At 60.6% G+C, this 49,930-nt stretch carries 47 protein-coding genes and 1 pseudogene (1 of these 48 only partly in view); 21 read left to right on the forward strand and 27 right to left on the reverse strand.

Annotated features, from left to right (window positions below; all coding sequences use genetic code 11):
• Nucleotides 1-1,229, reverse strand: the 5' portion of a protein-coding gene (locus tag SBC1_RS17715) for a GMC family oxidoreductase (RefSeq protein ID WP_165988722.1). 448 nt of this gene lie to the left of the window's left edge; the window shows 1,229 of its 1,677 coding nt (coding positions 1-1,229); its start codon is at nucleotides 1,227-1,229; its stop codon lies beyond the left edge, outside the window.
• Nucleotides 1,230-1,356: 127 nt separating this feature from the next.
• Between SBC1_RS17715 and SBC1_RS17720 the strand changes: the two genes are divergently transcribed.
• Together SBC1_RS17720 and SBC1_RS17725 are read left to right on the forward strand one after the other, a co-directional pair.
• Entirely contained in the window at nucleotides 1,357-2,277 is a 921-nt protein-coding gene (locus tag SBC1_RS17720) for a LysR family transcriptional regulator (protein WP_165092957.1), read from the forward strand.
• Nucleotides 2,278-2,394: 117 nt separating this feature from the next.
• Complete coding sequence (locus tag SBC1_RS17725) at nucleotides 2,395-2,913, forward strand: class IV adenylate cyclase (protein ID WP_165092958.1); 519 nt, start codon at nucleotides 2,395-2,397, stop codon at nucleotides 2,911-2,913.
• Between the two features lie 10 nt (nucleotides 2,914-2,923).
• Here the strand turns inward: SBC1_RS17725 and SBC1_RS17730 are convergent, their stop codons facing one another.
• Nucleotides 2,924-3,421, reverse strand: a complete 498-nt coding sequence (locus SBC1_RS17730) for an Lrp/AsnC family transcriptional regulator (protein WP_165092959.1) — start codon at nucleotides 3,419-3,421, stop codon at nucleotides 2,924-2,926.
• A 117-nt stretch (nucleotides 3,422-3,538) separates the two neighbouring features.
• Between SBC1_RS17730 and SBC1_RS17735 the strand changes: the two genes are divergently transcribed.
• From SBC1_RS17735 to SBC1_RS17745, 3 genes are all read left to right on the forward strand, one after another.
• Nucleotides 3,539-3,826 (forward strand): 4a-hydroxytetrahydrobiopterin dehydratase, encoded by a 288-nt coding sequence (locus tag SBC1_RS17735; protein ID WP_165988724.1) that lies wholly within the window; start codon nucleotides 3,539-3,541, stop codon nucleotides 3,824-3,826.
• A 569-nt stretch (nucleotides 3,827-4,395) separates the two neighbouring features.
• The gene (locus SBC1_RS17740; RefSeq protein ID WP_165092961.1) at nucleotides 4,396-5,085 is read left to right on the forward strand and encodes a response regulator transcription factor; all 690 of its coding nucleotides are present in this window, start codon (nucleotides 4,396-4,398) and stop codon (nucleotides 5,083-5,085) included.
• A 107-nt stretch (nucleotides 5,086-5,192) separates the two neighbouring features.
• Nucleotides 5,193-6,638, forward strand: a complete 1,446-nt coding sequence (locus SBC1_RS17745; RefSeq protein ID WP_241202128.1) for a sensor histidine kinase — start codon at nucleotides 5,193-5,195, stop codon at nucleotides 6,636-6,638.
• Nucleotides 6,639-6,698: 60 nt separating this feature from the next.
• Here the strand turns inward: SBC1_RS17745 and SBC1_RS17750 are convergent, their stop codons facing one another.
• From SBC1_RS17750 to mnmC, 8 genes are all read right to left on the reverse strand, one after another.
• Nucleotides 6,699-7,154 (reverse strand): SET domain-containing protein, encoded by a 456-nt coding sequence (locus tag SBC1_RS17750; protein ID WP_089162625.1) that lies wholly within the window; start codon nucleotides 7,152-7,154, stop codon nucleotides 6,699-6,701.
• A 308-nt stretch (nucleotides 7,155-7,462) separates the two neighbouring features.
• Nucleotides 7,463-8,575 (reverse strand): NADH:flavin oxidoreductase/NADH oxidase, encoded by a 1,113-nt coding sequence (locus SBC1_RS17755; protein WP_165092963.1) that lies wholly within the window; start codon nucleotides 8,573-8,575, stop codon nucleotides 7,463-7,465.
• 110 nt (nucleotides 8,576-8,685) lie between these two features.
• Nucleotides 8,686-9,393, reverse strand: a complete 708-nt coding sequence (locus tag SBC1_RS17760; RefSeq protein WP_165092964.1) for an MOSC domain-containing protein — start codon at nucleotides 9,391-9,393, stop codon at nucleotides 8,686-8,688.
• A gap of 29 nt (nucleotides 9,394-9,422) precedes the next feature.
• Complete coding sequence (locus SBC1_RS17765) at nucleotides 9,423-10,142, reverse strand: glutamine amidotransferase (protein WP_165092965.1); 720 nt, start codon at nucleotides 10,140-10,142, stop codon at nucleotides 9,423-9,425.
• A gap of 195 nt (nucleotides 10,143-10,337) precedes the next feature.
• The gene (locus tag SBC1_RS17770; RefSeq protein WP_165092966.1) at nucleotides 10,338-10,982 is read right to left on the reverse strand and encodes a MarR family winged helix-turn-helix transcriptional regulator; all 645 of its coding nucleotides are present in this window, start codon (nucleotides 10,980-10,982) and stop codon (nucleotides 10,338-10,340) included.
• A gap of 694 nt (nucleotides 10,983-11,676) precedes the next feature.
• Entirely contained in the window at nucleotides 11,677-12,792 is a 1,116-nt protein-coding gene (locus SBC1_RS17775; RefSeq protein WP_165092967.1) for a YbdK family carboxylate-amine ligase, read from the reverse strand.
• Between the two features lie 183 nt (nucleotides 12,793-12,975).
• The gene (locus SBC1_RS17780) at nucleotides 12,976-14,178 is read right to left on the reverse strand and encodes a cation:proton antiporter (RefSeq protein ID WP_165092968.1); all 1,203 of its coding nucleotides are present in this window, start codon (nucleotides 14,176-14,178) and stop codon (nucleotides 12,976-12,978) included.
• Nucleotides 14,179-14,937: 759 nt separating this feature from the next.
• Nucleotides 14,938-16,806, reverse strand: coding sequence for a bifunctional tRNA (5-methylaminomethyl-2-thiouridine)(34)-methyltransferase MnmD/FAD-dependent 5-carboxymethylaminomethyl-2-thiouridine(34) oxidoreductase MnmC (gene mnmC, locus SBC1_RS17785; RefSeq protein WP_165988726.1), 1,869 nt, complete (start codon nucleotides 16,804-16,806; stop codon nucleotides 14,938-14,940).
• Between the two features lie 436 nt (nucleotides 16,807-17,242).
• Here mnmC and SBC1_RS17790 point away from each other — a divergent pair, with 436 nt between their 5' ends.
• The gene (locus tag SBC1_RS17790) at nucleotides 17,243-17,521 is read left to right on the forward strand and encodes an HU family DNA-binding protein (protein WP_031364544.1); all 279 of its coding nucleotides are present in this window, start codon (nucleotides 17,243-17,245) and stop codon (nucleotides 17,519-17,521) included.
• A gap of 82 nt (nucleotides 17,522-17,603) precedes the next feature.
• Here SBC1_RS17790 and SBC1_RS17795 read toward each other — a convergent pair whose 3' ends face one another.
• Nucleotides 17,604-18,758 (reverse strand): GTP-binding protein, encoded by a 1,155-nt coding sequence (locus tag SBC1_RS17795; RefSeq protein ID WP_165988728.1) that lies wholly within the window; start codon nucleotides 18,756-18,758, stop codon nucleotides 17,604-17,606.
• Between the two features lie 199 nt (nucleotides 18,759-18,957).
• Nucleotides 18,958-19,404: a lytic transglycosylase domain-containing protein gene (locus SBC1_RS17800; protein WP_165093494.1), complete on the reverse strand. Its 447-nt coding sequence runs from the start codon at nucleotides 19,402-19,404 to the stop codon at nucleotides 18,958-18,960.
• A gap of 661 nt (nucleotides 19,405-20,065) precedes the next feature.
• Here SBC1_RS17800 and gspD point away from each other — a divergent pair.
• The 12 genes from gspD to gspN all read left to right on the forward strand — a co-directional run bounded on the left by gspD (nucleotide 20,066) and on the right by gspN (nucleotide 31,787).
• Entirely contained in the window at nucleotides 20,066-22,498 is a 2,433-nt protein-coding gene (gene gspD / locus SBC1_RS17805; protein ID WP_165092971.1) for a type II secretion system secretin GspD, read from the forward strand.
• Nucleotides 22,495-23,982, forward strand: coding sequence for a type II secretion system ATPase GspE (gene gspE / locus SBC1_RS17810; RefSeq protein ID WP_305879076.1), 1,488 nt, complete (start codon nucleotides 22,495-22,497; stop codon nucleotides 23,980-23,982). Before gspD ends, gspE begins: the two co-directional genes overlap by 4 nt.
• 6 nt (nucleotides 23,983-23,988) lie before the next feature.
• A complete protein-coding gene (gspF, locus tag SBC1_RS17815) occupies nucleotides 23,989-25,206 on the forward strand; it encodes a type II secretion system inner membrane protein GspF (RefSeq protein ID WP_165988730.1) in 1,218 nt (405 codons plus the stop codon).
• A 13-nt stretch (nucleotides 25,207-25,219) separates the two neighbouring features.
• The gene (locus SBC1_RS17820) at nucleotides 25,220-25,633 is read left to right on the forward strand and encodes a type II secretion system protein N (protein ID WP_165092973.1); all 414 of its coding nucleotides are present in this window, start codon (nucleotides 25,220-25,222) and stop codon (nucleotides 25,631-25,633) included.
• A 203-nt stretch (nucleotides 25,634-25,836) separates the two neighbouring features.
• On the forward strand, nucleotides 25,837-26,313 hold the full coding sequence (gspG, locus tag SBC1_RS17825) for a type II secretion system major pseudopilin GspG (protein WP_165092974.1): 477 nt from the start codon (nucleotides 25,837-25,839) through the stop codon (nucleotides 26,311-26,313).
• A 50-nt stretch (nucleotides 26,314-26,363) separates the two neighbouring features.
• Complete coding sequence (locus SBC1_RS17830) at nucleotides 26,364-26,870, forward strand: GspH/FimT family pseudopilin (protein ID WP_165093498.1); 507 nt, start codon at nucleotides 26,364-26,366, stop codon at nucleotides 26,868-26,870.
• On the forward strand, nucleotides 26,870-27,292 hold the full coding sequence (gene gspI, locus SBC1_RS17835) for a type II secretion system minor pseudopilin GspI (protein WP_165092975.1): 423 nt from the start codon (nucleotides 26,870-26,872) through the stop codon (nucleotides 27,290-27,292). The genes SBC1_RS17830 and gspI overlap by 1 nt, the downstream gene beginning before the upstream one ends.
• Nucleotides 27,270-27,968 (forward strand): type II secretion system protein J, encoded by a 699-nt coding sequence (locus SBC1_RS17840; RefSeq protein ID WP_165092976.1) that lies wholly within the window; start codon nucleotides 27,270-27,272, stop codon nucleotides 27,966-27,968. Before gspI ends, SBC1_RS17840 begins: the two co-directional genes overlap by 23 nt.
• 2 nt (nucleotides 27,969-27,970) lie before the next feature.
• Entirely contained in the window at nucleotides 27,971-29,107 is a 1,137-nt protein-coding gene (gene gspK / locus SBC1_RS17845; RefSeq protein WP_165988732.1) for a type II secretion system minor pseudopilin GspK, read from the forward strand.
• Between the two features lie 87 nt (nucleotides 29,108-29,194).
• Nucleotides 29,195-30,496 (forward strand): type II secretion system protein GspL, encoded by a 1,302-nt coding sequence (gene gspL, locus SBC1_RS17850; protein ID WP_165988735.1) that lies wholly within the window; start codon nucleotides 29,195-29,197, stop codon nucleotides 30,494-30,496.
• Complete coding sequence (gspM, locus tag SBC1_RS17855) at nucleotides 30,493-30,996, forward strand: type II secretion system protein GspM (protein WP_165988736.1); 504 nt, start codon at nucleotides 30,493-30,495, stop codon at nucleotides 30,994-30,996. Before gspL ends, gspM begins: the two co-directional genes overlap by 4 nt.
• Complete coding sequence (gspN, locus tag SBC1_RS17860) at nucleotides 30,993-31,787, forward strand: type II secretion system protein N (RefSeq protein WP_165092980.1); 795 nt, start codon at nucleotides 30,993-30,995, stop codon at nucleotides 31,785-31,787. Before gspM ends, gspN begins: the two co-directional genes overlap by 4 nt.
• Before the next feature lie 76 nt (nucleotides 31,788-31,863).
• Here the strand turns inward: gspN and SBC1_RS17865 are convergent, their stop codons facing one another.
• From SBC1_RS17865 to ada, 6 genes are all read right to left on the reverse strand, one after another.
• Nucleotides 31,864-33,429 (reverse strand): efflux transporter outer membrane subunit, encoded by a 1,566-nt coding sequence (locus SBC1_RS17865; RefSeq protein ID WP_165988738.1) that lies wholly within the window; start codon nucleotides 33,427-33,429, stop codon nucleotides 31,864-31,866.
• A gap of 274 nt (nucleotides 33,430-33,703) precedes the next feature.
• Entirely contained in the window at nucleotides 33,704-33,961 is a 258-nt protein-coding gene (locus SBC1_RS17870; RefSeq protein ID WP_165085178.1) for a hypothetical protein, read from the reverse strand.
• An 814-nt stretch (nucleotides 33,962-34,775) separates the two neighbouring features.
• Complete coding sequence (locus tag SBC1_RS17875) at nucleotides 34,776-35,369, reverse strand: hypothetical protein (protein WP_370469573.1); 594 nt, start codon at nucleotides 35,367-35,369, stop codon at nucleotides 34,776-34,778.
• A gap of 231 nt (nucleotides 35,370-35,600) precedes the next feature.
• Entirely contained in the window at nucleotides 35,601-37,220 is a 1,620-nt protein-coding gene (gshA, locus tag SBC1_RS17880; protein ID WP_165092982.1) for a glutamate--cysteine ligase, read from the reverse strand.
• A gap of 263 nt (nucleotides 37,221-37,483) precedes the next feature.
• Nucleotides 37,484-38,398, reverse strand: a complete 915-nt coding sequence (locus SBC1_RS17885) for a DNA-3-methyladenine glycosylase (RefSeq protein ID WP_165092983.1) — start codon at nucleotides 38,396-38,398, stop codon at nucleotides 37,484-37,486.
• A gap of 102 nt (nucleotides 38,399-38,500) precedes the next feature.
• On the reverse strand, nucleotides 38,501-39,610 hold the full coding sequence (gene ada / locus SBC1_RS17890; protein ID WP_165988740.1) for a bifunctional DNA-binding transcriptional regulator/O6-methylguanine-DNA methyltransferase Ada: 1,110 nt from the start codon (nucleotides 39,608-39,610) through the stop codon (nucleotides 38,501-38,503).
• A gap of 397 nt (nucleotides 39,611-40,007) precedes the next feature.
• On the opposite strand from ada, the gene SBC1_RS17895 reads away from it, so the two are divergent.
• Entirely contained in the window at nucleotides 40,008-40,415 is a 408-nt protein-coding gene (locus SBC1_RS17895) for a VOC family protein (RefSeq protein WP_165092985.1), read from the forward strand.
• A gap of 25 nt (nucleotides 40,416-40,440) precedes the next feature.
• On the opposite strand, the gene SBC1_RS17900 is transcribed toward SBC1_RS17895, so the two are convergent.
• Together SBC1_RS17900 and sap1 are read right to left on the reverse strand one after the other, a co-directional pair.
• Nucleotides 40,441-40,992 (reverse strand): YaeQ family protein, encoded by a 552-nt coding sequence (locus SBC1_RS17900; RefSeq protein ID WP_165092986.1) that lies wholly within the window; start codon nucleotides 40,990-40,992, stop codon nucleotides 40,441-40,443.
• Between the two features lie 373 nt (nucleotides 40,993-41,365).
• Nucleotides 41,366-41,710, reverse strand: coding sequence for a surface attachment protein Sap1 (gene sap1, locus SBC1_RS17905; RefSeq protein ID WP_165092987.1), 345 nt, complete (start codon nucleotides 41,708-41,710; stop codon nucleotides 41,366-41,368).
• 540 nt (nucleotides 41,711-42,250) lie between these two features.
• Here sap1 and SBC1_RS17910 point away from each other — a divergent pair.
• Nucleotides 42,251-42,877, forward strand: a complete 627-nt coding sequence (locus SBC1_RS17910; protein ID WP_165092988.1) for a LysE family translocator — start codon at nucleotides 42,251-42,253, stop codon at nucleotides 42,875-42,877.
• A 368-nt stretch (nucleotides 42,878-43,245) separates the two neighbouring features.
• Here SBC1_RS17910 and dinD read toward each other — a convergent pair whose 3' ends face one another.
• The 3 genes from dinD to mnmE all read right to left on the reverse strand — a co-directional run bounded on the left by dinD (nucleotide 43,246) and on the right by mnmE (nucleotide 45,886).
• Nucleotides 43,246-43,902, reverse strand: coding sequence for a DNA damage-inducible protein D (dinD, locus tag SBC1_RS17915; RefSeq protein WP_243830251.1), 657 nt, complete (start codon nucleotides 43,900-43,902; stop codon nucleotides 43,246-43,248).
• Between the two features lie 391 nt (nucleotides 43,903-44,293).
• A complete protein-coding gene (locus SBC1_RS17920; protein ID WP_165092989.1) occupies nucleotides 44,294-44,431 on the reverse strand; it encodes a hypothetical protein in 138 nt (45 codons plus the stop codon).
• Nucleotides 44,432-44,497: 66 nt separating this feature from the next.
• Entirely contained in the window at nucleotides 44,498-45,886 is a 1,389-nt protein-coding gene (gene mnmE / locus SBC1_RS17925) for a tRNA uridine-5-carboxymethylaminomethyl(34) synthesis GTPase MnmE (protein ID WP_165092990.1), read from the reverse strand.
• 312 nt (nucleotides 45,887-46,198) lie between these two features.
• On the opposite strand from mnmE, the gene SBC1_RS17930 reads away from it, so the two are divergent.
• Nucleotides 46,199-46,618, forward strand: a complete 420-nt coding sequence (locus tag SBC1_RS17930) for a transcriptional regulator (protein WP_165092991.1) — start codon at nucleotides 46,199-46,201, stop codon at nucleotides 46,616-46,618.
• A gap of 78 nt (nucleotides 46,619-46,696) precedes the next feature.
• Here the strand turns inward: SBC1_RS17930 and yidC are convergent, their stop codons facing one another.
• The 4 genes and pseudogenes from yidC to rpmH form a co-directional block, all read right to left on the reverse strand.
• Entirely contained in the window at nucleotides 46,697-48,373 is a 1,677-nt protein-coding gene (gene yidC / locus SBC1_RS17935; RefSeq protein WP_165092992.1) for a membrane protein insertase YidC, read from the reverse strand.
• 170 nt (nucleotides 48,374-48,543) lie between these two features.
• Nucleotides 48,544-48,765, reverse strand: a pseudogene (yidD, locus tag SBC1_RS40605) (membrane protein insertion efficiency factor YidD); the annotation flags it as partial.
• Nucleotides 48,766-48,832: 67 nt separating this feature from the next.
• Entirely contained in the window at nucleotides 48,833-49,324 is a 492-nt protein-coding gene (gene rnpA / locus SBC1_RS17945; RefSeq protein ID WP_165092993.1) for a ribonuclease P protein component, read from the reverse strand.
• 53 nt (nucleotides 49,325-49,377) lie between these two features.
• A complete protein-coding gene (gene rpmH / locus SBC1_RS17950; RefSeq protein WP_006998755.1) occupies nucleotides 49,378-49,512 on the reverse strand; it encodes a 50S ribosomal protein L34 in 135 nt (44 codons plus the stop codon).
• Nucleotides 49,513-49,930: the final 418 nt, after the last annotated feature.

Consider the following 49,930-nt stretch of genomic DNA (forward strand, 5'->3'; position numbering starts at 1 on the left):
TCCGGCGTCGCAATATGAACACTCCCGCGCGACGTGGGCCGCAACGGACACACCGAAGCCGTGAACGCATTGAACGAATGCAACGGCTCGCCAAACCGGTCAAGTGACAACGGCTGCACGTGATACTCGACATCTGGCCGCGTAATGGTCGAATCATCTGGATTGGACTTGGCGAACGCCCCCAGTTGCGACGGCGCCATCGACATGGGCCCGCTGCGCATCAACATGTACTGCAAGCCGATCCACGCCTTACCCCACCAATGCGCCGACAACGTGTTCAACGTCCGCACGCCACGCACTTTGTAAGCCATCCTAAGTTGTAGATGATCCTGCAAATTCTCGCCCACACCCTGCAGGTCCTGCACCACGTCAATACCCAGCCGCTGCAGCCGCGCCCCGTTCCCAATGCCGGATAACTCCAGCAGTTGCGGCGAATTCACCGCGCCCGCACTCAGAATCACTTCGCATCGCGCCTTGGCAAGATAGTCTGTATCGCCACCACGATATTCCACACCCACGCAACGCTTGCCCTCCATCACCAGCCGCTGAGTATGAGCGCCCGTGATGATGGTGAGATTGGGCCGCTTCATCGCCGGGCGCAAAAATGCCTTCGATGCATTCCACCGAATCCCGCTGCGCTGGTTCACATCGAAGTAACCAACACCCGTATTGTCGCCACGATTGAAATCGTCGGTAGCGGGAAGACCGCTCTCCTGAGCCGCCTGCGCGAATGTTTCCAGCACCTTCCACTTCAGCCGCTGTTTCTCGACACGCCATTCGCCGCCGGCGCCATGCCATTGATTCCCACCGCCATGGTGATCTTCACTGCGCTTGAATACCGGCAACACCGAATCCCAGGACCAGTCGCGATCGCCGGTAATGCGCGCCCAGTCGTCGTAATCCTCGCGCTGGCCGCGCATGTAGATCATGCCGTTGATCGACGAGCAACCGCCCAGCACACGACCTCGCGGGTACGAAAGCGATCGCCCATCGAGTCCAGCTTCAGCCTGCGTTTTATAAAGCCAGTCCGTGCGCGGATTGCCAATGCAATACAGGTACCCGACCGGTACATGAATCCAGTGATAGTTATCCCTGCCGCCGGCCTCCAGCAGCAGCACACTCACATCGGCATCTTCGGTCAGCCGGTTGGCAAGCACGCATCCGGCCGTTCCCGCGCCCACAATGATGTAATCAAATTCACCCTCAAGCTTGCGCGCGTCCTGTTTCATCTGTGTCTCCTGCCCAAACCGCTTCAAGCGGCCTTCACTTATCCCCAATCGGCAAAATACTGCGGACGCAGTGCAGCAATCCAATCAGATATCTTCAACAGCTTTATAAGCTGCGCTAATATCAGGCATGGACCTGACTCTTCTCCGCGCTTTTGTCACCGTCGCCCGCGAGGGCAATCTCACGCGCGCGGCCGTGTTGTTGCACGTGTCGCAGCCCGCCGTCAGCCTGCAGATCAAGAATCTGCAGGAGACGCTGGGCGTCGCGTTGTTTTCGCGGACGTCGCACGGCTTGATCCTCACGCGCGACGGTGAAGCCCTCCTGCCGCACGCCGAGCGAGCGCTGACGGCCGCGAGCGAGGTCCAGCGTGCGGCTGCCGCGCTTCGCCACGAAGTCAGCGGCCGCCTGACCATCGGGACGATCCTCGATCCCGAATTCCTGCGTCTGGGCGGCTTCTTGCGGGCGCTTGTGGAGACGTATCCGCGCATTGAAACCGCGTTGCGGCATGGCATGTCAGGCTGGGTGCTCGAGCGGATCAAGTCGCGCGATCTCGATGTGGGGTTTTATATCGGCGATCCGGCAATCGATGAACCCCGCGATCCGGACCGCTTTCATGTCGTGCAATTGAAGCCGTATCTGTATCGCGTGCTGGCGCCGGCGGGCTGGAAGGAGCGCGTGAACCGACCGGACCGTTCGGAAGGTGGGGCGAATGGCTGGGTGGCGCTTGCCCGGCTGCCCTGGATCTGGACGCCGCCGGAATCGGCGCACAACCGCCTGCTCACGCGGATCTTCGACGCCCACGGGGTCCAGCCAGTCAAAGTGGCAGAAGTGGACCAGGAGCCGTCAATGCTCGATCTGGTCAAGTCGGGCGTTGGCCTGACGCTCGTGCGCGATTCCATCGCGCTGGCCGAAGCGCATGCGCATGCGCTGACTATTGTGGAAGGCGTCACCGTGCCTACCCAGCTTTCGTTCATCGTGTTGGCGGAGCGCCGCGAGGAGCCGAGCATCGCGGCGGCGTTACGTCTGATCGAAGATCAATGGGCGACATAGTCGCCTGAACCATCGTTTTGAACGTCATGACCGGAAGCCGATGAATCTCCCGGTCATCAAATTTTGTTAGTCTGAGGGTCGCGCATCTGGCGCCCACGTGAACAGGAAATCCCAAACATGGCACGCAATATCGAAATCAAGGCTCGCGCGCATCAGTTCGACCAGCTTCTGGCGCAAGCGGCAGCGCTAGCCAGCGAACCGCCGATGATCTACCGCCAGCAGGATTTTTTCTACGATGTGCCGAACGGCCGCCTGAAACTGCGTCAATTCGATGACAACACGCCGGCCGAACTGATTTTCTATCAACGCGATGACCGCGACGGCCCGAAGGTGTCGTACTACTCGCGCAGCCCGGTAACCAACCCCGAAGCCACCCACGCGCTGCTCGCACAGGCGCTGAACACGCGCGGAATTGTGAATAAGGAGCGGCACGTGTATATCGTCGGGCGCACGCGGATTCATCTGGACCGCGTGGACGGACTAGGCGATTTCATCGAACTGGAAGTGCTGCTTGGCCAGGACGACGACGAAGCCGGCGGCGAAAAGGAAGCCGAGGAATTGTTCGCCAAGCTTGGCGTGTCGTCGAGCGACCTCGTGCCGGTCGCGTACGTCGACTTGCTGACTGAACCGGCTTAAACTCGCCAGCCTAATCAGGCGAATCTGGCGGAGTGGCGGCGAGATGTCCCAGCGGTAGCGGTCCGTTGCGCTTGAATGTGGTCAGCACAATATTGGAGCGCACGCTGTCTACGCCGGGAACTCGCATCAGCTTTTTCATGACGAACGTTGACAGCGCGTTCAGATCCGGCGCAACAATTCGCAGCAGATAATCGGCGTCGCCAACGGTCGCATGGCATTCGAGCACTTCGGGCAGGGCTTCGATCTGCTGCTGGAACTGGTCGATAACGGTATCGCCGTGATGCTTCAGCTTGAGGCTCGTGAAAGCGGTCACGCCGAGGCCGAGTTTTTCGGGGCGCAGCACAACCCGGTAACCATCGATCACGCCAGTCGCCTCCAGGCGTTGCAGGCGGCGACCGATCTGCGAGGGCGACAACGGCACTTCCTCGCCGAGTTGTTGATGCGTTGCGCGGCCGAAGCGCTGAAGAACGTCGAGCAGCGCGAGATCGAAGTGATCAAGGTCGACCATGTGGATATCCTGCGTGAAAAGCCGAAAGACGCAAGCTTACCGCGTGATCCCCCGATCCCTTGAGCGCATGCGTTGCGCAGACGCCCTGAAACCATCGATCGAGCAAGGAGAGCCAACATGGTCAAGAAGCTTACAACGGAAGAACTGCCCAAACTTCTCGCGGAGTTAAAGCACTGGCAGCTCAGCGCGGATGGCAGTTCAATTCACCGAAGTTTCAAGTTCGCCGATTTCAACGAAGCATTCGGTTTCATGACCCGCGTGGCAATAAAAGCGCAGGAAATGGACCACCATCCAGAATGGTCGAATGTGTACAACAAGGTGGAAATCACGCTCTCGACGCATACCGCAAAAGGGCTGACGGAACGCGATATCGCGCTCGCAAAATTCATCGATTCCATCACCTGAACCGCGTGAGATCTGCTTACCAACCTGACTTCCGCGACAAATGCGTAACAGTCGTATTACAAACGATGACATTCAAAATCCGCAATAAGCGAGCTGGAAAGGGCCGCATGGGGACAAAACTCGCTTATTCGAAAGCAGAAACAAAGGTATTCGCAAGTCTGAGACAATGGAATCTTTCAACGAGAAAGAAAACTATTAATACAGGCGTAAGCTTTCACTACGCCCTCAGCGCTCTGACGGCTCCAGTCCATTGGCGGCACAGACCGACACTGTACAATCAGCAGCGCACACGGTTTGGACAGTCCGTTTGTCTCTTGCAGTGACCGCAATTGTCGCCACGGGGACCAAACGGACGTGCTGGAAACCGGTCGCGGAGTGGTGTCCGCGGACTGGGGAATTCCGGCATGTCCGGCCGCAGGAGAATCGCTGCACAACGAGGCGCGTGCAGCGTTTGGCGTAAAAGGATTGCTGATATGACTCGGACGGCGCCGCGGTAAGAAAGGTAGGCAATTCCGGCTGGCGGCCGCGACGCGCAATCGAGCCCAACCCATCGTATAAGAGCGACTTCCATGCGAATCCTTCTGATCGAAGACGACCGCCCCATCGCGCGCGGCATTCAAAGTAGCCTTGAACAAGCCGGCTTTACCGTCGATATGGTCCACGACGGCATTTTCGCGGAGCAAGCCCTCACGCAAAATCGCCATGAACTGGTGATTCTCGATCTCGGCTTGCCGGGTATCGACGGCATGACGCTGTTGTCACGTTTCCGCCAGGGCAATCGTCATACGCCAGTGATTATCCTGACCGCGCGCGACGAACTGCATGACCGCGTCCAGGGCCTGAACAGCGGCGCCGACGACTACATGCTCAAACCGTTTGAACCCTCCGAACTCGAAGCGCGTATTCGCGCCGTGATGCGCCGCAGCGGCCCGCATGGCGATGTACCGCGTCCGGAAGTATCGCTGGGCGGCTTGCGCCTCTCGGGCGTCGATCGCCGCATTTTCAACGACGAAAAACCGCTCGAACTGTCGCCGCGTGAATTCGCCGTCCTCGAAATGCTGTTGCTGCGCCACGGCCGTGTAGTCAGCAAGGCGCAATTGCAGGATCACCTGACGCACTTCGGCGGCGATCTGGGCGACACCGCCATTGAAGTCTACGTGCACCGGGTTCGCAAGAAACTCGAAAACTGCCGCGTGGAAATCGTGACGGTGCGGGGCTTCGGCTACTTGCTGCAGGAAATCCGGCAGGCCACCGCGTAAGTGGTTTGTCGATGGCTCAACCAGCCTGACGAGCGATAACCAGTACCTTGCGATTCCCTCCCCGGCGCACGCCTGACGAACGTTTCGAACGCGCCGACTGGCTGCATCTGGCGCGCTCGGCAACCACGTCCGCGCGCGTGCCGCCCAGCCTGCGGCGTTCGCTGTTGCGCCGCCTTGCCGCGCCGCTGTCGCTGCTCGCGTTAATGAGCGGATTGATGGCGTACTGGCTTGCGTGGCAATACACGCAGCACGTGGTCGACCGCTCGCTCGCCGATCTCGCGACGGCTATCTCCAAGCAAATCCAGCTAGCGGGCGTCGACGCACCGGTGACGGTGCCGCCGCTCGCCCGCGCGATGTTCTCGGATCCCGTCGAACAACTGATCTACCGGATCAGCGACGGCGACAGCGAAATCGCGGGCGAACCCGATCTCCCGCTGACCGGCACGAACGTGCGCCGGATCCACTACGCCTATATCTTCGAGACGTACTTCCAGGGCACGAGCGTGCGTGCGGCGCAGGTGCGCGTGGATCAGGCGCGCGGCAATCCGATCGTCGTGGAAGTGGCGCAGCGCGTGGGCTCCCGCTATAGGATAGCCGTCGAGTTCATGGTCGCCATCATGATGCCGCTGCTGCTGCTCCTGCTGGCGGGCTGGGTGATCGTATGGCGTGTGGTGAACCAGCAGCTCAACCCGCTGACCGATCTCGCCGATACCCTCAACCGGCAGACTCACATGTCGCTGGAACCGGTCGACGAATCGTTCGTTCCTGTCGAAATCCGTCCGCTGACGAGCGCGATGAACGCCCTGCTCGACCGCCTGAAAACTGCGCTGGACGGGCAGCGCAAATTTATTGCCGATGCCGCCCACCAGCTGCGTACGCCGCTCACCGCCGTGAAGCTGCATGCCGAGCAGGCAGCGACCGCCAAGGACCCTGCGAAGGTGCTGGACGCCGTCAGGGAGCTGCGGGCATCGGCGGATCGCGCTGTGCGCTTGTCGAATCAACTGCTCTCGCTCGCTCGGGCCGAGCCGGGCGAACAGGCCGCGCGTTTCATTGACTTCGATTACGCCACGCTTGCGTTCGAAACCGGCGCCGAATGGGTGCCGCGCGCGCTTGCTGCCGGAGTCGACCTGGGCTTCCAGCGTCTCGATGACCCCGACAACGAACATCCGCTGATCGTGCGCGGCAATCTCGTGCTAGTGCGCGAGGTGATCGCCAATCTCATCGATAACGCACTGAAATACGTACCCACGTCGCGGGCCGAAGGTGCGCGTGTAACCGTCACGGTGACGCAGACCGTCGATGAAACCGGCCGCAAGATGGGCGAAATCGTGGTGGAAGACAACGGTCCGGGCGTGCCGCTGGAACAGCAGCCGGATCTGTTCAAACGCTTTTTCCGCGGCGATGGCCACGGCGTGGAAGGCGGCGCCGGACTAGGTCTCGCAATCGTCCACGACATCATGATCCTGCATAACGGCAGCGTGCATTACGAAGACGCTCCAGCGCCCGAGGGCGGCGCGCGTTTCATCGTGCGGATGCCTTTGAAAACAGCATGAAAAACGCCACGGAGGAAACCTGCCGTGGCGTTCGTTTAGCTGACATCCTCTGCGAAAGCCCTACTTTTTCTTCTTCAACGCCAACATGGTGCCGCGGCACTTTTTGGCGCCGCAGCGGCACTCGTATTCCTTCTTGAGCTTCTTCGTGATGCGACCGTCGATGACAAGACCGTAGTCGTAGTACAGCTCTTCATCTTCCTTGATCGCACGCAGCGCGTGGATGAACACGCGCCCTTCCTTCTCTTCGGCTTCGCAATTCGGCGCGCACGAATGGTTGATGTAGCGTGCGCTGTTGCCGTCGACTTTGCCGTCGATCACCTTGCCATTTTCGAGCGCGAAATAGAACGTATGGTTCGGCTCGTCAGGGTTGTGCGGATGACGGCGCAACGCCTCTTTCCACGAAATACGTTCGCCTTTGTACTCGATTATCCGTTCGCCTTTGGCAAGCGGCATCGCGGCGAACACGCCCTTGCCGTGTATGCCCGAACGGCGGACGGCGACCCTCCGTGAACTCATCGAATGAATCCTTTAAAACGAATCGGTTTGGCTTAGCAGACACTTCAACTTCGCCCCGTCCCGGTTTCACGCGAACGGTGACGAACCGGAACGTGGATCAAAAAAACGCGGCGGCCTGAATGCGAGGCGCCGCCGCGTTGCTGTCTTTCTCATTGCATGAGTTGCTTCGTTTGCATCGGTTACTTCATGTGCTGCAATTCTCGGTCGTTCGCCGCCCACGTGAGGTTGAAACCATGCAGGCGAACAACGGCATCGTACACGTTAGGCGCGCACGAATTCAACCGCTCCATAAATTCAAGCCGCGAGTTTCAGCGTTGACCGAACGAGATATCGCCGAACAACGCTTTCTGATCGCGCGGCTGCGAGCGCCAGTATTGCGGCGGCGCTTCAACGGTCGCACCCAGTTGCGCAGCCGCGTGCCACGGCCAGCGCGGATTGTAGAGCAGCGCACGCGCCAACGCGACGAGATCCGCCTCTCCCGACTCAATAATTTCTTCGGCATGCTGCGGGTCGGTGATGAGACCCACGCCCATGGTATTCACGCCCGTAGCTTCCTTGATGGCTTTGGCAAACGGCAGTTGATAACCCGGCGACAGCGGAATTTTTTGCAGCGGGGAAACGCCGCCCGAAGACACATCGATCCAGTCCACCTTGTGTTTCTGCAACTCTTTCACGAACGCGATGGTCTGCTCGAGATCCCATCCACCTTCCACCCAATCCGATGCCGACACACGCAGGCCGACAGGTTTATCGGCGGGAAAAGCAGCGCGCACGGCGTCGAAGACTTCCAGCGGAAAACGCATCCGGTTTTCGAGCGAGCCGCCGTATTCATCGGTGCGCTGGTTGGCAAGCGGTGAGAGGAACTGATGCAGCAGATAACCGTGGGCCGCGTGCACTTCAAGTGCATCGACCCCCAAGCGCGCGGCGCGCTTCGCCGTCGCCACGAAGGCTTCGCGTATGCGGATCAGGCCGGCTGCATCGAGAGCTAGCGGCGGCGTTTCGCCTTCTTTATGCGGGATCGCCGACGGCGCCGAGGGCATCCAGCCGCCGTCGGAAACCGCGATCAACTGACCGCCTTCCCAGGGCACTGCGCTCGACGCTTTGCGGCCTGCGTGGCTGACCTGCATTGTGATGGCGATATGCGAATGCTTTCGAATGGCGTCGATGACCGGTTTGAGCGCAGCTTCAGTCGCGTCGTCCCAGAGGCCGAGGTCGCCGGGCGTGATACGGCCATCGGGTTCGACCGAGGTTGCTTCGAGGCAGAGCATGCCGGCGCCCGAGAGCGCGAGGTGTCCGAGGTGGATCATGTGCCACGCAGTGGCTTCGCCGCGTTCGGCTGAGTACTGGCACATCGGCGAGACCACGATGCGGTTCGGAAGCGTCACGCCTCGCAGCGTGAAGGGCGAAAACAGAGCGCTCATGGGAGGGTTTCCGGAGGGAGGAAAAAGGGGCGTTTTAGAATAGCACTTCGGTTTTTTCCCTGCTGACAGCAGACCGTGTCGCTTGACCAAAATGCCGGCGCCCTCGCCGTCTACTTCAACTCGTCAGGCGTGTTCAATCTCATCGCCCAAGACTCGACTCGGCCGGTATCGAGCCGCTTTGCCGCCGTGCTTCTCCACGATGGTGTCAGCGCCGCAAGCGCTGTCATCTGCTCGAGCGCTGACTGGTCATCCCGATCAACGTAAAACACCCGCAGCAACCGTTCAATGCTCCATTCGGGATGCGGCCGCGCAAGCCGTTCCATGACGTCACCCGCCTCTATTTCACCGGGTTCCAGAACGCGGTAATACCAGCCTGTACGACGCGTGTCCTGCACGCGGCGCGACATGTCATGGCGGGAAAAATGGAGGTTGAGTTTCCAGCACGGCTGGCGCGGCTGCGATACCTGCACGATCACCGTACCAAGACGAAACACATCGCCGACGCACACATCTGCTTCATTCAAACCGCGTGTCGAGATGTTTTCGCCGAATGCGCCGGGAGTGTCAAAACGAGCCAAACCCGTAGACGATACCGGCCATTCGTCACGCCAGACGGCGTAGTGGTCACGGCTATAGTGATGCAGCGCCTTCTCCGGGCCGCCATGATGCTTGCGTTCGAACTGGTGATCGCCTTCCAACCCGGTTTCACCCACCCGAACGCGCGCCGGTACCGGCACTTTGTGAATCGCGCTGTATTTGCCCTGCGTGCCGAGCGGTGCAACTTCTCCGGCAAGCACGGCGTCAATCACAGGATTCATGGTGCGTTACCTTCAGTTCGTCTAAACCTTTATTTGGCTGGCTCGAAACGGTCCAGCCATTCGCCAAACATCTTGCGCGCGGCGAGTTCGAGCGCCGGGCCGTACCGGACGGTGTCAGCCCGTAAGGCAGTTACGGTAGTCCCGCTTTCCGCCACTTCGCCCGGATACGCAACAAGCCAGCTTTCGAAACGGTCGACCAGGACTTCCGGATGGCATTGCAGGCCCAGGACATGGTCGCCCCAGCTGAAGGCCTGGTTCTCGCAAAGATCTGTGGATGCCAGCCGCGTGGCGCCATCGGGGAGATCGAAGGTGTCGCCGTGCCAATGGAGAACCGGCGTTGACTGACCATCCGCTTCGAGATGCCGCAAAGCGGAAGCCCGTCCCGCCTCGGTCAGCGTCAGCGCCTTCCAGCCGAGTTCTTTTTGCGCCGCCGGATAAACCTTCGCGCCGAGCGCACGGGCAATCAACTGCGCACCCAGGCAGATGCCGATAGTCGGCAAGCCCGCCGCAATGCGCTTTTCCAGCATGGCGAGCAATGGATTCAGATGAGGAAACAGCGCGTCATCATAAGCGCCGATCGGGCCGCCGAGGACGACCATTAACGAAGTATCGAGCGGATTGGGAGCGTCAATACGAGCGCGGCCCACGTCGAGATAACGCACCAGCTGGCCGCGATCGCCCAACACCCGTTCCAGGCTGCCGAGATCTTCGAAATAGACGTGGCGTATCGCCAGGACTTCACGTTTCATCGGCGGTCACCCAGGAAAGCCGGCAAGCTGAGATCAGTGCGCGGCATGAGGCGGCGCACACGAAGGAGAGGCACGGTCGAGCAGCCGGCGCACCGCCAACGGGCACGCGGCTCGGATAGTCTAACCGACACCGGCGTGCTTCGCGCCTTGAGCGCGAAGCACGGACGGCAAACGTGAAGCTTCAGGCAGCGACGCTTACGCGACCTGCGCGAAGATCTTCCAGTTCTTCTTCTGCTTGGCGAGATCGCCTTCTTCGTATACCGAACAATCGAGACGCAGGTCGGTATCGGCCATGTCGATCTTCAGCAACGCGCAGTGATGCGGCGTCTTCTTCGGGTTCTTGCTCGCTTCGAGGTGCTCGCAGCTCAGGCACATGCGATGCGGCGGAATCTGCTCCACCACTTCGAGCTGTCGAATGGTCTTGAGCAGGCTCCGATACAACTGTGACTGCTCGTCGGCTTTCAACGTGCCGACTGCCTTGGACAAGAACTCCGGCCATACCAGCGCCTTCTTTGCCGCCGTCTTTCCGCGTGCGGTCAGGCGTACTGCCAGCGCGCGCCCGTCGTCCAGCGCGCGGCGCTTTTCGACCAGACCCTTGCCTTCCAGCGTGCTGACGGCATCGCTCGTGGTCGCGGCGGTCAACGCCGTTTCCCGTGCGATCTCGCCAAGCCGCATTGGTCCGCGCCGCTGCATCAGCAACACGAGAATTTCGCCCTGGGTCGGCGTCAAGCCCGCACCCTCAGCCCATTCCCATGCCTGGCTACGCATCGCCGTGCTCAACCGCAGCAAACCATGGGTCACCCGCCCTGTGGCCTGCTCTCCGTATACGCCTTCGCTCATAGTCGTTCGCTTCGTCTTTCTTGATGCTTATCTGATGGTTCGGCAACGGCTTGAAACCGGTAAAACGTCAGACCCCGCTCGTTTTACCCAAGTCGCTGCAGGCTCAATCGCCGGCATACCCGACCGGCGAATCCTTTCGTATCAACTACCGTCTCAAAATTCGGGCGATCAAACCGATGCAGCTAGTTCGTCGTCCGGATCAGGACTTCTATGTTTCTCCGTGGCGCCTGTTCTAGACCGTCGAGCGCTTCATTTGTTTCACCGGTGTTGCATCCCCCTACCGGTAAAACCGACATTCTAAGCGACTGGAACCAAACGTACACCTTAGTTATTCACAAAACAGTGTGGATAAGGCCGTGGATAACCACATTATTGGATGTGCGCCGATTCTTGATAACCCCCCAGCGTGCCAATCCGCCAAATTGTTATCCCTCAAAACCCCGCTCGATGCAAGACCCCACACCGTAGTTATGCGCACTCCAAACTGTTGAGTTTGTGGAGATTTTATCGGTTGTCCACAGAATTGCACGATGCTTGTTAACTACTATTACGTATGTATACGAACTCATGACAGTAAACCTTGGAGACGCGTTATCGAGGAGCGACTCCAAAGAAAATGACGAAAAAAAACCCGCCGGAGAGCAGGTTTCTTTTTTCGGGAGGCGGTCAAACCGCTGGAGCCAAGGCCGATCTATCACTCCCGCCACTGCAGGCACTGCTGACGCACCGCTTCGTGCAGCGAACGCTCGCGATCGAAAACACCGCGTAACCAGGTTGCATCGTTCATGTTGCTGCGGGCGATATCGCCGACCTGGCGCAGTGCTTCGTTCGAACCAAGCGCTTCGGCGTGAGGCGCGATCACGTCAAGCGTCGCGAGGATGTCTTCGGCAATCGTGCGGCGCTCGCCCGTCTGCGGATCGATGCAACTGCCTTCCAGGCCGAAGCGGCAAGCTTCAAACCGATTGAACGTGTAGACGAGGTAGTCGTCCTCTTTCAACGTCAGAGGTTTGTCGAGCAACAGGTAGCGCGCAAGCGTCTGGATGTAGCAAGCAATGGCGGCCGCGCGATCGACCGACAGCGGCGTGTCCATCACCCGGACTTCGATCGTGCCGAAACCCGGCTTCGGCCGGATGTCCCAGTAGAAATCTTTCATGCTGTTGACCACGCCGGTGCTGACCATCTTCGAGAAATATTCCTCGAAGCTGTCCCACGTGAGCGTGAACGGCGCCCGCCCGGACAGCGGAAATGCAAAGACAGAATTGAGGCGCGCGGAATGAAAGCCGGTATCTACCCCTTGCACGTACGGCGACGAAGCCGACAACGCGATGAAGTGCGGAATGAAGCGCGACATGGAATGCAGCAGGAACAACGCGCTGTCCGGGTCCGGGCAGCCAATGTGCACGTGCTGGCCGAACACCGTGAACTGCTTCGCGAGGTAACCGTAGAGCTCGGAAAGGTACTGAAAGCGCGGTGTATCGAAGATCTGGCGGTCGCTCCACTGCTGGAAGGCGTGCGTGCCACCGCCACACAGCCCGACGTTGAGGTGGTCAGCAGCGGACACGAGAGTGTCGCGGATGGCACGGAGGTCCGTTAAAGCCTGTTCGTGTGTCGTACAAATGCCGGTGGACAACTCGATCATGCTTTCGGTTATCTCCGGCGTGATGCTGCCAGGGATCTTTTCGTCCTTGACGAGCCGCATGAGATCGGAGGCGGCCTTGGTCAGGTCGTAGTCATGCGTGTTGACGACCTGGATCTCGAGTTCGACGCCGAAGGTGAACGGCTCCGAGTTGATGAAAGGTTCGAGTGACATGGTGCCTCTTGATTGACAAAGCCTGGGTCGCCGGTCGACACGTCATGGGCTCGACGCGCCGGGTAAGCCGGGGCAAACCCGGTCATGCGCTCAAGCGCTCCGTGACAGGTTCGATGACACGCCCGGCGACCCGCAAAAAAGGAGAAAAACAGCATGAAACGCTGCTTAAACCTTACTTGAACACTACTCGCGCCGTTCGCCAATCGCCGACAAGCTGCGATACACGAGGAACGGAGTAACAATTTGCAGCACGACGATCGAGCACATCACGATTGCCCGCAGCGTCGGGTCGTAGTCGGGATACAGCACGTACATATCGTCGACTAGCAGGTAAGCGAGCGCCGACATTGGCGTCAACGCCACGCCGAGCGCCGCACCCTGCTTCCAGTTGAGGCCGCTCGGCTTCGCGAAGATCAGCACGCCGGCCAGCTTGCCAATGAAACGCGCCACGATCAGCGCCAGTGCAGCCACACCGCCCAGCGCGATATCGCGCCATTCGAACGATGTCAGCGTCAGTGCGAACAAAATCACGGTCAGCAACCAGCCCGCCGTGCCGAAATGTGTTGGCCAGAGCTGCGGCCGCTCGTTCGAATTCTTCACGATGATGCCGGCCGCCAGCAACGCAAGAATGGTCGACAGCTTGAACACATGCGCGATCGCGATGGCGAGCAGCACGAGACCGAACAGCGCGACGAACGAATGCTCGTCGTTGGTATTCAGTCGCCTGTAGAGCAGATTACAGGCCAGTGCGAGGAGGAGCGCCAGCGCGAGCGAACCGAGCAGCAGATAAAGCGGCTGGACGATTGTTGCAAGCGTGTTGCCGTAAATTTCCTGATGCAGCACGCCGGCCGCGAGTTTTTCCACGATCACCGCATACATGCTGTTGAGCGCGGTCAGCGTGAGCAATCGTTGTGTGACCTGGCCTTCCGCGCGCAGTTCGGTGCGCAGTTGAATGACCATGGCTGGCGATGTTGCCATGGCGATTGCAGCGATCACAACAGACGGCATGGTCGGCACTTTGCACAGCGTCAACGCGATCAATACGAAACCGAACGTGAGCGTGCTTTCAGCAACACTCGATAAGATCAGATAAGGATTGCGGCGAATCCAGCGCAAGTCGAGCCGGCTGCCGAGCTCGAACAGGAGCAGGCCGAGCGCGACGTCGAGTAAGGGCCGCGAAATTCCGGCTGAACTGACATCGATCACACCAAAACCCGCGTTGCCCGCGATCAGGCCAATGACAGCGTAGCCCGTAATGCGCGGCAAACGCCAGGCGCGCCAGAGCAGTTCACCGCAGAGGCCGGCGGCGACCAGTGCAAGGCCGGCCCAAAAAATGGCATCGGGTGTGAGTGGCCAAACCGGTAGGAATGAAAAGGCCGACTTCATCGTGAGGACTTCTCCTTCGCAGCTAGTGCAGATAGACAGTGAATGGGCAGGTAGTGCGCGGCAACAGTGCGTGTTGCCGGAAAGATTCGTCGCCCGGTGATTCTTCAGGCGCCGTCAAACCCCGTTGGGATCCGTCGGCCAATTGACGGCCGATATGACAGCCGATTCGCTGGTTGGCCAGTCGGTCCGTTGCCGTCATGGCAAGGGTTACAGCGTTCTTTTCAATCCGTGTTGCTCGTTGCAGAGCCCGGTTTGAAGCGATAAGCCGGCAAAGCGGCCAAACGAAAGAACGAGGATTGTGCCATAGCTCCCGGCGACGCCTGTTCGATCTCCATGGACGCTTAAACCCAGCGGTAACAATGGCTTATGGCGTGTCTGTATGAGGAAAAATCTACTTTCAGGCAGCCGGATCTTCTTGTCGTTTCGTCTGAGATAACGCGGTTTTTCAACTTTGAGGGCCTGCCGATGACGCTTGTTTTAAGGTTTACAAGTTTTGTTTATATATATGTAGTAGTAGTTAACAAGACCGCACGATTTCTGTGGATAACTCCATTTTCATCAACGTTTACAAACGCTTGAAGGGCGCATAAGCAGATAGTGAACGTGTGGGCGGCGGAGCGCGAACTCGGAACAACTTTCGGTGGATTCGCGGCGCGACCAAGTTGTCCCGTTTACGCCCACAGCGAGTACACAGGTCATTCGCGTGAAATTCGACAAGTTATCCACAGGCTGCGGTGGATAGTTTGCCGACCGATCGTTTTAGCCGAGTTCGCCTTGTCGTAATGCCCGTAGAAGGAAGCGTCCTGGATCGATAGCTTCAGCCAGCTCACGTTCGATCGGCCACGGTTCCCCTTCGATTTGCGCCGCGATCAGCTCGGCGGCCAGCGTCGACCACACCAGTCCGCGCGAACCGAAAGCAAACGCGCCGTACAAGCCGGCCGTGCGCGGCAAATCGAGCGGCCATGCGCCGGAAAGACGGGTCGCATTGGCACGTGCGGCGGATTCGTCGGCGAGGGCGCCGATCATCGGCATGCGGTCGCTCGTCACCGATCGGAAAGCTACGCGGCCTTCCAGCGTTTCCGCTTGAGGCACGAACCCCGCCAGGGCGGGCAGCATCATCGCGACACGTTCAAGATTCTCGATATGTCCGGCGGCCTGGATCTGCGTGTTGATGTCGTCAATATCGTAGGTCGCGCCCGTCAGCGTCCGATGCGCGCCGAGCGGCACGGCGTAGCCATCGCCGACGATGGGAACACGCAGACCATCGAGCGGACTCGAGTCCAGTAGCGTTAGCTGGCCGCGTACGCCGCGCGTCGGCAGGCCATGGAGTCCCGCGAGGCGTTGCGCATCGCCGGCGTTGGCGAGGATCACGACGGGGGCGTGGGCGACGGCGCGGCCAGTGGTGTCGAAGGCAGTCCATGTGTCGTTTTTCCGATCTATACGCGCGACTTCCGTGCCGAAGCGGGGGGTGAGCAAATCTCCCGCAGCCTTGCATTGCGCGGCGCATATCGCGGCGGGGGAAATCCAGCCGCCGTGAGGGAAAAACCAGCCGGGACGCGCGACAGGCTGGCCGGCCAGACGGGTGGCTTCGTGTTCATCGACAGCTATTACATAGGACGGCGGTAAGCCGAAGCGCTTGATCGCAGATGCAATTGCGTGCGCATCGTAGGTGGAATCTGCGATTTGCAGCAATCCCTCGTGGCTGCGGTTCAAGGTGTGGCCGGCGCGCTCGAGTTCGGACCAACGGTGCAGCGCGTAGAGAAATCCTGCGCGTGTCAGGCGGGCGGCAATGCTGTCGTCACGCCAGACGATCGGGTGAAAGACCCCAGCGGGGTTACCCGACGCATCGTGGGCGAGATCGTTGTGACGCTCGATCAGGCTGACTCGCCATCCCCGCGACGCAAGGCGCTCGGTGATCGCGCAGCCTGCAAGGCCAGCCCCGATGACGATTGCATGGCGTGGCATTTGACGTGAGGAAGCTGGTACCGCGCTCTTCGAAAACTCTGCCGATGGAGTCGCGTTCTCAATTGCCAATGCAAGCGGCGGTTCGTGACGCCGTACACGCCAGCGTGGGGCGAAACGCGCTTTCACATGAGTGCCGTCCGGGGTTTCATCGCAGATAAAACCTGCGTCTTTGAGCGCTTGGGGAAGAAGGGGCTGCGCTTGCGCGCATAACGTCGCCTGATCCCCGGCGACACGAGCCAGCGCTTTGGCGATGTACGCCAACTTCGCATCAACCTGCGATAGCCGCAGATAAAAGGCATCGGCACGTAGCCAGACCTTCTGCAGCATTATCTCCAGCTCGCCGATGGCCAGCGTCAGCACCACCCGCCCGTTTTCAAACTCGAGCCTGTGCAGTCCGGCAACCTGCATTGGCCATGCATCGATCACTAATTGGGAAAGCGATGGCTGGTCGGTGAGCATGTCCGGATGAGCCATCGACGCCAGCGGGGCGACCGCCACGAAATGCAGGCGCTCGCAGCGCTGTGGATCTGCGCGCCAAGTGGCCCATGTCTCGATAAACAGCCGCGCAGCGTCGAATTCCGCCTGCAAAACCGTGAAATTCCGTCGCTGGAACCAGCGTTCGCGATCGACAAGCACGTTTGCGCAAAAAAAGGAATGGGTCATCCGAAAGGTTTGAAAGAAAACTGCTGATATGAGCTTCGCCGTGCATTTCCGAGGCTGCGCCGCGTTCCTCTAAAGCTAATAGGGGCAAGGCTTAGCCCGCAATACACCGGATCGACCGCCAACCGTTGGCAAAAACCAACGGAGGGTGAAATGTGCAGTACGAAAGGATTGCTTGCATGAAAAGCGCCACGGAAAGGCTTTCCGCTTGCGTCCGATCATGCGTAAATCTTCGAAACCCTTGTCCCGCTTGGGTTTGCGCTGCGTTATGATAACAACCGCCGAGTAAGGAGGAGGCCCGGCGACCGGGGTGTGAGGGTTTGCCGGAATAGTGGGCCAGGGGGCTGGACCCGCGCCAGTACTCGACTGCAAGGCCCGCGCACGTATAATCGGCGCGTTCGCGCTGTTCGTGTCAACCTAAACTGATAAAGGAACCTTAATGAATAAACAGGAACTGATCGACGCCGTGGCCGCTCAGACCGGCGCCAGCAAGGCTCAAACCGGCGAAACGCTGGACACGTTGCTCGAAGTGGTCAAGAAGGCTGTCTCGAAGGGTGACGCCGTGCAGTTGATTGGCTTCGGAAGCTTCGGTTCGGGCAAGCGCGCAGCGCGCACCGGCCGTAACCCGAAGACCGGCGAATCCATTAAGATTCCGGCCGCCAAGACCGTCAAGTTCACGGCTGGCAAGGCATTCAAGGACGCAGTGAACAAGCGGTAAGTTGGTAGCCGATTGTGTGTATAGAACCCGCCATTGGCGGGTTTTTTTTCGCCGGCGTTATTCGCCGGGCACTGGTGACAAGCTAGTGCCCGTGGGCGCCGCAATCGCAATCATCGCCGTGGTCATGATGATCGTGGCCGTGCTCATCTTCATCCATTTCCCACGACGGAAACGGATCGGGCAACAATCCCTCCGACGCTTGCGACCATTCATCATCGGTGACAAGACAGGCGTCGAAAGCCGCGCGCCAATGCGACTCGTCCAGGCTGGCTCCGATCATCGCCAGTTCCTGCCGCCGGTCGCCGATAGTCATATCGTCCGCATCACCGTACCAGTCCGCGGCAATCTCAGCTTCCAGCTCCGCATCGCCGGTCGGCCACTCGCTGCGCTCCTGCGCCGCCCACCACATGCCCGCGGGACCATGCCGCAGCGCGCCCCCCGCTTGCGACAGCGAGCCACCAATATCGCTGCGTGTCGCCAGCCAGAAGAAGCCTTTGCAACGCAATACACCCGGCCATTCCTGATGCACCAGCGCCCACAGCCGCTCGGGATGAAACGGCCGCCGCGCGCGATACACAAAACCGCCAACACCGAGGTCATCGGCCGCCAATTCCGACGCCGAATCCGGATCGGCGTTCAGCATTGCCAGCCAGCCGGGCGCGCTTGACGTTGCATCGAAGTCGAAGCGGTCTGTGTTCAGCAACTCGCTCGCCGGCACGACGCCTTGATGCGCATCGATCAGCTCGGCACGCGGATTGAGCGCGTGCAGAACGCGCCGGAGTTTAGCGAGTGTGTCGGTATCGATGAGATCCGTCTTGTTGATCACGATCACATCGCAGAACTCGATCTGCGCGATCAGCGCTTCCACAACCGTGCGGTCGTCGTGAGCATCGCTTGCCAAGCCGCGCTCGCTCAGCGAATCCGTCGACGCGTAATCGCGCGAAAAGCTTTCCGCGTCAACGACGGTCAAGATTGTGTCGAGGTGCGCAATGTCGTTATCGAAGACAAGACTTTCGGCTATCACCTGCGGGTCATCGGTACCGGACGCTTCCACCACGATCGCGTTGAAGCGACCCCCAGCAGCAACGCTGTTGATTTCACTCGACAGATCGTCGATCCGTGCGCGAACAACCGCGATGGACGTGCCGGCTTGATCCGCGAGCAAATGGTCGAGCAGGGTGGTCTTGCCTACGCCTGGCAAACCGGCAAGCACGGTAACGGGCAGGGGCTGATTCATCGCGTTTGGCATCGAAAGAGGGCGCGTAGTCGCGCGAGCGGCCGCTGAAAACGGCGGCGCTTTCAAGAAAACCCGCCTCGGATAGGGGCGAGCTGGAACGCGGAATTGTGCATCAAACGCGGCCGGAACGCCGCGCCATGCGATGAAAAACAGAAGAAGCCAGACGAAACAAAACGAAATGATGCGAAGTGAACCTGAATCAGCGCGATGCCGTCAGCAACTTCCACTTGCCCAGGATATTGATGATCTGCCGCGAGTACTGATCGCGCAGCGACGGCGTTTCCGAGTGATAAGCGCCGACCGCTTGCCACGTGTTGCCATACTTGTTCATCTTCTGGCGCAAATGCCATGCGGCGATGTAGACCGACTTGCACGGCTGCATCAGCGTGGTGGTCGAGATCCCGTACTGTGCGAGCTGCGTCAGGTGCACCGAATTGATCTGCATCAGGCCGTAATCGATGGAACCGTTCGCGTTCTTGTTCATTGCGTCCGGCTGGTTGTGCGACTCTTGCCACGCGATTGCCCGCAGGATCAGCGGATTGACCTTTTGATACTTGGCGGCTTCATCGAAGCAGTCGGCGTGCGCGGGCGCGGCTGCCAGCGAGGCGCCGAAACCGATCGCAAAGAGTCGCAAAAACATTTTCATCATGTTGGGCACCACCTGATCAACTGTGCACCTCGCACCCGTGAACGGCTGCGGTGAGGACACCAATTTTTCGGCAAAACCGGGTAACACCCGGTAAAACTAGGTAAGACTTGGTAAACACGGGAAAACCCACCCGCACTTCGCGCATCCGGTGCGCCGAAGCGCTCGTATCATACCGGCAGACTATTGCCTTTTAAATTTAACCATCCGACATAGCCAAGGCATGTGACGCCAATTAATCCGAAAGGAATTCGAAAGTCAGACAAATCAACCGCGTTCGTCTTTATAGGCGCATGAAACCCGAATGGCTCTACTGCACGGGGGAAAGCGAACAAATATGACAAGTTCAACCTCTTCTCTATATGGAAAGGGCTGAGTAAGGGTCAATATGTATTTGTTTTATCAGATGTTTTTTTGAGATTTCTGACCCCCTTTAGTATTTATGGATCGTCGGCCAAAGATTAGTACTTTTGTGACAAACCTGACACGAAAAGCTGCTATGGTTCACGTTTTTGGGATATGGCATTGCCCGGGCATCGGCCCTGGAAACGTCTGTTTTAAGCCGTCGTGATGTTGAAAGTGTCGAAAGACACGCAACACAACCGGTTTTCAGCGACGTGGTCAGCAGGTCTAGACATCACACTCCATGAGAAGAAAACGTATGGCATTGCGTCGCGCCGCGACGGCTTTGCTGGTGGCTGGTCTTGTCACCACGCAACTTGCGCACGCACAGGTGACACTGAATTTCGTCAACGCGGATATCGATCAGGTTGCGAAGGCAATCGGCGCCGCGACTGGGAAGACGATCATCGTCGACCCGCGGGTCAAAGGGCAGTTGAATCTTGTATCGGAAAATCCGGTGCCAGAGGAACAGGCTTTGAAAACGCTGCAGTCGGCATTGAGAATGCAGGGCTTCGCACTCGTGCAAGATCACGGTGTGCTTAAGGTCGTGCCTGAAGCGGACGCCAAGCTGCAGGGCGTGCCGACCTATGTCGGCAACGCGCCCACCGCGAGAGGCGATCAGGTCATCACCCAGGTGTTCGAGCTGCACAACGAATCGGCCAACAACGTGTTGCCGGTCCTGCGTCCGCTGATCTCGCCGAACAACACGATCGCCGCCTACCCGGCCAACAACACGCTGGTGGTCACCGACTATGCCGACAACGTGCGGCGCATCGCGAGCATCATCGCGGGCATCGACACAGCGGCGGGCCGGCAGGTCGACGTGGTGCCGCTGAAGAACGCGAACGCGCTCGACGTGGCCGAGCAGCTGAACAAGCTGCTCGATCCAGGCTCGATAGGCAGCACCGACGCTACGCTGAAAGTCACCGTCACCGCCGATCCGCGCACGAACTCGCTGTTGCTGCGCGCGTCCAGCAGTGCGCGGCTCGCAGCGGCCAAGCAGCTCGCGCGGAGCCTCGACGCGGCCACCACGCAGCCGGGCAACATGCACGTGGTCGCGCTGCGCAATGCTGACGCCACGCGTCTCGCCAAGACACTGCGCGCGATGATGGGCAAGGGCGGCGGTGACAATTCGTCTTCGTCATCATCGTCGGGATCGGGATCGTCGAGTGGTTCGGGCTCGTTTGGCGCGGGTGGCGCCAGTTCGTCCACCGGCACGAGCGGCTTGCCGCCGCTGCCGGGCGGACTCGGCAGCAGCAGTTCATCGTCGGGCAGCAATCCGATGGCGGGCGGTGGCCAGAGCAAGGACTCCGGCTTCGGCAACAACAACGAAAGCAGCAGTTCCAACGATCAGCCCGGCAACGGCATGATCCAGGCCGACACGGCCACCAACTCGCTGATCATCACCGCGTCCGATCCCGTGTACCGCAACTTGCGCGCGGTGATCGACCAGCTCGACGCACGTCGTGCGCAGGTTTATATCGAAGCGCTGATCGTGGAATTGTCAGCAACGACGGGCGCGAATCTCGGCATTCAGTGGCAGGGCGCGCTGCTTTCGCAAAGTGGCAACAACGGCGTTTATGGCGGTACGAACCTGGGAACGGGCACGTCGAGCATTGTCGACCTGACCGCGGCGGCTTATACAGCCGGCGCCAATCCCTCGTCGCTCGCGGGGCAGACCGGCCTTCTCGCGCAGGGCCTGAACATTGGCCTGCTGCACAAGTTCGGCAACTTTTTCGGTCTGGGCGGTTTGCTGCAGGCGCTGTCGACATCGTCGGATGCGAACATTCTGTCCACGCCTAACCTCATCACGCTGGACAACGAGGAAGCGAAGATCGTGGTCGGCCAGAACGTGCCGGTGGTGACAGGCTCCTATGCCACGCCGACCGCCAACACGGGCACGTCGGTCTCCGCGTTCAATACGTTCGACCGGCGCGACGTGGGCGTGACGCTGCATGTGAAACCGCAGATCACGACGGGCGGCATTTTGAAGCTTCAGCTTTATCAGGAAGATTCCAGCGTCGATACCACCACGACCAACAATCCGGGCGGCGTGACGATCAACACGCGCTCGATCCAGTCGACCATCCTGGCGGACGATGGTGAGATCGTGGTGCTCGGCGGTTTGATGCAGGACCAGTATTCGACGAGCAACAGCAAAGTGCCGCTGCTCGGCGACATCCCCTGGATCGGCCAGTTGTTCCGCAGCGAAGCGAAGACGCGGACGAAGACGAACCTGATGGTGTTCCTGCGTCCGGTGATCGTGCGCGATCAGGCGACCAGCACGCAGATCGCGACTGATCGCTACGATTATCTGCGCCAGCAGCAGTACAACTCCACCTCCGATAACCGTATCGAGAAGGATAAGGACGTGCCGGTTCTGCCGCCCGCGCCAATTGGCCCGAGCCACGGCGGCGTGCCGTCGCAGAATCTGTTCGACTTGAACAACATGTCACGTTCGCCGTCGCAGGGCGGCAGCACGACGTTGCCGCAGGCGCCGCCGCCGAAGATGCAGGATCAGCAACAAGGTCAGTATCAGGGCCAGCAGCAGTATCAGACGGCGCAGCCGCCGGGCCAGTATCAAGGGCAGGCGCAGTATCAAGGCCAGCCGGCGAACGTGAACAACTACGCTGTGCCGAATAACTCGGCGCCGAGCGTGCCGCTCAACGGCGACGCAGGAGCGAAGCCGTGAGCACGCTGAGCCCGTCTGTCGCGAATGTTGCTACCAGCACGCCGTCGCCGCTCGCGGCACGGCTGATCCCGTACGCGTTCGCGCGGACCGGACAGATCCTGGTGGCGCACCAGCACGCGGACAGCATCGAAGTGTGGATCAGCGACAAAACCAGCGACGCGGCACTCGCCGAAGTCGCTCGCAACTTTGGCGCGCTTTCCATCGTGCGTTTGCCGGTGGCCGAGCTTTCGGCCGCGATCAATTCGGCGTACTCGCGCAATGACGGCAGCGCGGCCCAGGTCGTGGGCGAAGTGGAAGGTGAAGTCGATCTGTCGCGGCTGATGCAGGACATTCCCGAAATAGAGGATTTGCTCGAATCGGAAGACGACGCGCCGATCATCCGCATGATCAACGCGCTGCTGACGCAGGCGGCGCGCGAACAGGCATCGGATATTCATATCGAACCGTTCGAAACTTCTTCGGTGGTGCGCTTTCGCGTCGATGGCACCTTGCGCGACGTCGTGCGCCCGAAGAAGGCACTCCACGGCGCGCTGATCTCGCGTATCAAGATCATGGCGCAACTGGATATTGCGGAAAAACGGCTGCCGCAGGATGGCCGCATTACGCTGCGCGTAGGCGGCCGGCCGGTGGACGTGCGTGTGTCCACGCTGCCGACCGGTCATGGCGAACGCGCGGTGCTGCGTCTGCTGGAAAAGGATGCGCAACGCCTGAACCTCGAAACGCTGGGCATGGCGCGCGACACGCTGGTTCATTTCGACAAACTGATCGGCCGTCCGCACGGCATCGTGCTGGTGACTGGTCCAACGGGTTCCGGCAAGACGACCACGCTGTATGCCTCGATGTCGCGCCTCGAAACCGCCACCACCAACATCATGACGGTGGAAGATCCTATCGAATACGACTTGGGCGGGATCGGTCAGACGCAGGTCAACGAGCGCATTGGCATGACTTTCGCGCGCGCGTTGCGATCCATTTTGCGGCAGGATCCGGACATCATCATGATCGGGGAAATCCGCGATCTGGAAACGGCGCAGATTGCCGTGCAGGCATCGCTGACCGGTCACCTCGTGCTAGCCACGCTCCACACGAACGACGCGGCGTCCGCTGTCACGCGTCTCACCGACATGGGCGTCGAGCCGTATCTGCTGGCGTCGTCATTGCTCGGCGTGCTGGCGCAGCGGTTGGTGCGGCAGTTGTGTACGGTGTGCAGGGAAGAGCGCTCGGACGACGGCCACATTCATTGGCACGCGGTTGGCTGCGACAAGTGCGGCAACTCGGGTTATTCAGGGCGTCGCGGCGTGTACGAACTGTTGTTGCTTGACGATCCTATCCGCGCGCTGATTCATCGAAATGCATCGGATGCCGAAATTTTGACGGCCGGCCGCGCGCAAGGAATGCGCACGCTGCGCGAGGATGCAAACCGGTGGCTCGCGACTGGCGCAACGTCGCTGGAAGAAGTGCTGCGCGTGACGGGCGGAGACTAAACATCCATGCCGGCGTTTCGTTTTGAGGCAATCGACCAGGCGGGCAAGTCGCAGACAGGCGTACTCGATGCCGACAGCGCCCGTGCCGCCCGCAGCCAACTGAGGACGCAGGGGCTGACGCCGCTAGTCGTTGAAGCGGCGGCTACCCGCACGCGGGGTGAGCGCAAACAGCGGCTATCGCTGGGAAAACGCTTGTCGCAACGCGAGCAGGCGATTCTTACGCGACAAATCGCCAGCCTGCTGACAGCGGGTCTGCCGCTCGGCGAAACGCTTTCAGTGCTGACCGAGCAATCGGAGCGCGATTACGTTCGCGAGTTGATGGCCGCTATCCGCGGCGAAGTGTTGGGCGGTCATTCGTTCGCGAATGCGTTGGCGGAACATCCGCGCGATTTCCCCGAGATTTATCGCGCGCTGGTAGCCGCCGGGGAACATACCGGCAAGCTTGGACTGGTGTTGTCGCGGCTCGCGGATTACATCGAGCAACGCAATGCGCTGAAGCAGAAGATCGTGCTCGCGTTCACCTATCCCGCGATCGTCACGCTGATCGCGTTCGGGATTGTCACGTTCCTGCTGAGCTACGTGGTGCCGCAAGTAGTGAACGTGTTCGCCAGCACGAAGCAGGCGCTGCCGTTTCTCACCATCGCGATGATGGCGCTCTCGGGCTTCGTGCGGAACTGGTGGTGGGCCGGGCTGATCGGCGTAGCGCTGCTGAGCTGGTTCATCAAGAGCCTGCTCGCGCGGCACGGTCCGCGCATGGCGTTCGACCGGTGGCTGCTCACCGCGCCGCTGCTCGGCAAACTCGTGCGAGGTTATAACACCGTGCGTTTTGCCAGCACGCTCGCCATCCTGACGGCCGCCGGCGTGCCAATCTTGCGGGCGCTGCAAGCCGCGGGAGAAACCTTGAGCAACCGTGCGATGAGCGCGAACGTTGAAGACGCCATCATCCGTGTGCGCGAAGGCACTTCGCTGTCGCGCGCGCTGGGCAATACGAAGACGTTTCCGCCGGTGCTGGTGCATCTGATCCGCTCGGGCGAAGCCACCGGCGACGTCACCACCATGCTCGACCGTGCCGCCGAAGGGGAATCCGGCGAACTCGAACGCCGCACGATGTTTCTCACGAGCCTGCTGGAACCGCTGCTGATCCTCGCGATGGGCGGCGTCGTGCTGGTGATCGTGCTGGCAGTGATGCTGCCGATCATCGAATTGAATAATCTGGTGCAGTGAAGAAGCCCAACCCATGAATGCATTTCAGACCCGCCTGCTATCGCTCATCGCGCTCGCCATTTTTTGCGCGACGCTGACGTGGTGGGTCATCACGCTGACCACGCACCAGAGCGCGCCGCTGCCTGCGGCGGCAGCAGGGCGCGCGCCGTCGGTGGAACAGGCCGCTACGTTGTTCGGCGGCCAGTTGCAGCACCAGGCGAACCAGGACGTGCATCTGTTCGGGATCCTCGCGCTGCAACACGGCGCGGCGGCAATCGTGAGCTATGGCGGCGAACCGGCGCGCGCGATCTCGTTGGGCGGCCCGCTGACGCCGGGCGTGACGATCAAGGAAGTGCGCTCGCGCTCGATCATCATCGATAGAAAGGGCAAAACCTCGGAAGTGTTCCTGCCGCCGAACCCGCCCGGTCCGACCATATATGTGCGTTGAGGCTGGCCTGGATCAAACGGATCGGGCAGGCGGTGCTTACGAAGTGAAATCTGCCCGGGCGAGACCTATAGAATGCTTGCCTGCCCGCATCGACCGTTGATTATTCGGACGAATGATCCGGCGAGGCGGCGGCGGATGGGCATCGAACCTCATGTCGGGCCTGAGCGCTGTAACGACATCAAATTGGAAAGGAAGATCAAGTCATGCAAATGTGGATGAAGCGCCGCTACGAACTCCAGATGGCGCAAGGTAGCAAGCAAACGCGGCGCCAGCGCGGTTTTACCCTGATCGAAATCATGGTCGTGATCGCGATTCTCGGCATTCTCGCCGCGTTGATCGTGCCCAAGATCATGAGTCGTCCAGACGAAGCGCGGCGGGTGGCGGCGAAGGCGGATATTGGCTCGATCATGCAGTCGCTGAATCTTTATCGACTCGATAACGGCCGCTATCCGACCCAGGAGCAGGGGCTGCGCGCGCTGGTCGAAAAGCCGACTACCGAGCCGATCCCGAACAACTGGAAAGGCGGCGGCTACATGGATCGCGTTCCAGTCGACCCTTGGGGCAAGGAATATCAATACCTGAACCCGGGCGTGCACGGTGAAGTCGACGTATTCAGCTACGGCGCCGACAGCAAACCGGGCGGCGAGGGTAATGACGCCGACATCGGCTCCTGGCAATAAGGCCTTTTTAGCCTCTCCTTGCCCCTTAACAGAAGCCAATCGACGTGAACATGCAGCACAAGCCGGACTGTTCAGCACCCGAGGCGCCGCGCCGCGCGAAGGTGCGGCCGCAGGCCGGCTTTACGCTGCTGGAAATGCTGATAGTGCTGGTGATCGCGGGATTGCTGGTGTCGCTGGCGTCGGTGAAGCTCACGCGCAATCCGCGCACGGATCTGAACGAGGAAGCGCAGCGTCTCGCGCTCCTGTTCGAATCCGCTGGCGACGAAGCGCAGGTGCGGGCAAGGCCTATCGCCTGGCTGCCGATCGACGGCGGTTTTCGCTTCGATATCCGCACCGAAGACGGCTGGCGTCCATTACGCGACGACCTGCTGCGTCCGCGCCGCTGGGAAGGCGGCGTGAACGGCGTGACGATCCAGTACGTTGGTTCCGATGAGTCCGCGGGGCGAGTGGTGTTCGGCACGGAAGCTATTGATACCCCAATGGAAGTGACGCTCGTTTCGGCGGTCGGCAGCGTGACTATAGTCGGTACCGGCAACGGCCGTTATCAGGTGCGCTGATGCTAAAGCTCGCGCCCGGCCCTCGTCACGGCCCCAAACCCAAACTGAACCGCACGCGCGGTTTCACGATGATCGAAGTGCTCGTCGCGCTGGCGATCATCGCGGTGGCGCTGGCGGCGTCGTTGCGCGCGGTGGGCGCGCTTGCGACTGGCGAGGCGGACTTGCATCGGCGCTTGCTGGCTGGTTGGAGTGCCGACAACGAACTCGCGCAATTGCGGCTCACCCATACGTGGCCCGACATTGGTTCGCGGACGTTCGATTGCTCGCAGGGCAATCTCAAGCTGATTTGCACCGACCGGGTATCGACAACGCCGAATCCGATTTTCCGGCGCGTGGAAGTTATCGTGGAGTCGCCCGGCATCTCCGGCAATCTCGCGCAAATGGTCATGGTGGTGGCGAATGAAACCAGCCGTTCGCTCTAGGCGCGACGCTCGTAGCGCTCGCGGCACGCGTGGCGATCGCGGTTTTACGCTGATCGAGATGCTGGTCGCCATCGCGATCCTCGCGGTGATCGCGGTGCTGTCCTGGCGTGGCCTCGACCAGATCATGCGCGGCCGCACGACCATCACGAACGCGATGGAAGATGAACGCGTGGTGGCGCAATTATTCGACCAGATGCGCATCGACGCCCGCCAGGCCGCTACCGACGATGAAGCCGGCCAGGCCGCGGTGTCTATCGGCGGGAATGCGCTGCAGATTGTCCGCGGTGTCTACGCACAAGGCGCGGCGCCGCGCTTGCAGGTCGTGCGTTACCGGCTGACCGACAGTGGCCGGGTGGTACGTTTTGCGTCGCCGCCGCTGGGGAATGTGGGTGATGTGCGGCGGGCGTTATCGGCGTCGGACAACTCCGACGGCTGGACCGCGATACCGCTCATGGGCGGCGTCTCGACCTTCGCCACGCGCGCCTACGTGCCCAAAACCGGCTGGACGATGCGCATGGGTGACGTAACGGCGCAAATTACGCAGAACGACAACAACCTGAAAGTGCCGCAGCTCGGCAACTCGCCGTTGCCGCGCGCGGTGACGGGCATTCAGATCGCGGTCGGTGCGCACAATCTGGCGCTGCCGATCACGCGCGTGTTCCTGATCGGAGAATGACTATGCGTTCTTCATCGGGTCAGGCGAGACGGTTCAGGCTCAGGTCATCCAGGGCCTCGAAACAGCGTGGCGTTGCGATCATCAGCGCGCTGCTGGTCGTGGCGTTGTCGGCGATCATCGTGTCGGGATTGTTGTGGCGCCAGCAAGTGCAGGTCCGCCGTATCGAGAACCAGCGGCTGCTCGCGCAGGCGCAATGGATCTCGCGCAGCGCGCTCGACTGGACCCGGCTGATCCTGCGTTCCGAAGCCGATTCCGCGCCGACCGTCACGTATCTCGGCGGCGTGTGGGGTGTGCCGATCGCGAAAACGCGGCTGTCGGACTTCCTCGGACAAATTGGCGACGTGCGGGCGCAGCAGGGTGCATCAACTTATTTGTCGGGATCGATTGAAGATGCGCAGGCCAAGTTCAACCTGCGCAACCTGGTCTCCACGCCCACGCCCGGCTTGCTGATTATCAATGTGCAGGAGATCGCGTCGTTCCAGCGCCTGCTGACGCTGCTCGGGCTCGATGCGTCGCTGGCGAAAACCGTCGCGCTGCAGATTCGCGCCGGGCTGGCGCAATCGGCTACGCGGTTCCAGACGCAATCGACAACCGCCGCCGCGAACACCACGCCCGCCGCCACACTGGCCGCGATCGCGCAAGGCGGGGGAACGGGCGGCGGCAATTTCACCGACGACCCCGGTCTTGCCGATGCCGACAGCAACGCGCCCGTCGCGCCGCTGCAGATGATCAACGTGGAATCTTTGCTCGATGTCCCCGGTTTTTCGCCGGAAGCGGTGGAGAAATTGCGGCCGTTCGTAACGGTGCTGCCGACCACGACGTCGGTGAACATGAATACCGCGACGGCCGAAGTGATTGCGGCGACGGTGCCCGGCATGACGCTTTCGCAGGCGCAGGCGTTTGTCGCGCGCCGCGAGACCGTGTTTTTCCACGATGTCAGCGACGTGACGCTTGCACTGACCGGCGCGGGCGTGAAAACCGCGACCATCGATCCAAACCAGATGGACGTGACCACGAAGTATTTCCTGATCCACGGCCGCGTGCAGCACGAGCGGGCGGAAGTCGACCGGACGACCTTGGTGTATCGCGATCCGGCGACGCATACCACGCGTATTGTTTATGTTCGCGACCAGCTTTGATGCGTGTGGACGGGTTTCATCGGAACGATGTCGTAGTACGCGCAGTACAGTAAATAACTTTCGATTCAGAACACAAGAGAGCGGCCTTTGAGCACATTGATCGTCCTACTGCCGCCGCGTGATCCGGCGGTTCGCTCGGAAGAGTGGCATTTGCCGGAGCTGCCGTTTTTGCTGCTCGACAAGCGCAACGTCACGCAGCGGGCCGGCCGAGCCGCGCTTTCGCTGCTGCCGCGTGCAAGCGCGACAGTGCTGATTGTCGCCGCGCGCGACCTGTTGCTGACCGCTGCGCAAATGCCGCCGCTGAAAGGGCCGCGCTTGCGCCAGGCTTTGCCCAACGTGGTCGAGGATCAGTTGATCCAGGATCCGCAGACGTGCCACATTGCCGTCGATCCGGTCGCGCTCGCGAGCGGCCGGCGGGTGCTGGCGGTGATCGATCGCGGCTGGTTCCGCTTTGTGCTCGAGGCGTTTGCGAACGCGGGGCATCGGAACGTGAAAGCCGTGCCGGCCATGCGCTGCCTGCCGCTGCATGAAACTGTCGCCGATACCCCGAATCCGTTCGTCGCGGGTATCTTGGGCGACGTGTTGGCGACCGCCCCAGTTTTGCTAGGCGGCGATACGCTCCGGCCCTCCGAGACCGGCGCGTCGCGTGTCGAGATTGCGATTGCGCGCGGCGAGCATGCGGCGCTGGGCGAAGGTCTGGCCATTCCCGCCGATGCCGTGACGTCCACGCTCAGCGCACTTGCGGGCGCACAGCCGGCAACGCTGTACACCCTTCGCGACGTTCCCGGCGCCGAGCCGCGCCTGACGTCGGTGCGGCCCGCGATTCCCGGCGCGCAGCCGCTGACGTTCGAAACCCTTGCGCGCAACGCGCTCGCGAACCACTTCGACTTGTGCCAGTTCGAATTCGCCGCGCAGCCGTGGCGGCTCGACCGCGCGACCATGCGACGTCTGAAGCTGCCGGTGGCGCTGCTGGCCGGGGCGCTGGTGGTATCGATGATCGGTATCAACATTCAGTGGATGCAGCTCGCCCGGCAACGCGACGCGATCAACGCGCAGATGACCGAAACGCTCCTCAACACGTTCCCGAAAACCACCGTCGTACTCGATGCACCCGACCAGATGTCGCGTCAGCTCGACCGCTTGCGGCTGGTTTCCGGACAACTGTCGCCGTCTGATTTCCTTTCTCTCGCCGATGCCCTCGCCCGCGCGCTTGGGCCCATTCCGGTGAACGGCATTGCGGGGCTCGATTACCACGACAGGCGCCTGGAGGTGACCTTCAAGCCGGAAACCAAGGTCGACCCCGGCTTGCAGAGACGGTTGGCGGCGAACGGGCTGACGGGCGGTATCGACAGCAATACCGGCAAATGGACCGTCAGGAGCGCCCAATGAAACAAGCCATCATCGACACCTGGGGCGAGTTCTGGAACGCACGCACCCAGCGCGAAAAAACCATCCTGATGTGGGGCGGCGTGGTGGCGGCCATCGCTCTGGTCTATCTGGTGCTGTGGGCCCCCGCGTATGAAGGCCGTGCGCGGCTGCGCAGCACGCTGCCCGCCATGCAACTCCAGCTCGCGCAGATGACCGCGCAAGCCAACGAGGCGCGCTCGCTGGCAGGCGGCGGGCAGGGCGTCACGCCGACCGGCGGCGCGTTGCGCGACGCGCTGGCAAAGTCTCTCGCCGATAACAACATGCCTCCCGCGCAGGTTCAGGTGGTCGGCTCGGGCGTGCAGATCCAGTTGAAGAACGCGTCGTTCCCGGAGTGGACGGTGTGGCTCGACAACGTCAGGAAGCAGTTCAAGGTGCAGGTCAGCGAAGCGCATATCACGGCGCTGAAACCCGACGGCCAAGTTGATCTGACGGCATCGCTGCAACCGGCTCAGGTGCAATGAACTACGGCATGCGGCGGCTTCTCGCGGCGTGGCCGTGGTTCGTGGTGGCGGGGGTCTCGGTGGTCGTGACCTTGGCCGTCATGTTGCCGGCAGCCTGGATCGTGCCGCAATTCGCGAAGTCGACGGACGGCCATGTGAATCTCGTCGATCCGGCCGGTTCGCTCTGGAAGGGCTCGGCCACGCTGATGCTGGCGACTGGCGGCGGTGCGGCCGGTGCCGACGGCGGCGCGACGCTGCTGCCCGGACGCATCGAATGGCGCACGGCTTTCTGGCCCTTGTTCAGCGGCCATGTGCGCATGGAGATGCGCCAGACGGACTCCATGCCCGACTCGGTTTTCGTCGATGCCGGTCTTTCCGGTTCGACGGTCTCACCGGGCGCGATTGCCGTGCCGGCGAGCCTGCTTTCGGGCCTGGGCGCACCGTTCAACACGCTCAACATGGAAGGCAACGTGCAGCTGACCTGGACCGAATGGCGGATGCTTGGACACAACACGTACGGGCAGGCGATTGTGACGCTCGACGACATGGCGTCCAGCGTGTCGCGCGTGAAGCCGCTGGGGTCGTATCGCGTGGTGTTTCAGGCGGAAGGCCAGGCATCGACGATCAACCTGACGACGACGTCGAAGGGGCCGTTGCTGCTGAGCGGACAAGGGACGGTGTCGAAGACATCTACCGCCTTCAACGGCGTGGCGACGGCCACCCCGGAGGCACGCGAAAATCTGGCGGGATTGTTGAACCTGCTCGGACGGCATACGGGACCGGATACCGTCGAGCTGACCTTCGTTCGATAAGGCTTCGGCGCTTCGTTGCCGCTCTCAGGGCTTCGTAGAGGTACGAAAACGCCGGGGCATTCTCGCCCCGGGCGTCTTACTCTTTAGCCGTACCGCCGTTCGCTGCCGCAACCGTCGACGAACTCTGCGCGGAATTCAACGCGGCGCTCGACCCCTTCACCGCAACGCCGCTTGCCGGAACCGGCGCCGCTGCGCTGCCGGTTTCCTGATCCATTTGCTCGGTGTCCCAGCCGCCGCCGAGCGCCTTGATCAATCCCACCGACGACACCATCCGTTCCCCTGCGATATTCGCCAGCTTCTGCTCGGCGAGGAACGCCGTGGTCTGCGCGGTGAGCACGTTGATGAACCCGACCGTGCCCGACTTGTACTGATTGGTCACAATAGCCAGCGCCTGCTGCGCCGACGCGACCGCTTGCTGCTGAATCCCGATCTCGTTCGCGAGAATTCTCTGCGACGCCAGGTTGTCCTCGACGTCCTGGAACGCCGTCAGCACCGCTTGCCGATACGTCGCCACGGCCGAGTCATACGACGCGCGTGCCGCTTCGGTCTGGGCGGCGCGCAAGCCGCCATCGAAGATGGTAGCTGCGAGATCCGGCCCGAGCGTCCAGAAGCGCGACGGTGCGGTCAGCAATTGCGAGAATATTGAGCTTTGGAAACCGCCGGTTGCCGACAACGTCAGCGTGGGGAAAAACGCCGCGATTGCCACGCCAATCTGTTCGTTCGCCTGCGCCGCCTTGCGTTCGGCTGCAGCAATGTCCGGTCGCCGTTCGAGAATGGCAGACGGCAGTTGCAACGGTACGTCTGGCGGCGTGGCGTCTAGCGGCGATGAAGCGATGGAGAATGTGGACGCAGGTTCGCCGACCAGCACGGCGATCGCGTGTTCGTATTGCGCGCGGGCGACGCCATTATCAATAGCCGACGCTTGTGCCGATTGCAATTGCGTCTGCGCCTGGATCACATCCGAGCGGGCGGCCGTGCCTTGCGCGTACTGGTTCTGCGTGAGTTGCAGCGTGCGCTGATAGGCGGCGACGGTGTCGTCGAGGAGCTTTTGCTGCGCGTCCAGCGAACGCAACTGGAAGTAGGTTTGTGCGAGCGTGCCCTGCGCTGAGAGCCGTGCGTTGGCTAGATCGGCTGCGGCGCTTTGCTCACCGGCGCGCTGCGCGCCGACGGTCCGGCTGACGGTGCCCCACAGATCCGGTTCCCACGATGCATCGAGGGAAAGATCGTAGTTGTTGCCAATTGAGCCGCCGCTAGAAACCGAGCCGCTCGAGCGGCTGGAGGAGCGAGCCCGCGAGCCCGTCGCCGATAACCCCAACGTCGGGAAATACGCCGCGCGCGCTTCCGAGACCAGCGCTCGGGATTGCCGGTAAGCCGCCGCGTATTGAGCGATAGTCTGATTCGACGTATTCAGCCGCGTTTCGAGGTCATTCAGCTGCGGGTCGTTATAAATCGCCCACCAGTTTCCACGATCCACCCGGTCTGAAGGCTGCGCGACTTTCCAGCCTTCCGGCGCCTCTTTATAGGATGCGGGAATGGCGGTGTCGGGGCGTTTGTAGTTCGGACCGACAGCACAACCGGCTAGTGCCAGAACGAGGACGATAACGGACTTGCGAGGAAAGGCGGGGATTCGGGTGAACGGCATCTGCTCTGGATTCCTGTCGGAAGTTGCGTGCGCTTCAACGCAAGGAGAAGCGCTACATGCAACCGGTCCGAGATGGTAACTGAACGCGCGCGAAGGGCGGACGTCGGGCAGGCGTTAGGGTAACGGTTTGAAAGGAAGCCGGGTGTTACTCGCCGTGCGGATTCGGTTACGGGTCATTACGCAACGGTTACGCAGCGATCATGTAGCGCTTACGCAATGCGCAGGCGTTGTGAGAGTTGCATAACGTGACCCGCTACGAACGGCGGTCTGTGTCTCACGCGTCGCAGTGTTTCGGACGGCAGAGCAGCGGGGTCTTGGCGGGGGCGGGATCGGCGGGTTCGCGGGTACGCCGGTTTTCGAACCACGCGGCACCCAGCACGACAAACGAGCCACCCGGCAGCAAGAACACAATCACGTACAGCGCCAGCTTCCATGAATTCATGTTGGGCGGCAGGACGTGCAGCAAGGCGGCGGTTATCGAGTGGCCGAAGCGTCGGCCGAGCAGGAGGGTGGTTTGGGCAGCGCGGTTCATCGGGTAAATCCATTTACGCATCGAATGGTTCGATGCTTTCAGTCGGTCAGAACATGGTCTCGGGTGGCGCCTTAGCGCGTAACTCGTTGCTTAGAATAATATTGACTATGCAATCTCTTTTCAAGATACGTTCCTTAGCAAATTTTTACAGTGTTGTTTTTAAGTTGCGAGAACGGGGCTTGCGCGATATCGGCACTCGCTGACTGGCGTATGAGGTGCGTTGTTTCGGTCTGGAGACTTTCATCGCGGACGTTTTGCACGCTGCGGTCGGCGTGCTTTGACGGACGGCACACGGGCTTTGAGCGTCACGTGAATTCCTGTAGTTGAAGCCGGTAGACGCGGCCGCTTACCATTTTCGGCCTATCAGAAAGGGGTTTTGTGACGAAAGCGCGGGGCAAGACCGCTTCGAATGAGAAGGCTGTGGGTCAATGGACGGAGCGCTTTCTATTAGACGCCGTGCCAGTGATGCAGATCGCGGGCGGGGGAAGCGATGCACGCATTGGAGGTTGACCTCGCTAACTTCCCACGGGCGCTTCGGTCCTGCGTCGCATGACGGCGAGTCGCACAAAGTGTCCGGAACGGACGAAGACGCGAGCCATTAGCTCGGAAGATTAAAACAATGCCTATGCAAGGGTTTTAACTATCAAGCCGATAGCTGGCAGCCTGACGATGCACTAAATAGTATGTAGCCGCCATCTTCTCGCCGATTGCCGCCGTAGCGCGTTTAGCCTGTGCGGATAAGACCGCATAAGCAAAGGCCGCGTCTCCCGTCGAGAGAGAGCGCGGCCTTCCACAATCAACAATCGATGAAAACCTACTGCGGCGTCAGGTTCTGGCCAGATTGTCCCGGCTGATTCTGGAGCGTCGGCGGCATGGGCTGTACGGGCAGGTTTTGCTGCATCGGCTGGGTCGGCGGGGCGGGAGAAACCGGTGGCAACGCATTGCCGGACGCCGTTGCGCCTCCCGGCGTGCCCATCTGCGATGGGCCGCCGCGCACAAATTGCTTAAAGTCCGCGCCGGCCTTCCACGGGTTCGGCTCGCAACCGAGCATGTTGTCGCAATGGGCGGCGAAGCCGATTGTTGCCGTTCCTTCGTTGCTCGGAGTCTTGGTGATCTGATACGCAAGCGCGCGTTTGCCGCCAGACGGCCCGGCGGTCTGGATGATGGAATCCGTGACGGTCTGCAGCTTGTACTCGGAATGATTGCTCACCCAAACTTGCGCGCGCGCCCACCACGCGTCACATTCAGCCTTGTTCGTGCACGTGAGCGGCGCGGTGGCCTGCTCCATGGTTTCGCCTGCAATCTGGCCGGTTGTCGAGCAGCCCGCCAACAGGGCGATTGCTGTTACTACCGTACTCATCGCCGCTGCCTTGGCGAAGCCCGCGCTTCCTAACAGGTCTTTTCTCATTTTTCTTCCTCTCCTTGATGTGTGTCGAGGCTAGCTGATCGTGCTCAGCCAGCCGCTGATCGGTCTGGTTAGTTGATACGACGCTATTTTCAGACCTGACCCGCGCGCGAGCGTTTCCACGCGTTGCGCACTGTTGCAAAACAAGTAAGGGTTGCCGCTGCTGAGGCGGTGCGGCGAGGAAAAAGCTGCTGGATTACGCTGGGCGCCGACTTGGAGCCGGCGCCTGCGGGTTCAAACGCTAATGCGGTTCAACGTGTAAGCGCGATAAGCGCCGACGAATGCATCGAACGAACCAACCTCTTCACGCTCGATTCTTGCCTGATCATCCAGTGACTTTGCGGCAAGCGCCGCCATTTCACGCTCGGCTTTGGCGCTGAGCGGACGGCCACGGAAGTATTCGGCATGCTTCGCGCTCAGTTCCAGCGCAAATTCGTTGAAGCTTTGATGCTGCTCGCGCATGGTGTCCAGCACGCGGGCGGACGGAGTCAGCGAGACATCGGCCAATCGTGCGCGCTGGGCCTTCAAGGCGCTCATGTGTTCATCGATGCCATGCAGCGCGTCGAGCGCCTGCGCGACCGGTTCAATAGCGTCGAGCAACGAATCCGCCCAGCCTTGCATGGGGACTTCGCGGCCATCGCGCGCCAGCGTCAGGCCGGGCTTGCGCCCTTGCTTGGTGATGCGCGCGAAGTTCTCGTTGGCTTCCTCGTTGGCGGCGCGCGGCAAAAGCGGACTGTCTTCGATCGCGCAATAAAGCAGATACGCGTCCATGAAACGCGTGGTCTCCAGCGAAATTCCGGTCGGCTCGAACGGGTCGATATCGAGGCAACGCACTTCAATGTACTGCACGCCACGCGACGACAACGCATGCAACGGCCGCTCGCCGGGTTGCGTAATGCGCTTCGGCCGGATGGTCGAGTAGAACTCGTTCTCGATCTGCAGCACGTTCGTGTTGATCTGCACCCATTCGCCGTCGCGCTGCGTGCCCATGGCTTCGTACGGCGGATACGGCTCGCTCACCGCTTTCGCGAGCACGTCGAGGTAACCGTCGAGCGTGTCGTAGCTCGGCAGCAGCGCGGATTGCGCCGGATTGTTCGTGTAGCCGAGATCGCTCATCCGCAGACTGGTCGCATACGGCAGATAGCGCGTGGTGGCGTCAAAGGTCTCGAGCGTATTCGGGCGGTTGCGCAGGAACTGCTGGTTGAGCGCCGGCGATGCGCCGAACAAATACATCAGCAGCCAGCTCGTCCGGCGAAAATTCCGGATCAGCGCGAAATATCGTTCGGACTGGAAATCGACAACTGGCACGGCGCTGCGGTTATCGAGCGCGGCCCACGTGCGCCACACGTCTTCGTGCAGCGAATAGTTGTAATGAATTCCGGCGATGCATTGCATGGTGCGGCCGTATCGCAACGATAAACCGCGCCGGTACACGTGCTTCAACATGCCGATATTCGATGTGCCATACCAGCCGATCGGGATGTCCTGATCGGCGGGAAGCACGCCGGGCATGGAGTCGTTCCAGAGCAATTCGCTGCCGAGATGCGCGTAGGCGAAGCGATGCAAGTCGTCCAGTTGCTCGAGCGTGCGCGCGACGTCGTGCTCGGCCGGCGTGATCAATTCGATCAGCGCTTCGGAGTAATCGGTCGTGATGAGCGGATGCGTGAGCGCGGAGCCGAATGTGCGTGGATGCGGCGTGGTAGCAAGCGTGCCGTCGGGCGTCACCCGCAGGCTTTCCCTCTCGATGCCGCGCAGCCCCCGGCGCAATGCAGCGGCTTGCGGGCCGCTGGTCAGCGCGGATAAGCGGCGCAGGAAGGCGCTGTCGGACGGAGATGAGAAGTTCGTATTTGCCATTGCTGCAACGGTTGCGTGTCAGACGCCGAACAGAATGCGCCGAACCAGATTTTTGGGTAGCGGGCACTTTAACATCTCAGTGTAAGACGTGCTTGAACCCTTGCCGGATAAGGGTTTGCGCGAATTCCAGCAGCTTGGGGCGCAGGTCGCGGCGATGGTTTTTGACGAATGATGCGGGACCTTCGATTCTGCTGCGTAAGCGCCGGTGCGCGGCGGCCACTTTTTCGATGTACTTCGGGCACATGTGCGACCAAGACTGCGCGTCACCCGCCTTTCGCCGATCCCGCCTGGTCCGCGATCTCGTTCCACACATGAAGCGCAGCATACGCGCGATATGGCCGCCACGCCTCGGCGCGGGCGCGCAGGGCGGCCGCTTTCGCCATCGACGGATCGCGTGCCACCAGCGCTTGCATCAGGATCAGGTCGGTGCCGGGCCACGCGTCGGCATCGCGTAGTGCGCGCATCGCGACATATTCCACCGTCCACGGCCCGATACCCGGCATGGCCAGCAACGCCGTCCGCAGTTCGGCTCGGTCCGCATGGGGATCGTCGAGCGGCAGCGCGCCGGCCGCGACCTCGCGTGCGAACCCCTGCAACGCGGCCACGCGTTTGCCCGGCATGCCGATCTTCTCCAGATCGACCTCGGCCAGTGCCGCGGGCGTCGGGAAACGCCAGGCCGTGCCGGGGTGCGGATGATCGGTGAGCGGCGTACCGGCACGTTCGACGAGCCTTCCCACAATGGTCGATGCCGCTTTTACGCTGACCTGCTGGCCGACTATCGCGCGCACGACCAGCTCGAAGCCGGACCACGCGCCGGGTACGCGCAACCCCGGCACGGCTTGCGTCAGCGGCGCGAACCACGGGTCGCGGCCGAGATGGGCAGCGATAGCGGGCGCGTCGGCCTGAAGATCGAACATGCGTGTCAAATGCTCGCCAATCGCTTTCGCATGGCGGCTCGCCGCGCCTTCCAGCGTCGCGACGAGACAAGGTTTGCTAGCGTGTTTGGTCACGCTGAGCGTGCCCGAATCGCCGAGCCACTCAATTGCTCGATGATACGAACCGTCCACCACCGCTTCGACGCCGAGCGTCGCGCGTCCCGCGAAAAATCGCAGGACGCGGGGCCAATCATAGGGTTCGACGTAGGGCAGCTGGATGCGGGTAGGTTTGGTTTGGGGCAATTTAGGCGCGTTCGAAAGCAGGGAGAATCGGGATACTAATCGGCATCGTATCGGTCAATGTGGTTTGGATGATGCCGAAAGCCGCGAGCCGAGCGCGCACCATCAACCCAGATCCCCCGCGTCGACGGTTTCAAGCGGCGCTGCCACCCGATGCTCCTTTTCCGCCGATAACAACGCGACCTTGCGCGCGGTTCCCCATCGATACCCCGCCAGCGCGCCATCCTTATGCACCACGCGATGACACGGAATAGCGAGCGCCACCGGGTTCGACGCGCACGCATTCGCCACCGCCCGCACCGCCCGCGGCGAGCCAAGCGTTTCGGCGATATCGGTATAACTGCGCGTCTGGCCGTATGGAATCCTCTGTAACGCATCCCATACGCGCTGCTGAAATGCCGTCGCGCTGATATCGAGCGGCAGGTCGAAGTGCTCACGCGTGCCGCGCAGATAGGCGTCAATCTGCACGATAAACGGTGCGAGCCGCGCCTTATCCTCGATCCGTTCGGCGTCCGACAACTCTTGCGCCAGTTCGGCTTCGAGCGCGGCCGGGTTATCGCCGAAAGCGATCTTGCAGATGCCCTTTGCCGTTGCCGCGACCAGCACGATCCCAAGCGCCGTCTGCGCGGTCGCGAAATGCACGACTAACCCGGCTCCCTTGCGTCGATACGTCGATGGCGTCATCCCCAGCTCGGCGGGCGCGGCGTCATACATCCGCGATGTCGAACCGAAGCCGGCGTCGTGCATGGCACGCGTCACGTCGTCGCCACGTTGGAGCGCACCGCGCAGTGTATCCGCGCGACGGGCGGCCTGATATTGCCGTGGCGACACGCCAACAACACGTGAAAACAGCCGCTGCAAATGAAACGGACTGACATGCACGGCGCGGCTCAATTCCGCGAGCGTGACGCGTTGTTGCGGATCGGCGTCGAGCACCTTGCACGCCCGCTCCACAATGGCCAGTTCGCGCGACAGACTACCCGGCTGACACCGCTTGCACGCCCGATAACCGGCGGCTTCGGCTTGCTGCGGGGTATTGAAGAATTCGACGTTTTCACGCCGCGGCTGCCGCGATGCGCACGATGGGCGGCAGAACACGCCGGTCGTGCGAACGGCGTAGAAGAATTCGCCGTCGGCGCTCGGATCGCGGCTCAACAGGGCGTTCCAACGGGTTTCATCGTTGGAAAGAGTGGCGGTACTGTGTTCGGTTTTCATCACAATCCTCTGTTTGCGAAGGGTACGTGACTACTTTAGAGGCGGACGTCTATAGGTACTCGCCGGATCTTGCTCTGTCATTTCGGCCTTGGGTGACGGGGGTGTGAACGCATGGACAAATGACGTACAGGTGCGACACAACACCACCATAGGGGTTTTTACTACGATAAGTGTTGCATCGACCCTATCGGCTGTGTAATATCGGAACTGTCTCCTCCATGTCTCCTCCTGATATGGATTCAGCCCGCTCCGCAACGAGTGGGCTTTTTTTCGTCTGTACGCTTTGGAACCTTTATAGCCGTGCTGTTTCGCAACACCCGCTAAACTCGACGCTGGTTTTTGCGCTCATTCATTGGCTGTTATAACGCTAAAACGCACGCTAAAACGGAGACACGCAATGCAAATACCTATCCGCGAAATTGATCATGTTGTGATTCGCTGTGCCAACCTTGACGCCATGGTCGGCTTTTACAAGACGGTGCTGGGCTGTCCGGTAGAGAAGGAACAGCGTGAGCTTGGGCTGGTGCAGATGCGCGCGGGACGCTCGCTGATCGATCTGCTGGCGGTGGGCGCGAAGATCGATCGGCCCGAAAGCGGTACGCCGGGCGCGGGCAACAACATGGATCACCTGTGCCTTCGCGTGGAACCGTTCGATTCCGCCGCGTTGCGTGCCCATCTGCTTGAGAACGGCGTGCGTCTAGGGGAAGAAGCCCGGCGGTACGGGGCTGAAGGCTTCGGCCCGTCGCTATATTTCTTCGATCTGGAAGGCAATCTCGTTGAACTGAAAGGGCCGCCGGAAGCCTGATAGGCGGTCGAGCCCAGTTATCCAGTCAGCGCGGCTTTCCCTTCAAAACGGTCCAGTCGATAGCGACCGGGTCGACCGTAGCGCTGCCCAGCGACGCCTCGCCGTCCTGCACCGTGCATTGAAGCCGCATGGTCCGTTCGGCCAACGCGCCGAGCGCTGCGGCCACGCCATCGGTGAGCGACCATACGGTCACGTTTTGCATCCGTTCGACCTTCGCCTTCACGCCCTGCCACCAGATTTCGGAGGTGCGGCCGCCATACGCGATGACGATCACCCGGTCCGCGCGTCCGCTCGCCTTCGCGATGCGGCGTTCTTCCGGCTGACCAACTTCAATCCACGTTTCGATTTGCCCGGTCAGATCCTTTTGCCAGAGATCGGGTTCGTCGGTGTCGGACAGTCCTTTGGTGAATTCCAGGCGTTCGCTCGCGAATAACGCGAACGCGGCGACACGCACCATCATCCGGTCGTCTGTTTCGGACGGATGCCGTGCAATGGTCAGCGCGTGGTCGCCGTAGTAGTGCCGATCCATGTCGGCAATTTGCAGTTCAGCTTTGTAGATTGTGGATTTAAGGGCCATGCAACACCGGAAAGCCTGTTTGAGAGGCCAAAAAAGGGGGAATTCGTAGCTGATGTTTCGGGCGGAGCAACTGTATACCGACCCGTTCTGACTCGCTCCGATTCACATTCGACGACGTTCGACGCGTGATGATACCGAACACGTTCGCTCGTTGCGGGGAATCGCTGATGGAGGGGAGGTGTTGCTGAAAAAAGGGGCGCGGGTGGGAGTTGACGTATGCCGCCGCCGATGCGGCGTGCGGCTGCCCTGCGAGCGCATGACGCCAGCTTAGCGGACGTGAATAAATTCACTCCGCGAGTAATCACGCGATTAGGCGAGCGGCGATTTGCACACCGCCGTTATCCTTTTAAACCGTGATCTGTATGTGATTAATTCACTGCTTAATAAATCGATCCGCAGTCCACAAGCCCTGTGTATCGCTGTTAGAGGCATTCACGAATTCGACATCATGGCCGACAACTTGTACTACACGGAAATGAGCGCCTTCCGGAGTCGGCAAGCATTGAAACCCGCTGAAGAATTCCTGCATTTTCTGTTGCTCGCCTGCCTGGGCGTGCTGATCGGCGGAATCGAATTTGTCCTTCGATAAACATCCGTACGCGTTAGGCATGAAACTGAACGTTTGTTGCGGCTGGACCACCTTGTCCTGGGCTTGAACCGAGGTGATCGCGCCCAATAAGCCGATCATCGCAAAACCAGCAATGGCGCGCTTTTTCATCTATAGCCTCCATGCAACTCTTGAGCGGGGATTTAGCTATGTATTCAGTGACTAGTTATTAATCTGCAGCGTTTATCCTAGACGAGAATTTGCAAGAGGCAAGCACAACTTGTGTGCGTTCGCAACAAGACAGATTGTCGCAGTTGGATATTTCGGATTAAGCGGCTTTAAGCGCGCGGCGCTGTTGTCAAAAATCGCTAATGATGCGGCGCATATAGAAAAAACAATAAAAGATGCCCGGTTCGCTGGAACCGGGCATTAACCTCACGAATGAGGGAGGAGACACTACAGAATATCGAGCCAGATCGCTGGTCAAAGCCCGGTTAGGGCCAAGCAGAATTTGTGCCGAAGCCGGAAATCGACGACAGAAAAGCGAATTAGCTGATGAAATCGTTTCAAGTCAGAGACTTGGTGCGTGACGCTTTTCTCTGCGATATCGGCGGCGTGCTTCGAGCCGGCTGCACGTTCCGCTGTTTTTACACAGTGTCTTGTCAGATCCGGATCTTCGTGGATTAATCGATGCTTCCACCAGGAGCTTCCATGACCCTCGCTCAATGGCTGCCGTTCGCGGTCGCCTCTGCCATCCTTGTTGCTATCCCCGGACCCACTGTGCTGCTGGTTGTCTCCTATGCGCTCGGCCACGGCCGCAAATATGCGCTAGCTACAACGGCCGGCGTTGCGTTGGGCGACCTTACGTCGATGACCGCTTCCATGCTCGGGCTTGGCGTGTTGCTGGCAGCATCGGCAGAATTGTTCATGGTTCTGAAATGGGTGGGCGCGGCATATCTTGTTTATCTGGGCATCAAGCTGTGGCGCGCGCCCGTGATGGATACCGATGCGGTCAGCGCGCCCGCCGAGTTGCGAACAGGACGGATCGTCGCTCATGCTTACGCGGTGACCACGCTCAATCCGAAGAGCATCATTTTCTTTATTGCGTTCTTGCCGCAATTCATCGATCCGCATGTGGCGAGCATTTCGCAGATTGCGATCATGGAGGCGACGTTTGTTGGCTTGGCTGCGGCGAATGCGTTCGCGTACGCGATGCTCGCATCGGTCGCGCGGCGGGCAATTCGGCGGCCCGCCGTGCAGCGGACGGTGAACCGGACCGGCGGCGCGCTTTTGATGGGGGCGGGGGTGTTTGCGGCGGCTTGGAAGAGGGCGGTTTGAGTTGGATGAGCGGGCTCGGGCGATATCGACAATTAAGTTGTCGCGTGCACCCGCCTTGATTCGGCAGCGCATTGCCGCGCTTCGATTGCACGGTTCCCAGCAGACTATCCGCGGTAAATGCGCTGCCGCCAGAGGGATGTTTCGCCAGTCGCGCGCGATTTAACCGTCTACGGAGTAGGAGCTTATTCTTCGAGCTGCTTTTTTTGTCGCTCAAGCTGCTGGATGCTCATTTCCGGTGTAAGCAAAGCCTCTGGCATCGTGCCACCGAGCTCGTGGATTGTCTGACGCACTTTGCTGCCGACTTCAAAATGTGTTTGATTCGCTTGACGCTTGCTGCCCACCCGATCCCGTTGAAGTTTCTCTTCCGTTTACGTCGCGCGGAAAAGATTTGCGGCGAGTTCGATACTGCCCATGTGGTCCAAGATTTTTTGGCTCTTTTTCAGACCCTTGTGGGAGTGAATATCTTTAGCTCCAAGCCCACCGTACAAACCTTTGTACCCGTGGTCCTGAAAGACCGCGTAGTCCAACGTTGTTGCCACGCCAGCATCGCGCGCCGCGGCGCTCAAGGCTTTGTTGTGGTGCACCAGCTCGCCACGAAGCACAAGGCGCCGCTGATCCTCCGACATGCCGGCGAATGCTTTGTCATCGCTTAATTCCTGGCGCCGTGTTTGTAGCGCGAAGTAAGTTTGCCCATTCGCGATCACCGGCTTCGACGGGTCACCGTTCTGAACGATGAGATAGCAGGCATACCGGGAGAGCTTGAAGTCGGTTATCGCCCGCTTCGCTCCTGATCCAAGTACGACCATTTTGGTGACTTCACCGAAATGGTCTCCGACCGGATGAGCCGAACGCTCGCAAGCAATCCTCGCTTTTTCAATGACTTGCAAAAAATTGCGCCAGTCTTGATAGTCCAGCAACGGAGCGAGGTTGCGTGCAAACCAAAACTCGGAATCGTCTTCGTTGAGTTGCTTGATGCTCTCAAAGGTGCGGTGATGCAGCGCCGCTATTGGCTTGTTGTTCAACACAGACAACTCCTAGGCCAGCTTGGCAAGGCAGCAGGTTGCCGATATTGGTCAACCTTCACGATTGATTGCACTGTGTTTTTGTACAGGTATGAGGGCCATGCCGGGTCTTCAAACGTTCTTGCCGGTTGTCGCTCGGCTGAAGGCAGTGGACGCACCTTTGAAGGCGATTTTGAATTGCTCTCAACCATGTCGCAGACTGCGAACCAGGCCAATTCGGTGGCGACGTGCAGCGTACGGTGAATCGAACCGGCGGCGCGCTGGTGATGGGGCGGGGGTGTTTGCGGTGGCTTGGAAGAAGGCGGTTGAGGCTTGGATGAGCGGCGCCGGGGAAGCCCCGGCGTTCACCCACTTCGTTCGGCGTTGCCACGACGCTCTGAATAAGATGCCCGAATCACAAGCCAAGCCATCCAAGCCACACGGCCGTTCGCCAGAGCCCGGCGATAATGATCACGGCAGCGATGGTGGCCAAGGCTATCTGCCTGCGGCAGCGAGTTGCTTGCTCTTCATCGAGACCCTTGGGTTTCGCCATTTTGGGCTCCCTGCGTGGCTTCTCTTCTGGAATCCTACATCAGGAACGCTGTGAGCCACGCCACGCCTACTTCCCAATACAAAACCGGCTGAAAATCACTCCCAACAGATCATCGGAGCTGAACTCCCCGGTGATCGAATTCAGCTGATCCTGCGCGAGCCGCAGCTCTTCGGCGAACAAATCGAGGGCTTGCGAATTCTGGTCTGCATGGTCCGCGGCAATCGCCAGATGTTCCCGCGCCGAGCGCAGCGCGATCAAATGCCGCTCGCGTGCCAGATAGATACTTTCCGCACCCGCCTGCCACCCTGCAATCTTGAGCAACTCGCTGCGCAATATCGCGATGCCATCGCCGGTTTTGGCCGATAACCGCACATCGCGCACGCCATCAGCGGCCGTTTCCGCCGATGCCTCCACGCCCGCCAGATCGGCCTTGTTCAACACGCGCACGACCGGCACGCCCGCCGGAAAACGCGCCGAGATTGCTACATCGTCGACACTCAGCGCCTCGCGTGCGTCCAGCAGATGCAGCACGACATCGGCGCGGCCGATCTCCCCCCACGTCCGCTCAATACCAATCCGCTCCACCTCGTCCTGCGTTTCGCGCAGGCCGGCGGTATCGATCACATGCAGTGGAATGCCTTCAATCTGAATAGTCTGCGTGACCTTGTCGCGCGTGGTGCCGGCAATCGGCGTGACGATAGCGAGTTCCGCGCCCGCCAACGCATTCAGCAACGACGATTTGCCCACGTTCGGTTGCCCCGCGAGCACGACCGACAGCCCCTCGCGCAGCAGCGCGCCTTGACGAGCATCGGCGAGCACCTTGTCCAGCAACGCTCGGATGCGGGCGAGCTTGCCGCGGGCATCGGCGGCTTCCAGGAAGTCGATCTCCTCCTCGGGGAAATCGAGCGTCGCTTCGACCAGCATGCGCAACGTGATCACGTCTTCCACAAGCGCATGGATTTCGCGCGAGAAAGCGCCATCGAGCGAGCGGCCTGCCGAGCGTGCCGCGGCTTCCGTGCTCGCCTCGATCAAGTCGGCAACAGCCTCGGCTTGGGCCAGGTCGAGCTTGTCGTTGAGAAACGCACGGCGCGTGAATTCACCCGGTTCGGCCAAGCGCACCCCGAACTCACGACCGGTATCGACAGCTCGCTGCAACAGCAGTTGCAACACGATCGGACCGCCGTGCCCCTGCAACTCGAGCACGTGCTCGCCGGTGTAGGAATGCGGCGCGGGGAAATACAGTGCAATCCCGCGATCGATCGCCTCGCCGCGTGCATCGATGAACGGCACATAGCTCGCGTGCCGCGCCTCAAGCAACTGGCCGCATAGTGCAAGCATTGCGTGCTTCGCCGCTGCTTCACCCGCTCGGCCGAACGACAGCCGGATTACGCCGATACCTCCACGCCCCGGGGCAGTGGCGATCGCGACAATCGGATCGGAGTCGTGGTTGGACATGGTTTTTCGAGCGTAACGCGGGCGAATGAGTGGCGGCATTGTAGCGCGGCGCTTTCGTTTCGCTGCGCCGCACGAATCGCTAGGATGATTCTTAATTTATCTTATGTGGGATATGATGAACCATCGGAACGGCTGTTGGTGTGCATCGTTTCATTGGGTGCAAATGTGGTCGTTATTGGGTCACGCCGATCAATCCACCATCGCGGCATTCTGGTGTTGTTTTTCCTGAACGCGCTAAAAATGAGAAAGATGCGCCATATCTAGCGTAGGCGGTTGACTCCGCCACTGCGTTTGCCTCGCACAATCGCGACCATGCCAACACCCAAAGAGAAAACCGATTTTTCGGATCGGCTCAAATTTTCAATGACGCGCGCGCCCGAGAAAATGCGCGGCGCTACCGATCTCGCATTGCATTTCAATTTGCGTTATCACGGCGAACCCGTTTCGCCGCAAACCACGCATAAGTGGCTGACCGCGCGTTCAATTCCCACTGCCGACAAACTGGCGACACTCGCAGAATGGTTCAAGGTCGAGCAGCACTGGCTTCATTACGGACCACCGCCGAGCGGGAATCCGCAAAATGCGCCGAAGCCGATCACGCACGACGATAAGTATCCGGCCTCCGAAGAGACGCTCGAACTGGCTTCGAAGATCGAGGCGCTCTCACCGCATCACCGGTATTTGCTGGAAGAACTCATTGACCAGTTTTATGGGGCGGGTGGGAAACGCTAAAGCGCGTACTGAAACAATTTACAGAAACAAAAACGCCCGGCAAGCCGGGCGTTTTCAATCCAACCGAAGGTCAAAAGCTTAAGCCTTGGCGACCTTCTTCTGTCCCATCATGCGCGTGATGTAATACTGCTGCGCGATGGAGAGCACGTTATTCACGACGTAATACAGCACTAGTCCTGACGGGAAGAAGAAGAACATGACCGAGAACGCCAGCGGCATGAACATCATCATCTTGGCCTGAACCGGATCCGGCGGCGTGGGATTCAGCCGCGTTTGCAGGAACATGGACACGGCCATCATCACCGGCAGGATGTAGAACGGATCGGCCTGCGACAAATCGTGAATCCACAAGATCCACGGTGCACCGCGCATTTCCACCGACGACAGCAACACCCAGTACAGCGAGATGAACACCGGAATCTGCACAACCACCGGCAGACAGCCGCCGAACGGATTCACCTTCTCGGTTTTATAGAGCGCCATCAGTTCCGCGTTCATCTTCTGCGGATCGCCCTTATACCGTTCACGCAATTGCGTCATGCGCGGCGTGATGGTCTTCATGCGTGCCATCGACTTGTAGCTTGCCGCCGACAGCGGGAAGAACACCGCCTTGATCAACAACGTGAGCAGGATAATCGACCAGCCCCAGTTGCCCACATAGCTATGGATCTTCTCGAGCAGCCAGAACAGCGGCTTCGCGATGATCGTCACCATGCCATAGTCTTTCACAAGCTCGAGACCCGGTGCGACGCCTTCCAGCATCCGCTCTTCTTCAGGACCAGCAAAAAGCCGCGCCTGCACGTCGACGGTCTGTCCCGGCGCAATGGTCTGCAACGGCTGCTGCACGCCGACGCGATACAACGCGGGATCGATCTTCTGCACGTAGATATCGCGCTTCACGCCCTGCTGCGGAATCCACGCGGATGCAAAGTAATGCTGCACCATTGCGACCCAGCCGTTATCGGCGGAGGGCGCGAAATCTTCCTTGCCCTTGTCGATATCGCTGAACGTCATCTTCTGGAAGTGATGCTGCTCGGTATAAACAGCCGGCCCAATGAACGTATGCGAGAAGCGCGGCGTTTCCACCGGCGAATCGTCGCGCACGAGCTCCATATAGAGGCGCGGCGTGACCGGCGCAGTGCCGACGTTCTGCACCTTCGTGTCCACACCAATCACATAGCTGCCGCGCGTGAACGTATAGGTCTTGATGACCTTCACGCCACCCTTGACCGGCGACTGGAACGAGATCGACATCGTCTTGCCGTCACCCATCGTCGTCTGGCTGCCCGGTACGAGCGTGAAGACGTCGTTGTGGTTCGGGAAGTCGCCGCCGAGCAGGCCCGTGCGCGCGAGATACGTGTGCGTCGCGGTGTGATCGAAGAGCGTGATGTACAGATCCGGCTGCTTGCCGTCACCTTCCTTCACGAGCGACAGCTTCGAAAGCGTGCCGCCGCGAGTATCGATCTGGCCGGAGTAGACGTCCGTGGAGAAATTCACGAGCTGGTCTGCGGCGCTCGACGCGGGTGCGTTCGAACCAGGCGCGGCCGATGCGCCGGGTACGCCAGGAGTGGCCGGCAAATCGGCGGCTTGCGTGCCCGGCGTCGTCGTTCCCGGTGCAGCGCTGCCGACCGTCTTGGTCGGGACGGCGCTCGGGAAGAACATCGACGGGCGCCCATGGTCACGTTGCCAGTTGTCGAACAGCATGACAGCCGACATGAAAAAGATGACCCATAGGACGGTACGTTTGATATCCATGCGTTGTCTCAGTGTCGATCGAAGAGCGCGTTATTGGCGCCGTGGGGGTTTGAACTCACTGAATTTGCCGGGTCCGACGAAGCTGGATTTGGCGAATTCGATGAATTCGGGGCAGAGTCTTCGACTGGGTCGGCCGCTGACGCGCCATCCTGCTGAACGCAGCCGGCGGCGGACGGAGGCACGGGGACCAGATCGATGCCGCCAGCCGAAAACGGATGGCAGCGGCACAGACGTTTCGCTGCGAGGAATGAGCCACGCGCGGCGCCATGATACTGGATTGCTTCGCGCGCGTAGTCAGAACACGATGGGTAAAAGCGGCACCGATTGCCGAGCATGGGGCTCACTGCAACCTTGTAGAAGCGTAATAAGGCGATCAACGCCGTTTCTGCCATTCGTGCCGTCTGCATAGAATTCGCGCTCGGGTCGACGCCGGACAAGCCGGTGTGCGCCTGAAGCGGCTCATGAGCCCGCAGGCGCGGGTGGGTCGTTGACGATGGGCGATGCACCCTGCTCCCCCATGCCTTCAGTACGTCGAGCGGCTTCGCGCACTGCACGGTCAAGCAGGCCGTCGATTTCTTCGCGAAACAACGTACGCAGCGGCGGCGATTTCGCGCTCGGCATGGCCTTGCGGTCAATTTTCGCATGCAACCGCAGCAGGATGTCCCAACCGCCAAGCTCCGCGCGCCGAAGCCGGAATGCCTCGCGCGCCAACCGCTTGATCAGATTGCGTGTCACTGCGCGCGGCGCAAACTTCTTGCCGATAACCAGGCCCAGTCGCGCCTCGTTGCCTGTTGGCTTGCCATACAGGACAAAGTGCGGGGACCGGCGCCAAGGGCGCAAACGAAAAACGGATGAGTATTCATCCGTTTTCAGCAGCCTTGCGGCCTTGGGGAACGCGGCACTCGCTCGCAACTGACTGATTTCCTGTCCGGAGCTTGTCGTGCTGCGCACCTGGCCGTCGCACGCGTCTGGGCGAGTGCCGGGGTGCGCCGTCAAAAGCGACCTTATACAGCCAGGCGCTTGCGGCCCTTCGCGCGACGTGCGTTGATCACCTTGCGGCCGCCGGCCGTCTTCATACGGACGCGGAAGCCATGGGTACGCTTGCGGCGGGTAACGGAAGGTTGGTAAGTGCGTTTCATGTTGGTCTCACTTGGGTAAAAACGGACCCCCGGCCACGCGTAAGCGACGTAAAAGGCGACGCACCGGCCGGTGGTACAGGAATTCGGGTTTTGCGGAACCCGCTATTTAAACCGTTTTCCTATTGACCGTCAATAGGTTACGAGGCATGGCGAGCGGTTTTCGAAGAAGTCCACAGGCCTGATGATTCGATCGGCGACATGGTCAGTCCCTGTGGATAACTCGCGCCGCGGTTGCGTTTGGCGTTAGAATCTCCGCTCAATCCGACGTAACCGCATGTTGTCCCGGTCCGCTGTACCGCCTGCAAAAGCATGGTGGACAAGGCTCTGGGGCACGCTTGCCCGCGCGCACCGGGCCTTGGCGCCGCGTGGCGGCGAGGGCGGCGGCAGGACTCGCGGTAAACCCTAACGACAGCATTCG

This window comes from Caballeronia sp. SBC1 (assembly GCF_011493005.1).
GTDB lineage: Bacteria > Pseudomonadota > Gammaproteobacteria > Burkholderiales > Burkholderiaceae > Caballeronia.

Coding starts and splice junctions, on each gene's coding strand:
- SBC1_RS17720 (WP_165092957.1), top strand. CDS start 1,357: ATGGACCTGACTCTTCTCCGCGCTTTTGTCACCGTCGCCCGCGAGGGC.
- SBC1_RS17725 (WP_165092958.1), top strand. CDS start 2,395: ATGGCACGCAATATCGAAATCAAGGCTCGCGCGCATCAGTTCGACCAG.
- SBC1_RS17730 (WP_165092959.1), bottom strand. CDS start 3,421: ATGGTCGACCTTGATCACTTCGATCTCGCGCTGCTCGACGTTCTTCAG.
- SBC1_RS17735 (WP_165988724.1), top strand. CDS start 3,539: ATGGTCAAGAAGCTTACAACGGAAGAACTGCCCAAACTTCTCGCGGAG.
- SBC1_RS17740 (WP_165092961.1), top strand. CDS start 4,396: ATGCGAATCCTTCTGATCGAAGACGACCGCCCCATCGCGCGCGGCATT.
- SBC1_RS17750 (WP_089162625.1), bottom strand. CDS start 7,154: ATGAGTTCACGGAGGGTCGCCGTCCGCCGTTCGGGCATACACGGCAAG.
- SBC1_RS17755 (WP_165092963.1), bottom strand. CDS start 8,575: ATGAGCGCTCTGTTTTCGCCCTTCACGCTGCGAGGCGTGACGCTTCCG.
- SBC1_RS17760 (WP_165092964.1), bottom strand. CDS start 9,393: ATGAATCCTGTGATTGACGCCGTGCTTGCCGGAGAAGTTGCACCGCTC.
- SBC1_RS17765 (WP_165092965.1), bottom strand. CDS start 10,142: ATGAAACGTGAAGTCCTGGCGATACGCCACGTCTATTTCGAAGATCTC.
- SBC1_RS17770 (WP_165092966.1), bottom strand. CDS start 10,982: ATGAGCGAAGGCGTATACGGAGAGCAGGCCACAGGGCGGGTGACCCAT.
- SBC1_RS17775 (WP_165092967.1), bottom strand. CDS start 12,792: ATGTCACTCGAACCTTTCATCAACTCGGAGCCGTTCACCTTCGGCGTC.
- SBC1_RS17780 (WP_165092968.1), bottom strand. CDS start 14,178: ATGAAGTCGGCCTTTTCATTCCTACCGGTTTGGCCACTCACACCCGAT.
- mnmC (WP_165988726.1), bottom strand. CDS start 16,806: ATGACCCATTCCTTTTTTTGCGCAAACGTGCTTGTCGATCGCGAACGC.
- SBC1_RS17790 (WP_031364544.1), top strand. CDS start 17,243: ATGAATAAACAGGAACTGATCGACGCCGTGGCCGCTCAGACCGGCGCC.
- SBC1_RS17795 (WP_165988728.1), bottom strand. CDS start 18,758: ATGAATCAGCCCCTGCCCGTTACCGTGCTTGCCGGTTTGCCAGGCGTA.
- SBC1_RS17800 (WP_165093494.1), bottom strand. CDS start 19,404: ATGAAAATGTTTTTGCGACTCTTTGCGATCGGTTTCGGCGCCTCGCTG.
- gspD (WP_165092971.1), top strand. CDS start 20,066: ATGGCATTGCGTCGCGCCGCGACGGCTTTGCTGGTGGCTGGTCTTGTC.
- gspF (WP_165988730.1), top strand. CDS start 23,989: ATGCCGGCGTTTCGTTTTGAGGCAATCGACCAGGCGGGCAAGTCGCAG.
- SBC1_RS17820 (WP_165092973.1), top strand. CDS start 25,220: ATGAATGCATTTCAGACCCGCCTGCTATCGCTCATCGCGCTCGCCATT.
- gspG (WP_165092974.1), top strand. CDS start 25,837: ATGCAAATGTGGATGAAGCGCCGCTACGAACTCCAGATGGCGCAAGGT.
- SBC1_RS17830 (WP_165093498.1), top strand. CDS start 26,364: ATGCAGCACAAGCCGGACTGTTCAGCACCCGAGGCGCCGCGCCGCGCG.
- gspI (WP_165092975.1), top strand. CDS start 26,870: ATGCTAAAGCTCGCGCCCGGCCCTCGTCACGGCCCCAAACCCAAACTG.
- SBC1_RS17840 (WP_165092976.1), top strand. CDS start 27,270: ATGAAACCAGCCGTTCGCTCTAGGCGCGACGCTCGTAGCGCTCGCGGC.
- gspK (WP_165988732.1), top strand. CDS start 27,971: ATGCGTTCTTCATCGGGTCAGGCGAGACGGTTCAGGCTCAGGTCATCC.
- gspM (WP_165988736.1), top strand. CDS start 30,493: ATGAAACAAGCCATCATCGACACCTGGGGCGAGTTCTGGAACGCACGC.
- gspN (WP_165092980.1), top strand. CDS start 30,993: ATGAACTACGGCATGCGGCGGCTTCTCGCGGCGTGGCCGTGGTTCGTG.
- SBC1_RS17865 (WP_165988738.1), bottom strand. CDS start 33,429: ATGCCGTTCACCCGAATCCCCGCCTTTCCTCGCAAGTCCGTTATCGTC.
- SBC1_RS17870 (WP_165085178.1), bottom strand. CDS start 33,961: ATGAACCGCGCTGCCCAAACCACCCTCCTGCTCGGCCGACGCTTCGGC.
- SBC1_RS17875 (WP_370469573.1), bottom strand. CDS start 35,369: ATGAGAAAAGACCTGTTAGGAAGCGCGGGCTTCGCCAAGGCAGCGGCG.
- gshA (WP_165092982.1), bottom strand. CDS start 37,220: ATGGCAAATACGAACTTCTCATCTCCGTCCGACAGCGCCTTCCTGCGC.
- ada (WP_165988740.1), bottom strand. CDS start 39,610: ATGAAAACCGAACACAGTACCGCCACTCTTTCCAACGATGAAACCCGT.
- SBC1_RS17895 (WP_165092985.1), top strand. CDS start 40,008: ATGCAAATACCTATCCGCGAAATTGATCATGTTGTGATTCGCTGTGCC.
- SBC1_RS17900 (WP_165092986.1), bottom strand. CDS start 40,992: ATGGCCCTTAAATCCACAATCTACAAAGCTGAACTGCAAATTGCCGAC.
- sap1 (WP_165092987.1), bottom strand. CDS start 41,710: ATGAAAAAGCGCGCCATTGCTGGTTTTGCGATGATCGGCTTATTGGGC.
- SBC1_RS17910 (WP_165092988.1), top strand. CDS start 42,251: ATGACCCTCGCTCAATGGCTGCCGTTCGCGGTCGCCTCTGCCATCCTT.
- SBC1_RS17920 (WP_165092989.1), bottom strand. CDS start 44,431: ATGGCGAAACCCAAGGGTCTCGATGAAGAGCAAGCAACTCGCTGCCGC.
- mnmE (WP_165092990.1), bottom strand. CDS start 45,886: ATGTCCAACCACGACTCCGATCCGATTGTCGCGATCGCCACTGCCCCG.
- SBC1_RS17930 (WP_165092991.1), top strand. CDS start 46,199: ATGCCAACACCCAAAGAGAAAACCGATTTTTCGGATCGGCTCAAATTT.
- yidC (WP_165092992.1), bottom strand. CDS start 48,373: ATGGATATCAAACGTACCGTCCTATGGGTCATCTTTTTCATGTCGGCT.
- rpmH (WP_006998755.1), bottom strand. CDS start 49,512: ATGAAACGCACTTACCAACCTTCCGTTACCCGCCGCAAGCGTACCCAT.